We start from the raw sequence: 53,864 nt of genomic DNA, 5'->3' as shown, positions 1-53,864 counted from the left end.
TTCCCATCTCGCGGAGGAGGGCCCGGCCCTCTTCGTCGTTACGGGCACTGGTCACGATGGTGATGTCCATGCCCCTGATGGCATCGATCTTGTCGTAGGAGATTTCCGGGAAGATGATCTGCTCCCGGACCCCAAGGGTGTAATTCCCCCGTCCATCGAAACTCTTGGGGCTCACACCGCGGAAATCGCGGATGCGGGGCAAGGCCAGATGGATCAGGCGCTCGAGGAAGGCGTACATCCGTTCACCACGAAGGGTGACGGCCACGCCGATCGGCATGCCCTGGCGGATCTTGAAGCTGGCGATGGCCTTCTTGGCGCGGGTCACCACCACCTTCTGACCGGTGATCGTGGCCAGCTCGGCGATGGAAGCCTCAAGGGCCTTGGGGTTCTGGGCGGCCTCACCGAGACCTCGGTTCACGGTGACTTTCATCACCTTGGGAACCTCATGGATGTTGGAGAGGCTGAGATCCTTGAGCAGCTTGGGCTGGATCGTCTCCCGGTAGCGCTGTTTGAGTGACATGACGGAGTGGGGGAATTCGCTTCTGGGCGTTGTCAGAAGGCGGACAGGAACGGGGAGTGCAGGGTCGGGCGGGGGAGGTGACTCCATGGCACAGACCATGGAACCGAGGGAGAGCTCAATCGAGCAGTTCGCCGGTCTTGGTGAGGCGTCGCTTCTTGGTGCCGTCGGCTTGGATGGCGATGGCCACCCGGCTGGGGACGTTCTGGCTGGTGGAGAACACCATCACGTTGGAAGCATGCACGGAGGCTTCTTCCGTGACGATCCGGCCGGTTTCACCTTCCTGGGTGGGCTTCATGTGACGGGTGCGCAGGTTGATTCCCTGCACCACCACACGGTTCTCGTAAGGAAGGGTGCGCAGGACTTCACCGGTTTTTCCCTTGTCCTTGCCAGCGATCACCTTGACGGTGTCACCTTTGCGGATGCGCATCTTGATGCGCTTGGTGGGCCGTGGCTGGGGTGTTGCGGCGGCCATTTCAGATCACCTCCGGGGCGAGTGACACGATCTTGGTGAAGTTGCGCTCGCGCAGTTCACGGGCGACCGGACCGAACACACGCGTGCCCTTCGGGTTGTTGTCGTTGCCGAGGATCACGGCCGCGTTGTCGTCGAAGCGAATCGAGTTGCCCGTATCGCGGCGCAGTGTGGCGCGGGTGCGGACCACAACAGCCTTGACCACATCCGACTTCTTCACCCCCATGTTGGGCATGGCGTCTTTGACAGCGGCGACGATCACGTCACCGACGTGGGCGTAGCGGCGATTGGTGCCCAGCACACGGATGCACTGGATGCGCTTGGCGCCGCTGTTGTCAGCGACATTGAGGAAGGTTTCCTGCTGAATCATGGTGTGACCTCCTCAGCTTGCGCCAGATGGGGTGAGAACTTCCGCCACCGCCCAGCGCTTGGTGCGGCTGAGGGGACGGGTTTCGGTGATGCGGACGCGATCACCGACCCGACAACGGTTGTCTTCGTCGTGGGCCTTGTAGCGGGTGGTGCGGCTGACAGTCTTTTGATAGATGGGATGGGGGAAGCGGTTCTCCACCGCAACCACCACCGTTTTTTCCATCTTGTCGCTGACGACGGTGCCGACCCTTTCCTTGAGTGCCATGGGGTAGAGGGGGATCAGGAGGCGGAGGGAGCGGAGCGTTGCCGCTCCTGCTGCACCGTCAACAGCTGAGCCAGCTTGGTGCGGCTCTGCTTGAACAGGTGCGGTTGCTCCAGCCGGCGGGTGGCCCGCTGGAAGCGGAGGTTGAACAGTTCACGGCGGCAACCGCCGATCTGTTCGACCAATTCGGCATCGGTGAGGGTTCGCACCTCGGTAATGGCAGGACGTGCCATGTTCAGGACTCCAGGGCGAGAGAGGGTTCGGGGGAAGCGTCCTGCTCCTGGTCAGCCAAGGCGAGAAACTTCGTCTTGACCGGCAGCTTGTACTGCGCCAGGCGCATGGCCTCCTTGGCGATGGCCGGGGTGATTTCCGGCCCGCCCATCTCAAAGAGAATCCGGCCGGGTTTGATCACCGCCACCCAGAATTCCGGGTTGCCTTTACCGGAACCCATGCGGGTTTCAGCTGGGCGCATGGTGACCGGCTTGTCGGGGAAGATCCGGATCCAGACCTTTCCTCCCCGTTTGACATGGCGGGTCATCGCCCGACGGCTGGCTTCGATCTGGCGAGAAGTGATCCAGCCACATTCCTGTGCCTGGAGGGCAAACTCACCGAAGGCAATCGTGTTGCCCCGGGTGGCGACGCCGCGCATGCGGCCTCGCTGTTGTTTGCGGAATTTGACGCGTTTTGGACTCAGCATGGTTCAGGCCTCCTGATCACTCCTCGTTCGAGCGGTCTTCGAACTGTTGGGGCCGCCGGCTGCTCCGACGCCTGGGTGCTCCACCAGCGGGCAGTTGCTCCTTCTGCCCAGGAAGCACCTCTCCTTTGAACACCCACACCTTGATGCCCAGCACCCCGTAGGTGGTGGTGGCCACCTTGGTGGCGTAATCGATGTCGGCACGCAGTGTGTGCAGCGGAACGCGGCCTTCGCGGGTCCATTCCGTGCGGGCGATTTCGGCGCCATTAAGACGACCGCTCACCTGGATCTTCAGCCCGAGCACACCGGCCCGCTGGGCGCGTTGCACCGTCATCCGCATCACGCGGCGGAAGGCGACCCGCTTTTCCAGCTGCTGGGCGATGTATTCGGCCAGCAGATAGGCGTCAGCGTCGACCCGCTCCACCTCCACGACATTGATGCGCACTTGGCGCTGGCGGTCGCCGAGGGTGGTCTGGATGCCGGCACGAAGTTCCTCGATGCCGCTGCCTTGGCGGCCGACCAGCACGCCGGGGCGCGCTGTTTTCAGCTCCACTTCGAGCTGATCGGCCTTGCGGGCGATCAACACGTCGGAGATGCCGGCGCTGGCGTATTTCTTGTGGATGAAGCGGCGAATCCGATCGTCTTCCTGAAGAAGAATCGGATAGGTCTTGCTGGGTGCATACCAGCGGGATCGGTGGTCCTGGGTGATCCCCAGGCGCAATCCGGTTGGATGGATCTTGTGTCCCATCGGGCGGTGTCCTCGGGGGTCAGGCGGAAGTGGAAGCCACAGCAATGCTGATGTGGCAGGTTTGTTTCTTGATCGCGTAGGCCCGCCCCTGGGCGCGGGGACGGAATCGCTTCAGGGATGGACCCATGTCAGCGATGGCGGTGCTGATCACCAATGAAGCGGGATCAAGACCAAGGTTGTGTTCCGCATTGGCGACCGCCGAACGGAGCACCTTGGTGATCGGTCCGGTGGAGCGGTAGGGCATGAACTCGAGCAGGATCAGCGCTTCGCGGTAGGAGCGACCGCGGATCTGGTCGAGCACCCGACGCACCTTGGAAACGGATCCGCGGATGTAGCGGCCGTGGGCGCGGGCTTCTGAGCTGGGGGAAGGGTTGGCCATGGTGTGTCGCTCCTTAACGGGCACCTTTTTTGTCTTTGATGTGACCCCGGAAGGTGCGGGTGGGGGCGAATTCCCCCAGCTTGTGGCCCACCATCTGCTCGGTGACATACACCGGCACGTGGCTCTTGCCGTTGTGAACGGCAATGGTGTGGCCGATCATCATCGGCAGGATGGTGGAAGCCCGCGACCAGGTTTTGATCACGGTTTTGTCGCCAGCGCTGTTCTGCGCTTCGACCTTGCGCAGCAGGTGGTCGGCGACGAATGGTCCTTTTTTGAGTGAACGTCCCATGGCGGTTTAAGCAGACAGCAAAACAGTGTTGACCATCAGGAATCCCGTCCGCCACGGCTCCGTTTGGAGATGCGGCGACGTTTCCGCAGGACAAACCGATTGCTGGGTTTGTTCCGCTTCCGGGTTTTGAGGCCCAGGGCCGGTTTGCCCCAGGGGGTGACCGGGCCGGAGCGACCGATCGGTGCGCGGCCCTCACCACCACCGTGGGGGTGGTCGCAAGGGTTCATCACACTGCCGCGCACCTGGGGGCGGCGGCCCAGCCAGCGTTTGCGGCCGGCTTTGCCGAGGCTCGTGTTGCGAACTTCAGCGTTGCCGACCTCTCCGAGGGTGGCGTAGCACTCCCGACGGACCAGACGCACCTCGGTGGACGGCAGTTTGAGAGCGACGTAATCGCCTTCCTTCGCCATCACCTGGGCGCTGGCACCGGCGGTACGAACCATCTGGCCGCCACGTCCTGCATAGAGCTCGACGTTGTGGACGGCAGAACCCAGTGGAATCGACGAGAGCGGCAGGGCGTTGCCGGTTTCGATCGGTGCGCCGGGGCCGGAGACCACGGTTTGACCGACTTCGATGCCTGCGGGGGCAAGGATGTAGCGCTTCTCACCATCGGTGTAGAACAGCAGTGCCAGCCGCGCGTTGCGGTGCGGGTCGTAGTGGATGGCGGCCACGCGGGCCACCACGCCGTGTTTGTCGCGGCGGAAATCCACCATGCGATACAGGCGCTTGTGGCCACCGCCACGGTGGCGGCAGGTGATCACGCCCCGGTTGTTGCGACCTTTGCGGCGGTGCTTGGCCACCACCAGGCTGCGTTCGGGCTTGCGCTCGGTGACTTCGCTGAAGTCACTAGCGACCCGAGTACGGGTGCCGGGGGTGTAGGGACGGTAGTTGCGGATTGCCATAACGATTCAGAGCCCTCAGGCCTCGGGGAACAGCTGGATGGCATTGCCTGCGGCGAGCCGCACCACCGCCTTTTTCACCTGGGCGCGCTTGCCGGCGAAACGTCCGACCCGCCGGGCACGGCGAGGTGGATTCATGGTGCTCACACCGATGACACGAACATCAAAGAGATGCTCGACAGCGGCCTTGATGTCGGGCTTGGCAGCCCTGGGGTCTACCTCAAAGGTGTACTGGTTGAGTTCGAGAGCCCGGGTGGCTTTCTCGGTGATCAGCGGGCGCCGGATCACATCCGCCAGCCGGTTGGCGAAACGTTCAGTCATCTCCGTAGACCTCCTGGATCTTGGCGAGTGCTTCTTCGCTGAGCACCAGCTTCCTGGCGTTGAGCAAGTCGAAGACGTTCAGCTGATCGGCGGCGATCAGTTTCACGTTTTCGAGGTTGCGGACCGACAGGCGGACCACATCGGTGGGGGCATCGAGCACCAGCAGCACCTTGGTGCCGGCGGGGATGTCCCAGCGCTGCAGGGCAGCGACGATTTCGCGGGTTTTGGGCTGCTCAAGCGCGGCGCCGAAACCCTGCACCACCACCATGTCGGTGGCCCTGCTGATCAGGGCGGTGCGCAGCGCCAGACGACGTTCCTTGCGGTTCATCGCCAGGCTGTAGGTGCGGGGCTTAGGCCCGAACACCACGCCGCCGCCGGGGCGGAGCGGGGTGCGGATTGAGCCTTGGCGGGCGCGGCCCGTTCCTTTCTGCTTGTAGGGCTTGCGGCCACCTCCGCGCACCTCGGCGCGGGTGAGGCTGCAAGCCGTGCCTTGGCGGGCGTGGGCAAGCTGGCGCACCACCGCGCGCTGCAGCAGACCGCCTGCCGAGGCTTCCTTGGCGACCCTCAGGTCAAGGCTGGCCTTGCCGGCTTCCTTGCCTTGCCAATCACGAACGACACAGTTGACCATGGCTGACATCCTCAGTTCGCGACCTTGTCACCGACCCGCCGAGCGGGTCGGATGTTGAGCAGGGCGCCGGGCTTTCCGGGCACCGAACCCTTCACCACCAGCAGGTTGCGCTCGACATCCACCTTGAGAATGATGAGACCCTTGGTTGTGATCTGCTTGCCGCCGTAGCGGCCGGCCATCCGTTTGCCGGGGTAGACCCGACCGGGGGTGGTGCCGGCGCCGGTGGATCCGGGTTCGCGGTGGTTCTTGGAACCGTGCGTCATCGGACCGCGGCTGAAGCCGTGGCGCTTCTGGTAGCCACTGAAGCCGCGGCCGATCGTGTCACCGCTGACATCGACTTTCTGGCCAGGCTCGAAGCCTTCAACCGTGACCGTGGCACCGAGTTCGAGACCTTCGACAGAATCGAGCCGGTATTCGGTGAGGTGCCTCAGGGGCTCACTGCCCGACTTGGCCAGGTGACCTGCGGCCGGACGGTTGACGAGCTTCTCGCGAATGTCGCCAAAACCGATCTGAGCCGCGGTGTAACCGTCGGTGGCAGGGGTTTTGAGTTGGGTGATGCGGCAAGGGCCCGCCTCGATCACGGTGACCGGGATGGACTTGCCGTCGGGGGCGAAGAACTGGGACATGCCCAGTTTCTTGCCAAGGATGCCGATGGACATGGGGGGGAAAACGCCAGCAGGACCACGACCGAAGCCATCCGGAGATGACAGGCCGCCTGGAGGCTGAATCGATGAACGCGCTGGATCCCGTTGAAACGGAGCTTCCGGCCATGACCTGACGGGCAGGCAGTGCCGGGGGCTAGCGGTGGGCGAATTCAGCAGGCTGGGACTTTCCCGTCGGGCACGAAGCCGGATGACGGTGAGTTTCCCGTCGGCGGTGAAGCAGCGGAGCTGCTCGGCGCCGAACTGGCCGGGAGGATCCACCGACAGCGGTGGATCCGCGCAAGGTTCCGGAGGCCCGGCTAGCGGACGGGCGCAGAACACATGCACAAGAATCCACAGTACCGCATGATCTGACCCCCTATTCCCGAAAGCCTGCTGCCAGACTGCCTCCGTTCCTGGCGCTGCCGTCCATGCCGCTCCTGCTCACCGGCCGTCGCTTTCGGGAAGATCTGGAGAAGGCTGGTGCTCTTGCCCTCTATGCCCCTCTGGAAGGGGGCGCTGAGACGCGCCTGATGCGGCGCCTGCGTGCCGCTGGCTATCGCGCGCAGATGACCTCTGCCCGCGGTCTTGGCGACCCCGAAGTGTTCCTGCTTCAGTCCCACGGCATCCGTCCGCCGCACCTTGGCCATCACAGCGTTAGCAATGCCGCTGCCGTCGGCGACGTCCAGCAGGTGATGCCCCAGCTCGGCCCTTTGCTGGAAGGCACCAAGCCAATCCTGCTCTGGCTGCTGGAAGCCCAGGTGCTCTCTGCAGCTGAGCTCTCCGCCCTGTGCGGGCTCACCCAACGGGAACCACGTCTACGCATCGTGGCTGAGATGGGTGGCTCTCGCTCGCTGCGTTGGCGTCCGCTCGACCAGTGCCTTGCCGCCTGAGCAGGCCCTGCGCCGTGGCCATTGGGTCAAGTTGATCTGCGGTGCCAGCAACCAGGATCTGGCCGCGATCGTTGACCTCTGCGGCATCTATACGCTGGCGGGTGTTCAGGCGATCGATGTGGCGGCTGATCCAGCCGTGGTGGCGGCAGCCCGACGCGGCGTGGCCTGGGGGATGGAGCGCTCCACGGGCCACTCCGCCCCCTGGCTGATGCTGAGCCTCAGCGATGGGGCCGATCCGCACTTCCGCAAGGCCCGCTTCGATCCTGAGCACTGCCCGCCCACCTGTCCCCGTCCCTGTGCGCGGGTGTGCCCGGCCCTGGCCATCGGTGAGCGTGGCGGCGTGATCGCCGAGCGTTGCTATGGCTGCGGGCGTTGTCTACCGGCCTGCCCGCTCGGCCTGATCGATGCCAGGGAGCACGCCCTGCCGGCGGAGGCGGTGACCCCCCTGCTGGCGGCGCTGCGGCCCGATGCGGTGGAGATCCACACCCAGCCCGGCCGCGGCGTTGCTTTCGCCCAGCGCCTGGATCAGGTGCTGGCTGCCCATCTGCCGCTGCAGTATCTGTCTGTCAGTTGCGGCTTGGAAGCACCCGCCAGCGGCCGGGGGGAGGTGCTGGCTACCCGCGCGGAAGCTTCCGGCACGGATCGTTCAAGCGCGGAGCCTTCAGGCCTGGAACGGTTGGCCGCGGAGCTCTGGCAACGGTTTGCGCGCCTCCGTGTGGCAGGGCTGCGGCCGCTCTGGCAGCTCGATGGCCGGCCGATGAGCGGCGATGTGGGGGGCGGCACGGCCCATGCCGCGGTTCGGCTGCTGGCGGCGTTGCGGCCCTGGGCACCCCCGGGCCCCCTGCAGCTGGCGGGCGGCACCAACGGCCACACCCTGGAGCTCTTGCGTCGTCATGCGGGCTCTGCGGCTGCGGCACGGCGGCTCAGTGCTGGTGTGGCCTTCGGCGGGATGGCGCGCCGTCAGCTGCAGCCGCTGCTGCTCGAAGCCGAGCGGCGGGGCAGACGGCTGCTCGACGACGCGGACCTCTGGCCCGAGGCGCTGGCAAGGGCCCGGCAGCTGGTGGGCCCGTGGCTGGCCTCTTGATGGCTAGAACGGCAGTTCTGGAGTGATTGGCTATGCAAGCTCCCGACGCTGCCCCTCTCGCCCTCGCCCCTGCCGGCGCCTTCGCACCCCAGCGGGTGACCGACGATCTCGAAGCGCTGCTGGCGGTGCTCCCAGAGCGGGTGCGCGAGGCCTTTGCCGCCACTGGGAGCCGCGACCAGCTGCTTGAGGTGGTGCTCGATCTGGGCCGCTGCCCGGAGGCCCGCTACCCGGGGCGTGCCATCGCCCTCACCGACCAGCCGATCGACCGCTCGGACCTGGCGGCCGTGGTGGAGCGCGTCGGCCACTTCGGTGGTGATAACCGGGCGGGCATCGAGCGCACCCTGCACCGCATCAGCGCCATCCGCAACCGCACCGGCGATGTGGTGGGTCTCACCTGCCGGGTGGGCCGGGCCGTGTACGGCACGGTGGCCATGGTGCGGGATCTGCTGGATTCCGGTCAGTCGCTGCTGTTGATGGGGCGTCCTGGTGTCGGTAAGACCACGGCCCTGCGGGAGATCGCCCGGGTGCTGGCGGACGACCTGGAGCGCCGCGTGGTGGTGATCGACACCAGCAACGAGATCGCCGGTGACGGCGACATCCCCCACCCCGCCATCGGCCGGGCCCGACGCATGCAGGTGGCGCGTCCTGAGTTGCAGCATCAGGTGATGATCGAGGCGGTGGAGAACCACATGCCAGAGGTCATCGTGATCGATGAGATCGGCACATTGCTGGAGGCCCAGGCGGCCCGCACGATCGCCGAACGGGGGGTGCAGCTGGTGGCCACGGCCCATGGCAATGAGCTGGCCAACCTGATCAAGAACCCCACCCTCTGCGACCTGATCGGGGGCATTCAGTCGGTGACGCTCGGCGATGAGGAAGCCCGGCGGCGCGGCTCCCAGAAGACCGTGCTGGAGCGCTGCGCTGACCCCACCTTCCCGCTGGCGGTGGAGATGCACAGCCGCAGCCGCTGGCTGGTGCACCGCGACGTAGCCCGCACGGTGGATTTCCAGCTCAGGGGGCAGCCCGCCCGCCCCCAGGTGCGCGAATGCGATGCCTCCGGCCGGGTGCGGCTCGAGGACGGGGCCGCTCCCCCGGCCCCACCCCGTTTGACGTGCGCGGAGCTGTCAGCGCCCCGCCGCGAGCCGCGGCGGCCGGATCCGGCACCGCCGCTGGCGCCGGTGCCGCTGCCTGATCCTTCCCTGCCAGCGCCGCACCGGCGCCCTCTGGTGGAGCCGGCAGCCGCGACCCTCCGCCTGTTCAGCTGCGGCATCAGCGCTGCATTGATGGAGCAGGCGGTGCGCAGCCGCCACTATGCCGTTGAGCAGGTTGTTGATCTGGAGCAGGCGGATGCGGTGCTCACCGTGCGCAACCAGCTGGGCCAGGACCCGGAGGTGCGGCGGCAGGCCCAGCTCCATGGCGTGCCGATCCTGGTGATCAAGTCCGACAGCCTGCATCAGGTTCAACGGGGTCTGCAGCGGCTGCTGCTGCGGCGCCAGCCGGAAGGGGAGGCGCCGTTGCAGGTGCTCCCGGACGATGCCGCCGGCGCCATGGAGGAGTGCCGTCTGGCGGTGGAGCAGGTGGTCCTGCCCCGCGGCTGCCCCGTGGAGTTACTGCCTCGCAGCGCCCGCGTCCGCCAGATCCAGGCGGAGCAGGTGCGCCGCTATGGACTGCGCTGTGCCGAGTTCGGCACCGGCGGGGAGCTGCGGCTGCGGGTGTTCCCGCGCTGAGCGCTGCCGGCGCCCGCCGTGATCCCTGCCGGCACGGTGGGAGATTGACGAAGGACGGCTCGCTGTGGGTAACTATCTGGATCCCGGGCGTCGGGTGTTCCACTGCGTTGACGGCCTGCGGGCCTGCTCCCCGGACCACCCCACAACTGCGCGTTGGGCCGTCGCCAAGTGGTAAGGCAGCGGGTTTTGGTCCCGCCATTCCTAGGTTCGAATCCTAGCGGCCCAGTTTTGACACTCCTCTGAGCTCCCCCTGTGTCCTCCAGCCCCCTGCTGGTGTTCGATTTTGACGGGGTGCTGGTCGACGGCATGGCCGAGTACTGGTGGAGCGCCTGCCGGGCTGCTCTGCAGCTGCGCCCCGACCTGCACCTGCCTGCGTCGGCGCCGCCCGGTTTCGCCCAGCTGCGGCCCCTGATCCACAAGGGCTGGGAGATGGTGCTGCTGGCCGCTGAGCTGGGTCGCGACGACCACCGGCTCACGGACACCCTGGCCGACTACGACGGGGCCCTGGACTGCGCCCTGAAGCGCTGGGGGTGGCAGCCCTCCCAGCTTCAGGAGGCGCTGGAGCTGGTGCGCCGCGAGGCCATCGCCACCGACCGCAGCGCCTGGCTGGCGCTGCACCGCCCCTACCCCGGCGTGCCGCAGCGGCTGGAGGCCCTGAGCGGCGAGGGGGCCGACTGGGCGGTGCTCACCACCAAGGGGGCGGCCTTCGCCGCTGAGCTGCTCTCTGCCGAGGGGCTCCGGCCCTGGCAGCTCTTCGGCCATGAGCAGGGACCGAAACCGGAGGTGCTGCTGCAGTTGCGGTCGCTGAACAGGCCGATCTGGTTCATCGAAGACCGGCGCCCCACCCTGGAGCAGGTGCGGGCCACGCCGGGGTTGACCCCCGTGCGCTGTTTTCTGGTGTCGTGGGGGTATGTGCGCGCGGCCGATCTGATCGACCTGCCGCCAGGCATCGCCCTGCTCCGCCCGGAACGCTTTGCGGCCCCCTTGGCGACCTGGCCCTGATCCGCTAGCGTACGCCTGTACTAATTCCTGTCTGGCGCGCCGGCCTGATACGTCCACCCGATTTGGTGGCACCTGTGCCTTTGAGGCCGCAGGATGTCCCGCTTCGGACGTCTCGATCAGCGGCCTGTTCTCTCACCCACCGTTGACCATGCCTGCCGACCCCAAGAGCACTGATCTCAGGGCCGCCCATCCCCGCTCCGCCGCCGCCGGATCCTCGGCTGCCGCCCTTGGTTCCGCCGCCGCCGCCCGCGACAAGGCCCTTGATCTCGTGCTCGGTCAGATCGAGCGCAACTTCGGCAAGGGTTCAATCATGCGCCTCGGGGATGCCTCCCGCATGCGGGTTGAAACCGTTTCCACCGGTGCGCTCACCCTCGATCTTGCCCTCGGCGGTGGCTATCCCAAGGGCCGGGTGGTGGAGATCTACGGCCCCGAGAGCTCAGGGAAAACCACGCTCACGCTGCATGCGATCGCCGAAGCCCAGCGCCGTGGTGGCGTGGCAGCCTTCGTTGACGCCGAACATGCCCTGGATCCGGTCTACGCGGCGGCCCTCGGGGTCGATGTGGAGAATCTGCTGGTGTCCCAGCCGGACACCGGCGAAATGGCGCTGGAGATCGTCGATCAGTTGGTGCGTTCTGCGGCCGTCGACATCGTTGTGGTCGACTCGGTGGCAGCGCTCACCCCACGGGCGGAAATCGAAGGGGAGATGGGCGATCTGGCAGTGGGAAGCCAGGCCCGTCTGATGAGCCAGGCCATGCGCAAGATCACCGGCAACATCGGCAAATCGGGCTGCACGGTGATCTTCCTGAACCAGTTGCGCCAGAAGATCGGGGTGACCTACGGCAACCCGGAAACCACCACGGGAGGCAATGCCCTCAAGTTCTATGCCTCGGTTCGCCTCGACATCCGCCGCATTCAGACCCTCAAGCGCGGCACCGAGGAGTACGGCATCCGGGCCAAGGTGAAGGTGGCCAAGAACAAGGTGGCGCCCCCCTTCCGCATCGCTGAGTTCGACATCCTCTTCGGCCGCGGCATCAGCACCCTGGGCTGCGTGCTGGATCTGGCCGAGGAAACGGCCGTGGTGGTCCGCAAGGGTGCCTGGTACAGCTACGAGGGCGACAACATCGGCCAGGGGCGTGACAACACCATCACCTGGCTGGAGCAGAACCCCGCCCAGAAGGAGGCGATCGAAGCGATCGTGCGCCGCAAACTCACCGAAGGGGCCGATGTGATGGCCAATTCCGTGAAGTCGCTGGCGGCCAAGTCGGCTGCGGCTGAACCGGACGGCTCCGACGCTGATGACGCCGAAGTGGAGGAGGCCGGCCTGGCTGCGCGCTGAGCGCAGACCCAGCACCAGGGCAGCTGGGAGAGGAATTGAGACGGAATCAGGCCATCAGTAGCAAGCCTGGCCGCTGTCGGAACCTTCCGGCTCTTTCCCTGTCAGGTGATCGGCTCGTCCCTGTGTGGCTGGCCCGCTCAGGGCATCAGCCACACAGGGACGAGCCGATCAACCCACCAATTCATCGAGGGGTTGGGATGTTGTGCTGATCAGCACAGGCTGTCGTTGGTTCGGTGCAACTAGCACATTGGCGTCGGCTGGAACCTGTTGCAGGAAGGCTGTCACCCGTTGCAGTTCCTGAATGGCATCGGCCCCGTCCAGCCGCACCAGTTCATGGCCGTTGCGCGATTCCACCCAGCTGATGCCGCAGTCAGACACCAGGAAGCGGATGGTGTGGGTGTCACCCAGATCGGCCACGAATGAAGCGCCTTGTCGTTCCTGGCCGTCTCCGCAGACGTAGCAAGTGGCCACCAGCCCTTTGCGCTGCAGGCTGTTGGCAAGAGCCTGAAGGCTCATGACGAGATCCTGAGCCAGCGAGCGGTATTGCTCAGCCAGACGGGTAAACATCACGGAGAACCGTTGAACCGCTCGATCATAAGGTTTTCTTCCAATTGTTGCGACCATTCATGCTGCCGCGTCAGCAGGTGGTGACGACTGCGGCGCTCAGCAGGCAGAGCTGGGGGCTCCGCCAGTGCAGCTGTGGCGGCCAGCAGATGGTGATCAGCAGCAGATGACTATCAGACCAATGTCAGGGGGTGTCGGACAGTTGCCACCAGCCGGCGGCCGGGCCGATGAAGCGCACGGACACCCAGAACAGCACCAAGCCGCCGATGCCCACCCAGGCGCCGCGGGTGCTGAGCTTCACGAAGCGGTCGGCCTGGTCGCGAGTGAGCGGAAACCATTCCACCAGGCGTGGTGAGGTGTCCTTGGCTGCGGATGCCTTTGCCTTCTGGCGTGGTGGCAGGCCTTGTTGTGCCCTCCGTCTTGCTTCACCCATGGCTGGTCTGTCCCCGCTGCGGCTCAGCGTAGAGGTGGCTTCCAACGGTGCCGGCGGCAGGCGGCTCAGCCCGGCAGCAGGCGATTCAGAGCCACCCAGGGTTCCAGGGCGCGCAACACCTGACGCCCCCAGCTGCGGCTGCGGACCCGGCCATCCAGCACGGCCAGTCGCCCCGCCCCGCCTCGCCTGAGGCTGGCCAGGCCGCGCTGTAGACGATCGAGCGCTTCAGGAAGGAGCAGTTCGCGGAACCAGTCGCGCCCCTGCTGCCGCAGCCGCATCACCCGGGCGGCAGTGAGTGGGTCTTCCAGGCTGGCGATCGGCAGCGGACCGACCACCACCTGGCAGGGCACCGGCAATCGCTCCTGATGCTCCAGCCACCAGTTCCAGCCACAGCAGATCACACCATTGCTCTCCGGTGCCGTGTCCTGATGGCACACCCTCGTGCCGAATTCAGCCGCCAGCGCAGCCGCCAGTGGCAGGCGCAGGCCGGCATCGTCAACGAGCACGATCGTGAGGCCGGCCTGGCCCAGCACCAGACGACGGCAGTGATCGAGCAGGTGCTCGCCGTACTGGGGGCTGTTGGGCAGGGGCTGGCGCAGGGGCGCATAGAGCGGCAAGGGGTCGGATAGGGGCGGATCGGCCAGATCCACGCTCACCAGGGGGGTGAACCCCGTCAGCTGCACCGGTGCCCCGCGCTGGCCCACCAGCACCAAGGCCCGGCCATCGAGCAGCCCCGGCATCACCTCCAGTGGTTCCAGCGGCACCCGGTGAAGCTCCCACTGCAGCAGCTGGCGATCCACCGTGGCCCAGCTCGTCCAGCCCGGGCCGCTGGCGGCCATCCACTCGGGCCATGGACTTGGCAGTGGCCCGAGCAGGGGCAGCAGTTGCCGCAGTGGCGCTTCGTCTTCGGGTGGCAGGGGCACCTGGGCCGAGGGTGTGCCTGGATGGCTGAGGATCCGGCGGCCGAGCCGCTGGTGCAGCTCCAGCAGGCTCGTGTCCGCCGCCGGCAGGCTGAGGCGGATCTGGTCCCAGTGCTGGGGAGCGAGCCGCTGATCCAGCGCAGTGCGAAGCCGTGCTTCAAGGATCTCCTCCTCGGGAATCACCAGGTGGCGATCTCCGAGGCTGCCGCCCCGCCAGGCCTTCACCAGCTGATGATGATTCATCAGCCAGAGGGTGGTGTCGTGGGGAGGCGACTCCCCTTCCCAGCAGGGCAGCGTGAGCCCAGCGGCCCGCAGCCGGGGCAGCTCCACCTGCAGCAGGCGCCGCCGCATCGGCTCGCTCACCACCAGCACCAACGGTGCCGCCGCCAGGGCCATCGGCACGAGCAGCGCCACCAGCCAGCCCGGATCGCTGCCCGGGGCGAGCTGCAGGCAGCAATGATCGCCGCGCCGCAGGCTGCGCCCCACCACCCGGCTGAGCGTGAGGTGATGCGGCCAGCCCACGCCACCCTCCTGCCGCAGGAGTTGCTTGAGCTGCTGGTGGGCGCGGGCTTCCAACATGCGCGAATCGTAGGAAGCTGCTCCGAGCGGACCGTGGCAGCGATGACAGCCCAGACGATGCACCCCGATCAAACGACGGGGGTGGTGGGGCTGGTGGGGCTGGGCCTGATCGGCGGCTCCCTCGGCCTCGATCTGAGCGCCCGCGGCTGGGATGTGCGGGGGCTGGTGCGGCGGGAGAGCACGGCGGCGCGGGCCCGCCAGCGCGGGCTGGCCGGCCGGGTCAGCACCGATCCCGCCGTGCTGGCCGGTTGCCAGCTGGTGGTGCTGGCACTGCCGCTCGATCAGCTGCTGGCGCCGGACCCGGCGTTGCTGGCTGCCCTGCCGCCGGAAGCGGTGATCACCGATGTGGGCTCGGTCAAGGCGCCCGTGCTGCGGACCTGGCAGGGGATCGTGCCCCGTTTTGTGGCCAGCCACCCGATGGCCGGCACCGCCGAGGCCGGGGTGGAAGCGGGGGTGCGCCATCTGTTCCGTGGACGCCCCTGGGTGGTGACGCCCACGCCGGACACCGACCCGGCGGCTCTGGAGGCCGTGCGCGGCCTCTCGGATGCCGTGGAGGCCCGTTTTCTCCTGTGCGACCCCAAGGCCCACGACCGCGCAGTGGCGCTGATTTCCCACCTGCCGGTGCTGGTGGGTGCCGCTCTTCTGCAAGCGGCGGATCGGGGCGTGGCGGCGGCGCCGGCCTCTGGCGACGGGTCAGCCGGCGACGGGGGCGTGGACGCAGATGCCAGGGCTCTGGTGCGTGCGCTGGCCTCCAGTGGCTTTGCCGACACCACACGGGTGGGGGGCGGCAACCCGGAACTGGGTGCCCTGATGGCCCGTTGCAACCGGGAGCAGGTGCTGGCGGCCCTGACCTCCTACCGGCGATCATTCGATCAGCTGGAGGGCTTGCTGCAGGAGGAGCGCTGGGCCGATCTGCACGAGGCGCTGGCGGCCGGCCAGCGCCTGCGGCCGGAGTTTCTCTAAGCCGCCATCCCCCGCCGTGCCAGCAGTTGCCGGCTCACCATCTGCGCCGACAGGCTCACGCCCGCGGTGCCTTCGCCGGGATAGATGGCATCGCCGCAGAGCCAGAAGCCAGGCAAGGGGGTGCGGCTGGCCAGCCCGAAGGGGCCGAAGCGGGAGGGATGCTGGCCCAGCCCGCCCACGAACCCGAAGGGCCGCCCGGTCCAGCGGGCGAAGCTGCGTGGTGTGGACAGTTCCGCGTGGCGGTAGTGCGCCGGCGTGAGCCCGAGCAACCGGCTCAGCCCCGCCTGAAGCCCCGCCATCGCCGTCTGTTTGCGGGAGCGGTGAGCCAATGCGTCGCCCTCGAACCAGGGCCGGGCCGGGGTGAACACGCTGGCGATCACGGTGGCCTCCCCCGCCGGCGCCCGGCCATCTCCCTCACGGCTCACCGACACGAACAGGGAGCCAGGGTCGGCCCAGTCGAGCTGCAGGTGGGCCGGGCAGTCGGCCGGCAGTGCGCTGCGCTCCACCGCCGCGTACAACACCAGCGCGCCACTGGGATCCTCCAAGTGCCGCAGCCGGGCTCCATATCCAGCCGGCAACGCATCTGCTGGCAACAGGTCCGGCAAGGCCTGGGGGGGAAGGCTGCAGACCAGCTCACGGGCGAGCAACTGCCAGTGGCTGCCGCCTGGGCCTGTGCCTCGCACCGTCCAGCCCTCGCCGTGCTGCTGTAGCTCACTCACCCGGTGCCGCAAGCGCAACCTGCCGCCGGCGCGCGCCAACCCCAGCTCCAGCGCGTCGCTCAGCGCCTGCATCGAGGGCGCCAGATGGAACAGGCCAAGGGGTGCCTGAGCCATTGACAACACGCTGGCGCCATAGAGCGCGGCGGTGCGGTGGGCCGGCTCCTGGGAGTAGAGGCGCAGCTGCAGATCGAGAAACCGCCGCAGCCGCGCGTCGCTGGCGCAGCCCGTGAGCCGCAGCAGATCGGCGACCGTGCTCCCCACCAGCACCCCGCTGGCCAGATTGGCGGGGCGCAGCGCCCCCAGCAGCTGGCCCAGGTCCCAGGGGCTGCGGGGCGGCAGCACCGGCCCCCGCCCCGCGAAGCCCCAGTTGGCCTGGTGAATCGCTTCGCACAGCCCCCAGAAGCGCTCTGAACCCGGGAAGTGCCGCTGCCGTTCCTGCCGCCAGCGCTCGGGATCACGCCAGAGCCGCACCGCCGGCTGGCCATCGGCCAGATCCACAACGCAGCCGGGGTCAAGGGGGGTGGCAACCGGCGCCTCCACCCCCAGCTGCTCGAAGATCCGCGCGTGAATGCCGCCCGGCTCCAGGCCGGCCACCTGGGTGGCCCCCACATCGAACACATAGCCCTGGCGGCGGAAGGTGCCGGCGCAGCCACCGCTCTGGTGATGGGCTTCGAGCAGCTGCACATCCAGGCCCTGCCGCGCCAGCAGGGCCGCTGCCGTGAGGCCGGCGATGCCAGCGCCGAGCACGGCCACGTCGCAGCTGCCTGTGGCCGTGCCGGCCTCTGCGCCCACCTTCGCGGCCCCGCCAGTGAAGAGCCGGCATGCTGGCAGTGGTGACGGGGTGGCCGTGGCACACGATTCGCTGGCGGCCTGGGTGCAGCAGGTGCTTCAGGCGCCGTTGCTAGCTCGCCAGCCAGTGGGGGGCGGCTGCATCCACCACGCCTGGCAGTTGCAGCTCGCCGACGGCCGCCGCTTCTTCGCCAAAACCAATGGCGCTGCGGCGTTGCCGATGCTTCAGGCCGAAGCGGCCGGCCTCAAGGCCCTGGCGGCCGCCACTGATGCCGACCTGGTGGTGCCGCGGCCCCTGCATTGCGGGCTGGTGGAGGGGGAAGCGGTGCTGGTGTTGCCATGGCTGACGCTGGCGCATGGCGGCACCTCGCAGGCCTGGAGCGACTTCGGAGCTGGTCTTGCGCGCCTGCACCGGCGCAGCGCCGCCGGCCAGCCCCAGCGGTTCGGCTGGTCCCACGACAACTTCATCGGGACGAACCCCCAGCGCAACGGTTGGCAGGACCGCTGGGGGCGCTTCTTCGCCGAGCGGCGCTTGGGCGTGCAGCTGAAGCTGGCGGCGGCGAAGGGCAAACAGCTACGCGGCGGGAAGCAGCTGCTGGCAGATCTGCCCGGCTGGCTCGACGCCCACGACCCTGATCCCTGCCTCGTGCATGGCGATCTGTGGAGCGGCAATGCCGCGCTGCTGCAGGATCCACCGCTGCCGGCCCTGTTTGATCCGGCCGTCTACCGCGGCGACCGGGAAGTGGACCTGGCTATGGCGCGGATGTTCGGCGGTTTCCCGGCGGACTTCTTTCTGGGCTACGGGCGCGAATGGCAATTGCCAGCAGGTGACGTGCGCCGGCGGCACGTATATGACCTGTACCACCTGCTCAATCACGCCAACCTGTTCGGTGGCGGCTACTGGAGGCAGGCTCAGGAGTTAATCGACCGGCTGCTCTAAGCCTCAGCCCAGGTATTCCTGCCGCAGAGTACGGAGGCGTTCCAGCACGACGGAGCGCTTTTCGCTGGTGGTGAGATTCTTCCAACTCCAGGTGCCCACCACCACCAGGCCCAGCAGCTCCAGCAGGCCGGGAACCACGGGCAGCAGGTTGATCGTGTCGAGCACCCCTTTGATCAGGATTTGGGCCACGATCACGGCCAGCAGGATGCCGAGTGCTTTGCCGGCCTTGCCGGCCTGGTTCCAGTCCACCTGCTCAAGGGTCTGGTTCACCTTGGTAAGGATCTCGCCGTAGCGGGAGTTGAAGCTCGCCCCGGAGTCACTGCTCTCGGCAGCGGGCACATGGCTGCTGGTCTCCACGTCCTGCTCGGTGATTGTTTCGGACATCAAAGGAGCGGGGTTTGGTGATGGCCCATAACGTATCGGTATGGGTGGCTCTTGGCCAGAACAGCTGCTGATCGATCGGCGCGCCCTGACGTTGCTTGAGGCGATCGTGCGAGCGGCCCACCCCCGGGAGGGCTGCGCTCTGCTGATCGGCTCGGGCCCGTCGGGCATGGGTCTTGCAGACCGCGGCTGGTTGGTCTGCACGGTGTGGCCCTGCCTAAATGTGTGGGAACCGGAACAGGAGCGGCATCGGCGTTTCGCCCTGGATCCGCGTGAGCACCTGCAGGCGCAGAAGTGGGCGCGCAGTCGCGGCCTGGCGGTGATTGGCGCGGCGCACAGCCATCCCGCCAGCGCGGCGGTGCCTTCGGCGCTTGATCTGGAGCTGGCGGTGCCCCCCACGGTGTTGCTGATCGCCTCAGGCCTGCACCACGAACTGCGGGGCTGGTGGCTGACGGAAGCCGGCGGTGGCACCGAGGTCCAGCCGCTGCCGCTGCTCCTGGCCTCGGATGGTGAGGCAAGGCCCGGGTGTTTGGGAGACTGAAGCACGTGCCGCCCGAGCGGCTGTTCTGGCCACCGGCCTTTCGCCCATGCTTCCTCCCGACACCACCGGCGTCCAGCTCACACCCGATGAGGTGGCCCGCTTCTCACGCCACCTGATCCTGCCCGAGGTGGGCATGGAAGGACAGAAGCGCCTCAAAGCCTCCTCGGTGCTCTGCGTGGGCACAGGTGGCCTTGGTTCCCCCTTGCTGCTCTATCTGGCCGCCGCAGGCGTCGGCCGTCTCGGCATCGTTGATTTCGATGTGGTGGACAGCAGCAACCTGCAGCGCCAGGTGATTCACGGCACCAGCTGGGTGGGCAAGCCGAAGATCGAATCGGCACGGCACCGCATCCATGAAATCAACCCCCACTGCCAGGTTGATCTCTACGAAACGGCGCTCACCAGCGAGAACGCGCTCGAGATCATCGCCCCCTACGACGTGATCTGCGATGGAACCGATAACTTCCCAACCCGTTATCTGGTGAACGACGCCTGCGTGCTGCTCGACAAGCCCAACGTCTACGGCTCGATCTTCCGCTTCGAGGGCCAGGCCACGGTGTTCAACTACCAGGGCGGGCCGAACTACCGCGATCTGTTCCCCGAGCCGCCACCGCCTGGCATGGTGCCGTCCTGCGCCGAAGGCGGAGTGGTGGGTGTGCTTCCGGGCATCATCGGCATGATCCAGGCCACTGAAGCGGTGAAGATCATCGTGGGCATCGGCACCACACTCAGCGGTCGTCTGATGTTGTTCGATGCTCTGAAGATGACTTTCCGGGAACTGAAGCTGCGCCCCAGCCCTGAGCGTCCGGTGATCGACAAACTGATCGATTATCAGGAGTTTTGTGGAGTCGGCGGCTCAGCGCCCGGCCAGGAGGAAGCCGGCAGTGTGCCATCTGTGAGCGTGCAGGAGCTCAAGGCCTTGCTCGACAGCCAGCCCACCGATCTGCTGCTGCTCGATGTGCGCAACCCGCCGGAGGCGGAGATCGCCGTGATGCCTGGTGGGGTGCTGGTTCCCCTCGATCAGATCGAAAGCGGGGAGGCCATTGAGCAGGTGCGCGAGCTGGCTGCGGGCAAACGTTTGTATGTGCACTGCAAGCTCGGCGGCCGTTCGGCCAAAGCCCTGATCGCGCTCAAGCGGCACGGCATTGAGGGCGTCAACGTGACAGGAGGCATCAAGGCCTGGAGCGAGGAGGTCGATCCTTCCGTTCCGCTCTACTGATCTCCACATGCCCCCGGAGGGAAGGGCGGCATTGACGGAGCGTGAGCGTTCCAGCCGGCGGCAGGAGGAGAGGCGCCTGCTGCAACTTGAGGAGCAGTTCGTTCCTTTCCTGCTGCTGACCCTGCTGCCGGTGTTCCTGATGCCGGTGGCCTCGATCAGCGCGGTGGGCCTCGCCCAACTGCTGATGCCAGTGATGGTGTCGCTGCTGGTGTTCCAATCGATCCGGCTGTTGCCGGCGATCCGGCATTCTTCTTCGCAGCTGCTGCGGGTTCAGCTCTACCGCCTGCTCGGCCTGTTAGCGGCCTTCGGCACTTGGGTGCCGCTGCTGGCCGGGGGCTGGCCGAACCGGGAGGTGCGGGTGGTGGCGCTGCTCGTGCTCACGGTCTTCTTCCTCTCCACAACGGTGCGATTCGTGCTGGTGCTGGCCCGGGTGCCGCGGGTGAATCTGAAGGTGCTGGCCGGCGCGGCGGCGGGCTACGTGCATCTGGGCCTCACCGGTGGAATCCTGGCCACGGCCATTCAGGTGATTCACCCGGGCAGTTTCAACCTGGGAGTTGAAGCGCACAACGACTTCCTGCTCGACCGGCTCACCTATTTCAGCTTCGTCACCTTGGGCGGGCTTGGCTATGGCGATGTATTGCCCGGTAATCCCTTGGGCGAACGGTTGGCGATTCTGCTCAGTCTCTGCAGCACGTTGTATGTGTCCTTGTTGGTGGGCCTGTTGCTCGGCCGCTTCATCGCCAACCGGGAGGTGGATCTGATCGAAGAGGAGATTGAGGAGGGGCGCCTGCCCCTGCCGCTCGATGCCAACAGGAGCAGAAACGAATGATCGAAAATGCTTGTGCTTGTGCAGAAGCCGTTGCGTAGAAACGTCTGTGGGGGAATGAATCGATGGAGAAGCTTGCGCAGGAATGGATTGCTTAAATGGGAGATGGGCAGGATCGCTTTAATCAGTCATTGGTCAATAGTCGACGCCGCGCTTGAGATCCACACCGCGCTCGGCGTAGTGCTTGTGGCAGACCATCTCTGAATGAACGCTGGCCAGATCGAAATAGGCCGGTGGATTCTTGCAACGTCCGGTGATGATCACTTCGGTTTCAGCCGGCTTGCGCAGCAGGGTCTGAACGATCGGCTCCACCGGCAGCAACTCCAGATCCACGGTGGGATTCAGTTCATCGAGGATCACAGTTTTGTAGAGGCCGCTGGCGATCGCTGCCCGGGCGATCTCCCAGGCCCGCTCCGCTTCCACGTAATCGATCGGTTGCTGCTGGCCGCGCCAAACGATCGCATCGCGGCCTGAGCGCAGGTGATCCACCAGATGGGGATAGCTTTCGCGCAACGCGGCGATGGCGGCATCTTCGGTGTAACCGGTGCCGCCTTTGAGCCATTGGAGGATCAGCACCCGGTGGCTTTTGTCCTGGCTGATGCCACGGCCGATCGCCTGCAGCGCCTTGCCCAGGGCGCTGGTGGATTTGCCCTTGCCCTCGCCGGTGTAGATCTCGATTCCGGTGAGCCGGCCGCCCTGATCCTCGTGGTGATGGGCCCGCATCTCTGAATGCAGATCGGCCAGTTGCACCAGTTGGGCCGGTGCCCCCCGGCCGGTGACGATCACTTCCATCCCCGCCGGTTTGTCCGCCAGGGTGCGCACCACCTCGCTCGTCTCCAGCAGACCCAGGTCGAGCACCGGGTTGAGCTCATCGAGCACCACCACGGAATAGAGCGCGCTGGCGATGGCCCCTTTGGCGATGTCCCAGCCGCGCTGCGCTTCCTGCCGGTCGAAGGCCGTGGCTTCGCCAGCGGTGAAGAAATCGCCGCGGCCGGTGCGCACCTGATCGATCAGGTGGGGGAAGCCCTGCTGCAGCGCTTCGATGGCCGCGTCCTCGTCGTAGGCGCGCCCCGGGCCTTTCAAAAAGCGCAGCAGCAGCACCCGTGTGCGTTTCTGCTCGCAGATTCCCAGGCCGATGGTCCTTAACACCACCCCGAGGGCTGCCTGGCTTTTCCCTTTTCCTTCGCCGTCGTAGACGTGCAACTGGCCGTGGCTGCGCTCACTGCTACCTGCGGCCGTGCGGATCCCGATGCCCCGGCCGTTGCTTGTGGTCGCTGCCATGGCCCCGGCTTCTACGATCAGATGCTAACGATCGGCAGTGACTGGAATGTCTTCACCAGCACTGCCGTTTCAGGTGGGCCAGGGCGCCACTGCTCCTGCCCTGCACCGCCAGCTGGAGGCCCTGCCGGCCGATCTGGGCATCCTGCTGGAGCGGTTGCGCGCTCGGCTGCAGGGTTTTGGCGCTGTGGTGGTGGCCTATTCCGGTGGGGTGGACAGCGCCTTGGTGGCAGCGGTGGCGGCCGAACAGCTGGGCGATGCGGCCCTGGCCGTGACGGGTGTTTCCCCTGCCCTGGCCCCCCATCTGCTCCAGGAGGCACGCCAGCAGGCGGCCTGGATGGGCATCCGTCACCAGGAGGTGGCCACCGCTGAATTGCAGGATCCTGCCTACTTCCGCAACCCTGCCAACCGCTGCTACGCCTGCAAGAAGGAGCTGCACGGGGTGCTGGCGGATCGGATCGCCGCCGGCAGCGGCCTGCAGGTGGTCGATGGCGTCAACCTCGACGACCTCGGCGATCATCGCCCGGGGATCGAGGCCGCCCGGGAGCATGGGGTGATCTCACCGCTCGCGGAACTCGGCATCGACAAGGCGGCTGTGCGGCAGATCTCGCGTGCGCTCGGTTTCCCCTGGTGGGACAAACCTGCCCAGCCGTGCCTCTCCTCCAGGTTCCCCTACGGCGAGCCGATCACGGCACAGCGCCTTGAACGCCTGGCGCGCGCCGAAGACTGGTTGCGCCGCCAGGGGGTGCGCGAGTTGCGGGTGCGGGTGCAGGGGGAGACGGCCCGGATCGAGGTGCCCGCCGATCAGCTCGACTCCTTTTTGATCCGGCTGCCGCGGCAGGAATTGGTGGACACGTTCCTGGGCCTGGGATTCACCGCCGTGAGCCTGGACCTGGAAGGTCTGGTGAGCGGCAAGTTGAACCGCCAGTTGCCAGGTGCACCAATGGAACGGAGCTGAGGGGTGTCAACCCATGGGACGTTCAGTCCATGGGACGTTGAGTGGTCAGAGAGAGGCCAAGCAATGGCAAGACAACGGCCTGAAAACTGCCGAGAGCAATGGCCAGACATTGAAAAAGGTGGGCAAGGCACTTGAACGCCCGCCCACCTTGGCCCGATAGACGTGCACCCGCCTGGATCAGACGGCGGGTACGGGTTCGCGGATTCCGTCGGCGATCGAAGCGGGGGTTTCGCGCCGGAAGCTCTTCAACTTCCGCCGGGTGGCACCGAGTTCCTTGCCAAGGACATCACAGGCCCGCTCCGGCATGGTGTGATCCCCGCAGGTGAACACATCGACGGCGGCGTAACCGGATTCCGGCCACGTGTGGATCGAGATGTGGGATTCGGCCAGAAGAGCAAGCCCCGTAACGCCCTGCGGTTCGAACCGATGGGTGATGAGGTTCAGGAGAGTGGCGCCAGCACGTTTCGCTGCTGTCGTGATGGCGGTCCTGAGGAAGGCTTCGTCGTCGAGCTTCTGCGGGTTGCAGTCGTAGAGCTCGAGAATGCAGTGTTTGCCCACCATGGTTTCAGGTGAGCTGGCCACGGGTTCAGCCGGGGCAGGGGACGTGGGGTGCTTAGGGCTCTTGAGGCTTTGGGCTCCGTTCCATCCCGGGTTGGGGTGGAGGCAGGGCAGGGTCTGGGTCATCGAATCTGTACAAACAGCAATGCATCCTAGTGCCCAGTTCAAGGGGAAGACCGGATCGCCCCTGCTTCGATCCCCAACCGCTGGGAGCCTGCGGCCCATCGATCGCTGAAACCTTCCAGGTGGGTGGCGCTCACCAGGCACTGATGCGCCTCGCCCACGGCTTCAAGCAGCACCTGCTGGCGGGTGGGGTCGAGCTCGGCAAGCACGTCGTCGAGCAGCAGCAGGGGCGGCTCGCCGCAGAGTTGCTGCACCAGCTCCAGCTCGGCCAGCTTCAGCGCCAGAACAAGGGTTCGCTGCTGGCCGGCCGAGCCGAAGCGGCGTGCCGGCTGATCGCCGAGCAACAGGCCCACCTCGTCGCGGTGCGGCCCCACCTGGCACTGGCCCAGCCGACGTTCCTCCAGGCGCTGACGCTGGAGCTGCTCGATCAGGGCGTCCCGCCATGGGGCCTCCTCCTCCTCCCCCTCCAGCACGCTGCCGGGTTGGTAGCGCAGCTCCAGCTGTTCCCGGCCTCCGCTCAGCCGGGCCTGCCAGGCGGCCGCGAGTGGTTGCAGGCGCGTCAGCGCGCGCCGCCGCCGCCGGTGCAGACGGGTTCCCACCACCGCCATCTGCAGGTCGAAGGCATCAAGCAGGGCCTCCTGCTCCGTCCCGGGCAGGCCCCCGCGCCAGAGGCGACTGCGCTGCCGCAGCAAGCGGGCGTAGCGGCTCAGCAATTCGGTATAGACGGGCTCGAGCTGCAGCACCACCCGGTCGAGCCATTGGCGCCGCAGGGACGGTTCGCCGCGAACCAGGTGCAGGTCAAGGGCGCTGAAGCCGACGCAGCGCAGCGGACCGATCAGATCGTGCTGGCGGCTCAGGGTCTTGCCGTTGCGCCGTGCCGTGCGTCCGCCCCGCTGGCGCAGTTCCAGTTCCAGGGCGTCACTGGCGCTGGCCGCGCCATGGCTGGTTGCCGTTGCCAGCTCACGGCAGAAGCCGCGCACGCTGGCGTGGCTTTCGCCGTGCTGGATCAGGTCGAGGTCGCTGCCGGTGCGATGCGAGCGCAGGCTGCCGAGCAGCTCCACCGCTTCCAGCAGGTTCGACTTGCCTTCGCCATTGGCTCCGATCACCAACAGCCGTGGGGCTTCGATCTCCAGCTCCAGCTGGGCGTAATTGCGGAAATGCAGCAGCTCCAGGCGATGCAGCCGAATGGGTCTGGGGCGGCTTGCGGCTAAGATAGGCCGAGTGGTGAAGGCATTGTCTTCCCATCAAGGTCGCCAGGCATTGCCTGTCCACCCACGTGATCCGGCCCACTGCGCCGTACACGGGCATGTAGCTCAGCTGGATAGAGCATCAGATTCCGGTTCTGAGGGTCGGGGGTTCGAATCCCTCCATGCTCGCTTCATTCATTTCTCCCCTCTTCATTGTCTGCTGTCACTCAGCCGTTGGCTGTGGTGATCACCCCTCGCTGGCGGGGGCGGAGGCTTCCTCCTTGAGGCCCAGGCCCATGGCACGGATGCCACCGGGATCCACCAGGAAGCCATAGCGGCGCAGGGCTGGCAGGGCTTCCGGTGGTGCCGCCACCGAGATGCTGCAACCACTTAGCTCACGGCGCAGGCGGGAGAGAGCGGCATGCACCAACACGGTGAGCACCGCTTGCTGCTGTTCGTCGCCGGGGGCGGCGGCCAGGTCCCAGAGGTTGGCGTTCAGCGCCTGATCACTGGTGGCACGCACGAAGCCCACCAGCTCTCCGGCGGCGTTGCGCACACTCAGCTGCCAGGAACTGCGCAGGAGCACCTGGGCCAGCTTGGCCTCACTGCGCTGCGGCTCGCCGCAGGCCATGAGCAGGCGGTTCAGCTCACCGGGATGGGGGGAAGGTTCACTCTCCAGGACATACCCATCAGGGAGACGCGGCACGGCCGGTTGGTTGCGAAACGGGATCAAGCAGCGTTCAACCTGTATTGCGCATGCCAGCGGCAATGCCGTTGATCGTGAGCAGGGCGCCGCGCAGCAGTTCGCTGCGGCTGTAGGTGCGCCCATCGGTGGCAGCATCACTGGCCACTTCACTCATCGGCGGCTGGCGGTGCTGGTCGCGCAGCCGGCGCAGCAAGGCCACCTGCAGGAAGCCCAGCGGAATGATCGTGCGGTTGCGCAGATCGACCGAGAGTTGCAGGGCAGGGTCGCCATCGAGCAGGCGAGTGTGGCCGGAGATCTTCAGCACCAGATCACGGGTGAGCGTGAACTCTGCGGCGATCACGTCAAAAATGCCTTCAAAGGCTTCGCGATGGCTGGGCCGGCCCAGGGCTTGCACATAGTGATGGGCCAGGTCGAGATCCACTTTTGAGAGGGTCATCTCCACCTTGGAAATCAGCATCCGGAAGAAGGGCCAGCGTTGATAGAGCAGCTTCAGCAGCTCCAGTTGGTCGGGGTCGTGCTCCAGCTCCTCCTGCAGCGCCGCCCCCACGCCGAACCAGCTGGGCAGCAGGAAGCGGCTCTGGGTCCAGCCGAACACCCACGGGATGGCCCGCAGGCTGGACAGATCCTTGGCGCCGCTCTTGCGCCGGGCCGGCCGGCTGGAGATCTGCAGCTTGCTGATCTCTTCGATCGGGGTGACCTGCTGGAAGAACTCCACCAGGTCGGGGTTTTCGTGCACCAGCTTGCGGTAGTGCTGACGGGAGCGGGCGCCGAGACGGCCCATCAGCTCATTCCAGGCGGGGGTGTCATCGAGGCTGCTGCTCACCAGGCTGTTCTGCAGCACAGCGGTGGTCATTGTCTCGAGGTTGTAGAGCGCCAGTTCGGGCAGGGAATACTTCGACGCCAGCACCTCGCCCTGTTCGGTGATCTTGATGCGGCCGTTCATGGTGCCGCTCGGCTGGGCCAGGATCGCCTGGTAGGCGGGGCCGCCGCCGCGCCCCACCGAGCCGCCGCGGCCGTGGAAGATGCGCAGCGCCACGCCGTGTTGCAACGCCAGCCGCTGCAGGCCGATCTGGGCCTTGTGGATCTCCCAGTTGCTGGAGAGAAAGCCGGAATCCTTGTTGCTGTCGGAGTAGCCCAGCATCACTTCCTGCAGGGCCCTGTCGGCTTCCCCATTGCTGGCGAGCAGCTGCAGGTAGAAGGGTTCGCTGAACAGCCGCTCCATCACCGCCGGGGCGTGCTGAAGATCTTCGACCGTCTCGAAGAGGGGCACCACCAGCAGCGAGGTGCGCACCGCCTTGGGATCGACCAGCCCGGCCTCCTTGGCCAGCAGCAGCACCTCCAGCAGATCGGAGGCCGTGTGCGACATCGAGATCACGTAGCTGCGGCAGATGCGCGTGCCGAATTCACGCTGCAGCCGCTCAAGCATGCGGAACACAGCAAAGGTTTCGGCGGTGGCCGGGCTCCAGACGGCGGCGGCGGGCAACAACGGGCGCCGTGTCTGCAGTTCCTGCAGCAACCAGGCGACGCGCTCATCTTCTGCCATTTCCCCGTAGGGCACCGGCAGCTGCAGGTAACGGCTCAGTTCGTCGAGGGCATCGCTGTGGCGGGTGCTCTCCTGGCGGATGTCGAGGGTGGCGAGGCTGAAGCCGAAGATGTGCACCTGGCTGAGCAACTTGCGCAGGGGCTCACAGCTCAGACCGGTGGTTTCAAGGCTGTCGCGCAGCAGCTCCAGATCGGCGCGCAATTCATCCACGGAGGCGTAATGGAGGTCTTGCGGAGCGCTGGCCATCGGCCCGGTGCCGATCGTGAGGGCCGGCGGAAAGGAGCTGGCATCGCAGGGGGCCTCCCAGCCCGCCTCCGCCAACTGCTGGTTGCGGCGGTGGGTGAGGCGCAGCCGCTCCAGCGTGTAGCTCAGCTTCAGCCGGTAGGGCTCCAGCCGGTAGCGGGCCGCCCGTTCGTCGTAGATCTCGGGGAAGCGCAGCCGGTCCATCTCCAGCGATTCCAGCAGCGGGGCGCTCACCTGACTCCACTGCATCGAGATGCTGAGCTGGTCGCGCAGCTCCTGGACGGTGCTGATGTAGCGCTCAATCATCAGCTGCCGTTGATAGCAGGCGGTGCGCCAGGTGATGTCCGGGGTGACCGAAGGGTTGCCGTCGCGATCGGCCCCCACCCAGGAGCCGAAGGTGCAGAAGGCGTCGCGGGGGGGCTCCACATCCGGGTAGCTGCAGCCCAGGGCGCTGTGGATGCGCTGGCGCAGCAGCGGCATGGCGTCGAACAGCACCTGCTGGAAGTAATGCAGGGCGTAGTCGACTTCGTCGAGCACCGACGGCTTGAACTGGTGCAGCTCATCGGTGCGCCACCACAGCCGGATCTCCTCCTCCAGCTGCAGCCTGAGGCTGCGCTCGTCGTGCAGATCGCTGGGGCTGTTCACCTGCAGCCGGTGGATCAAGCTCGCCACCCGCCGCTGCTTGTGCCGCACGGTGTGGCGCACGATCTCGGTGGGGTGGGCGGTGAACACCAGGCGGATGTCCAGCTCGCGCAGCAGATTTTCCAGCTGGGCGGGTGGCACGTTCAGCCCCCGCAGGCGGGTGAACAGCTCGCGGAAGGTGGCCGGATCGGTCTGGCTGGCGAGCGGCGGCGCAAACGGATCGGGGTTGGGGGTGGGTGTGCCCTCCTGGAGGCTGGCCAGATAGCTGTCTTCCTCGATGTGCTGCTCAAGGATGTTGACCAGTTGGAAATAAAGGGAGAAGGCACGGGCCGCGGCGATTGCCTCCGCCAGGTCCATGTCCCGGATCAGCTGCACGATCGCGGCGCTGGTGGCGCTGGCGGTGAGGGCGTTGGCGGGATCACTGAGATCCTTCATGCGCAGCAGCCGCTCGGCCTGCTCCGGTGGGCATTCGCTGCGCAGCACGGTTTTCCAGAGGTCTTCCACCAGCTCCAGCCGTTCACCGAGCAGCCGGGTCACCCGGGGGGCAGGCTGCGCCAGGCCGGCCTCCATGGCGCCGTCTTCGCGCATGGGTGCAGGGGCGGACAGGGACTGCCGCATGAGGACGGAGCCAGCAGAGGACGCACCCATGATCATCCCAAAGGGTGCAGGGCTTCTGTGTTGAGCGGTGCCGGATCCCACGTGCGTTCCTGCTCCTCCATCCAGACCACCTCGCGGCTGAGGATCGCCTCGATCGATTCGCCCTGCCGGTGCAGCGCCAGCCAGCGGATCGCCTGGTTGCCGTCCCGCAGCACCGCCTCCAGCGGCAACAACCATGGGGCAAGGCCGCTGCGTTCGGCCAGGGGCCCCATCGCATCGATCTCCCGCCGCAGCCAGGCCCGTGCCGTGATCGTTTCGCCGCTGCGCCAGTCGCGCAGGTCGCTGTCGAGGCTCCGGCGGGCGGCGGCCTGATCGTTGGCATCGGCCAGCTCCGCCAGGGAGTCGGGGCTCAGGCGGCTGGCGAGCAGGGGGTCATGGGCGCTGGGGTCGTCGAGCAGTTGCCTCAGGCGCAGCTCGGCGAAGGCGGTGACCGCCAGCAGCAGCCGGGGATCGCTGATCAGATCGCAGATCCGGATCTCCACCCGGTTGAGCCGGTGGGGACGGTCGTCGCCGTTGGGCCGCACGGAGGTCCAGAGGTGGCGGATGTTGCGCATCGCTCCCGCCGCCAGTTGCTCCTCCATCCAGCGGATGTAATGCCCGTGATCGAGAAACAGCGGCACCTGCGCGGGGGTGAGCGGAAACTGCAGCCAGCGCTGCGAATGGACACCGGTGGCCAGCCCGTCAAGGAAGGGGCTGCTGGCACTCAGGGCCAGCAGCAGTGCCGCCTCGCAGCGCAGCAGCCGGCAGGCGGCGAACAGGGGCTCCATCGCCGTGAGCCCCAGGTTGATGTGCACGCTCGCGGTCACCACGCGGGTGCCGTATGTCGAGGCGATGAAGTCGTGGTAAGGGTTGGCGGGGTCGGAGCGCTCGAAGCGCCGGCTGTCTCCCAGGCTCAAGGTGCTGCCCGGCAGCAGGGTGAGGCCACGGCCCTGCAGCCAGTGCCGCAGCCGCCGGCGAGGCTCCAGCAGCAGTCCGAGCTGGCGGCCGTAATCGGCGTCTGGCTCGGTGATGTATTCGAGGTTGCGGTGATCCGGTTCGGTCACGAAGCCGCTGAGGGCCTCGGCCGCCTCGGCCGCCACCCCCACTACCCGGCCATCAGCGCGGCCAGTGAACAGCTCCACCTCAAACCCCTTGGTCAGCAGGGAGGTGCTCATGGACGTTCCTCGCCGAGGCAGGCCAGCGCCTTGAGCAGGCCGCGCGCTTTGTTCAAGGTTTCCTCGTATTCACTGGCAGGCTGGGAATCTGCCACCAGGCCGGCTCCCGCCTGTACCTGCACCCGCCAGCCCCCGTCTGGGTGGGGCAACACCACCATGGTGCGGATGGTGATCGCGGTGTTGAGTGCACCGCTCAGGTCCATGGCGCCGTAGACCCCGGAGTAAGGGCCCCGGGCATCGGGTTCAAGCGCATGAATCAGCTGCATCGCCCTGATCTTGGGCGCGCCGCTCACGGTGCCGGCGGGGAAAGAGGCCTTGAGCAGGTCCCAGATGTCCTTGCCGGCGGCAAGCACCCCCTCCACCTGGCTGACGATGTGCATCACATGGGAATAGCGCTCGATCACCATCAGCTCCGTGACCTTGACGCTGCCGGGCGCACAGACCCTGCCCAGGTCGTTGCGACCCAGATCCACGAGCATCACATGCTCGGCGCGCTCCTTGGGATCGGCCAGCAGGTCGCGTTCGAGCTGCTGGTCTTCGCGTTCATCGGCGCCGCGGGGGCGCGTGCCGGCGATCGGCCGCAGCGAGGCCTTCACCCCTGTCGCCATCGGCTCGGCCTTCACCATCACCTCGGGGCTGGAGCCGATCAGGTGCCAGCCGCCGAAGTTGAAGAAGGCCATGTATGGGGATGGGTTCACCATCCGCAGGCTTCGGTAGATGTCGAACGGATCACGGTGCATGCGGGTTTCCAGGCGTTGGCTGAGCACCAGCTGGAACACGTCGCCGGCGGCGATGTGCTCGCGGGAGGCTCGCACCGCGGCCTCGAAATCCTCCCGGCTGCGGTTGCTGGTGGTAGGGAGCGTCCCGGTGGGCTCAGGCTGCCAGCGCAGCGGCGTGACGCTGCTGGGCAGAGGGGCATGCATGCGGGCTTCCAGCGCCGCAATGCGCTCCACTGCTGCCGCATAGGCCTGTTCGGGGTCAGCCCCCTGGCTGAGGTCGGCGTAGGCCACAGCCGTGATCTGACGCTTGACCTGATCGAACACCAGCAGGCTGTCGGCCAGCATCCAGCAGCCATCAGGCGGGCCGTGCGGATCGCTGGGATGCACCGGCACGCTGGGCTCGATCCAGCGAATCAGCTCGTAGCCCCAGAAGCCGAACAGCTGCCCCACCGGCGGCAGGCCGGGGATCGGGCTGGTGCGCAGGCCGGCCAGACCGTCGCGCAACAGCTCGAAGGGGTTGCCTTCCAGCGGCTCTCGGCGCCCATCACGCCAGAGGCGCTCGGCGCTGGCGCCCCGCACCGTGAGCGTCCAGAGCGGGTCGGTGGCCACGAAGCTCCACCGACCTACCCGCTCGCCGCCCTCGACCGACTCCAGCAGCACCCCGTGGCTGCTGGTGGTGCCCACCTTCAACCAGGTGGTGAGAGGCGTTTCGAGGTCAGCAGGCCAGCGGTCCCACAGGGGAAGGAAGGTGTGGCCGGAGCTGGCCTGAGAGAGAAAGGCGTCGCGATCGGGGAAGGGCATCGGGCCTACGTCCGGGCAAAAAAAACGGGGCCACCGGCCCCGCCTTTCTAAGTGTTGCTTGTGCGAGGAATTGCCGCAGGGGCAAAGCTCAGCTGTCGAAGGTGTTGCGGCCCGAGAACTTGACCGAGGAAGGATCGGGATTCTGGCCGATGCGGCGGGAGTTGTGGTTCACCATCGGACGGCCTTCATTGACCTTCTCGGGAAACACACCATCCTTGGGATGCAGATACTCAGTGTCGCCGCCGGGGAAGATGCGGTAGACCTTGTAATCCTCGATCCTGGGTTTGAACTTGGTGCGCAATTGAGTGCCGAGGGCGAGGCATTGTTCCTTGCGAGAGAAATACATGATGTTCTCGCCTTCGTTCATTTCGGCGGCACCACCGGTGGGCAGCTCGAAGGGCTGAGATTTCGAGCTCGTCCAGGTGATGGCGTACTTCTCCTCAGTTTCAGCCGAGTTGAGCAGACCGCCGGTGCTGCCGATGTACTTGGGAAGTTGACCGCTCAGCGCCGTTGCTGTCATGGCTGTGGGGGGAGGGGAGTCTGCAGGGCTCTGAGGGGGTCTCAGAAACCATCCGCTGACCATTTCGGCTGGAAACTAGCACTGTCATTTCAGCCCGGTCGCCTCTCGGTGCCTGGTCTTCACACCCGTCAACAAAGTCAGGTGGGTTCGCGGGGCGGGGGGGCGGCCGGCGCCTGGTTGGCCAGTGGAAAGAACACGGTCAGGCCGCTGCCGGAGCGTTCGGTCAACCGGCCCCCCAGGCTGCGGAAGAGGTCCTGGGTGGCCTGACGGCTCAGCTGCAGGCTGCCGGTGAGCGGGTCCCAGCGCAGCACCGGCCCGACGGTGGCGGTGCTGCCCCGCCCCCTGCTCCTTCCCCCATCAGGGTCGCGGCCGCCGCCGGGCTCATCGCTGCTCAGCTGCAGTTTCAGCCGTGATCCCGCCGGTTGCAGCCGCACCCATACGGTGGTGCCAGACGGCAGGCTGCGGCTGAAGCGGTCGATCAGGCCCCCGAGCATGGTTTCCAGCCGGCTGGGATCGCTGAGCACGGGCGGCATCGCCTCAGCCACCTCGAGCTCAAGCGTCAGGTCCCGCCGCTCCAGTTGCCGCTGCCACAGCCCGGCCAGCTGGTGCAGCAGCGCTGCCAGATCGGTGCGGGCGAGCTGTTGCTGCTGGCGTGGTTGGCGCTGCAGTTCGGCGGCATGAAAGATCAGACCGAAGCGATCGATCTGCTCGCTGCATTCGCTGTCGATCTGGTGCAGCCGCTGTTCCACTACGGCGGGCAGGTCGCGGCGCCGCAGCAGGGAGCGGATCAGGGTGCGGATCGTGGCCAGGGGCGTGCGCACCTCATGGGTGAGCGCTTCGAGCAGGGCCAGCTCGCTGGAGAGTTCGGCGTGATGCTTGTCGCTGGCACCCGGCCGCACCAGCGGCTGCAGCGTGACGCTTGGGGCCATGGCGGCCAGCTGCTCCCCCAGCCGTGGCCAGAAGCGCAGTGCCATGTCTTCATCGCTGCGCAACTGGCCCAGCCGCTGCAGGGCGCTGCGCAATTGCAGCCCTGCCTGCGGAGCGGTGTCCTGCAGCCGCTGATCCACCAGTTGCAAGGCGGCCGAAAGGGCGGAGGGATCGAAGCGCAGCACGAAGCGGCGGCGCTGGGGCTCCCCTTCCAGGGCCATGGCCACCTGCAGGTCGGGGGTGATCAGCAGCAGCAGCGGGTCGGTGCCGTCGTCTTCCCGCAAGGTCAGGCGTTCAAAGGCAGCAGCTTCTCCTTCCGCCGGGGGCGGGGCGGTGCCGCGCGGATCCGGCAGCAGGGCCACCGGCGGCTGCAGCAACGACCCCACCGCCGCCGGGGTCCACACCCAGCCCTGCAGCTGTCGCAGCAGGGCTGGCTCGTAGAGCGCCGGTAGGGGCGAGGCCAGCCACACCCCGCGCAGCGGCTGCAGCGTGGGCAGAAAGTCGTTCTGCAGCGTGGCCAGGGCGGCCCACCACTGCCGGCGCACCCCGTCCTCGTCGGCGCGCCCGGTCGGCACCCCTTCAGCCAGCCGCTGCCTGATCTGGGCCAGGCTCGGTGAGGTCACCAGTGGCTCTGCTGATGCCGGCTATGGCGGTTGACCGAGGCGCACAGCCCGAGCGCCAGGAAATTCACCAGCAGGGAGGAACGTCCGTAACTCATCCAAGGCAGCGGGATGCCGGTGACCGGCCCCAACCCGATGGTCATGTTGATGTTCACCACCACCTGGAACAGCACCATGGCGCCCACCCCGATCACCACCAACGACTCGAAATCTGTGCGGGCCTTGCCGGCGATCTGGAGCAGGCGCCACATCAGCACGCCGAAGCCGGTCAATAGGAGCGTCGTGCCCACGAAGCCGAGCTCCTCGCCCAGGGCACTGAAGATGAAATCGGTGTGCTGCTCAGGGATGAAACGCAGTTTGGTGAGCTGACCGTGCATCAAGCCGGTGCCCCAGAGCCCGCCGGAGCCGATGCCGATCTTGCTCTGCAGCAGGTGGTAACCGCCGCCGAGCGGATCCTTGGACGGGTCGAGGAACAGCACCAGCCGGTCGCGCTGGTAGGCCTTCAGCCCGTGCATCCAGAGGTAAGGGGTGATGGCGGTGAACAGCCCCTGCACCGCCAGGGTGATCGCCACGCCGATCCAGCGCCATGGCAGCGAGCGGTAGGCGATCAGGCCCATCAGCGGCACCCAGATCCCGAGCGCCGGTGGGAGGGTGCCCGCCAGGATCGCTGCCACCAGCGGCGACAGCAGCAGCACCACCCAGCCCAGGGGCATGCCGGCCCAGAACATCATCACCAGCAGCACGGCGGCGAATACCAGCGAGGTGCCCAGGTTGGGTTCCAGAAACACCAGGGTCCAGGGGATCAGGAAAACCCCGGTGGGCCGGATCAGATCCACCGGCCGCTCGATCGGGTAGCGCGACAGCACGCCGGCGAGCAGCAGGATCGCGCCGAGCTTGGCGAACTCCGACGGCTGCACATGGAAGCCGCCGATGTTGATCCAGCGCTGCGCCCCGAGGGCGTAGGTGCCCACCAGGCGCACACTGATGAGGCTCACCACAGTGAGCCCGTAGATGGGCAGCAGCACCCCCTTGAGCCGCTCCAAGGGCAGGCGTGCCAGCAGGGCTGCCAACACCAGGCCCACCCCACCCGTGATCCAGTGCTGATACCAGTCGGCAAATTCAGCCTGGCGCTGGGTGCTGGCGATCAGGATGCCGGCCAGGAAGGTCATGGCCAGGGGAATGCCCCACAGCACCAGATCGATCTCCTGCAGCGGCGATCGCCGCTGGGGCCGCCGCGCCGAGAACATGCTCTGCCGCCCTTTGGGCAAGCCCATCACGCTCAGGCCGGGGCCAGGCTCGGGCTGGAAAGGCTGAGCGCCAGGGTGCGGAAAGCCTGGCCCATGGCCGAATCCGGCCGGGCCACTACCACCGGTAGCCCCTGATCCCCGGCCTCCATCACGCTCATCTCCAGGGGAAGTTCCGCCAGCAGCGGCACCTCGGCTTCGGCGGCCAGCAGGGCGCCGCCACCGCTGCCGAAGATCGCGTAGCGGACCTCGGGCCGGTCGGGGGGAATGAACACGCTCATGTTCTCCACCACGCCCAGCACCTTCACCCCCATCTGCAGAAACATCGCCAGGCCGCGGCGGGCATCCTGGAGTGACACCTTCTGGGGGGTGGTGACGATCACCACCCCAGCCATCGGCACGGCCTGGGCCAGGGTGAGCTGGGCGTCACCGGTGCCGGGGGGCAGGTCAACCACCAGCACATCGCGTTCGCCCCAGTTCACCTGGTAGAGAAACTGGCGGATGATGCCGTTGAGCATCGGCCCGCGCCACACCACCGGCTGGTTCTCCTGGATCAGCAGACCCATCGACACCAGGCCGATGCCGCAGGTGTCGATCGGGGTGAGCACCTGCTGGTCGCCGCTGCCGCTCACCTCAGGGGTGCGGTCAGCGACGCCCAGCATCGTGGGGGCATTGGGGCCGTAGATGTCGGCGTCCAGCAGGCCCACCTTGAGGCCACTGGCGGCCAGGGCGCAGGCCAGGTTGACGGCCACCGTGCTCTTGCCGACCCCGCCCTTGCCGCTGCTGACGGCGATCACCCGCTTCACTCCGGGGATCCCCTGGCGCTCGGGCACTTGTCCCGGGGCCGCCGAAGCGCCATGGCCATGGCCGTGGCCGGCGCTGGAGGCGGGTTGGGCCAGCTCGATCTGGACGTCGTCGATGCCATCGAGCGCGAGCAGGGCCGCGCGGGCGGCACTGGCGATCTGCTCCCGCTGGCTGGTGGCGTAGCCGGGGAGGGCGAGCCGGAACAGGGCGCGGTTGTCCTGGGTGCGCACCTGGCTGATCCAGGCCAGTTCCAGCAGGCTGCGGCCGGTGCCCGCGTCGCAGAGGGCCTGAAGGGCTTCGCGTGCCTGATCGGCGGTGGCCATCCGGCTGCCTGGGGCAAAGAGGGCGATCTTAGGCGCCGCTCCCATGACAGACCCTCTCGAAGGCTTGTCTGACGGGGCGACAGGCTGGAATGGTGTTCAGGTATCGGGCGCCGTTAGCGGCGAAGGGATCGGTGGCGGAGCAGGGAGTGGCCAGGCAGGGCGGGCTGGAGCCGGTGGGAATCCAGTCTTCCGGCCGTGATGAGGGCATGAATTCGGCCCCCGGCCGTGAGGGTGTGGATCCGGCGGGGGCCGGCGCAGCGCCCCCTGCGGATTCACGCCAGCGCGCCCGGCAGTTGCTGATGGGCCTGCAGGACAGCATCTGCGCGGGGCTGCAAGCCCTGGATGGGGAGGGAAGCTTCAAGGAAGAGAGCTGGGAACGCCCCGAAGGCGGAGGTGGCCGCTCGCGGGTGATGCGCGAGGGCCGCGTGTTCGAGCAGGGCGGCGTGAACTTCTCCGAGGTGGAGGGCGACAACCTTCCCCCTTCGATCCTCAACCAGCGGCCCGAGGCCAAGGGGCAGCACTGGTTCGCCACCGGCACCTCGATGGTGCTCCACCCCCGCAACCCCTACGTTCCCACCGTCCACCTCAACTACCGCTATTTCGAGGCCGGCCCTGTGTGGTGGTTCGGCGGCGGCGCCGACCTCACCCCCTACTACCCGTTCCTGGAGGACGCCCGCCATTTCCACGGCACGCTCAAGGCCGCTTGCGACAGCGTTGATCCCGCTTACTACAAGGTGTTCAAGCCGTGGTGCGACGAATACTTCCACCTGAAGCACCGCGGCGAGACCCGCGGCATCGGCGGCATCTTCTACGACTACCAGGATCCCGGCGGCATCCTCTACAAGGGGCAGGATCCAGCCGGCCCTGCCGCCGCCGCCAGCACGGCCCAAGGTCCCCTCAACCACGGCTGGGAGCAGTTGTTCCGCCTGGCGGGAGCCTGCGGCAATGCCTTTCTGCCCAGCTACATCCCGATCGTCGAGAAGCGCAATGGCCTCCCCTATGGAGAAAGGGAGCGGCAGTTCCAGCTCTACCGGCGCGGGCGCTACGTGGAGTTCAACCTGGTGTTCGACCGCGGCACGATCTTCGGCCTGCAGACGAACGGTCGCACCGAATCGATCCTGATGTCGCTGCCGCCGCTGGTGCGCTGGGAATACGGCTATGTGCCGGAGCCTGGCAGCCGCGAAGCGCTGCTCACCGAGCTGTTCACCCGCCCGCAGGAGTGGCTCAGCGATCCATCGCTGGAGGAACGCTGCCGACCCCGACAGGCTGTGGACTGAGCGGAGCCGCCCCGGGCCCGCCGGGGCCGGGCGTGAGACCCGCCTCAATGGCCTGCACCACCCGGGCGGCGATGGCCTCCACCGTGGCCTGGCGCCGGTAGGGGTCGCGCAGGGCGGCTTCCAGGGGGCCTTCCAGCTTGCCGATTTCAAGGATGGCGATGCCGCGCCGGGGTGCTCCGAGCCCCTGGCGAAAGCGGGCCGGAAAGCCGCCGAAGGCGTCTGCCAGTGCTTCGTCGAGGCGGCTGAGCGGCTGCTGCAACGATGGAATAAGGCCGGAGCCGAATCCATCGGGGCCATAGGCATCAAAGTGGATTTCAACTGCGTAGCCGCCGCGCCGCACGTGGTCGCGGCCCACGCTCCAGTTGGTGCGGGGATCGTCGCCGTTGACGATCGTGCGGAGCTGGGGGTCGTAGAAACCGATCGCCAGACCCCGCTGCTGGCCGAGCCGTACCACCTCCTGGGCCACCGCCAGGTTCCAGAAGAGCTCGTCGCGGATGTCCGGCTGCATCGGGGCCGCCCCGAACAGGGCCACGGCCTCACCCGGTGTGCCGGCGCCGGCGATGCCCTGGGAGTCGGCGTGGCCCGCCAGCACCAGCACCGGCGTGCCGGGGGCGAGCGCACGTGTGCCCACCCAGTCTTTGCTGAGCCGGGTGCGGGCACCGGTGAGGGGATCGTGGCCGGCCAGCGCCAGTGGCGCCGGCACCGCAGTGCTGATCACAAGCGCCAGCACGCTGAGCTGGGGCAGCAACGATCCAGGCAAGCGCATCGGGGCGTGGTGGCGCATGGCGGATCAGATCGGGGAGCTGAGCAGGGCGCCGTCGCTGGCCAGCTGCAGGCGGGGACCCATTTCCAGTTCCAGGGCGATCAGTTCGTCGCGGTGGGCCCGCAGCTGCAGGCTGCTGCCGGAGGCCTCATCGCCGCTGATCAGACGCAACTCCACCTGCTCTTGCCGGTTAGCCCGCCGCCGGTAGACCACCCCCGCCAGTGGGCCTGCCGCCACCAGCAGCAGCGGCCAGGCGCCCAGCACCGGCAACAGCTGGCGCACCACCAGGCCGAGGCAGGCGGCCCCCACCGCCGCCAACAGGGACAGCAGCAGGGCCAGATTGGGGCTGGCGGCCACGGTGCCCTGGAAGCGCAGCACCCGCCGCTCGGCGTCGCCGCTGTCGGTGCGCCAGCCGCGCTGCAGCAGCCACTGGCTCAGACCCTCGAGCACCTCCACCGGCGGGCGGGGCGAGTGCACCTCCACCACCGTGGTGCGGTCCTTGCTGGCGGCCCGCAGGAAGAACACCAGCCCGATGGCCAGCAGAACGGTGAGCAGCAGGGTGGAGCCCAGGGCAGGGGGCATGGGGAGTGGGCCGAGCGAGGTGGCCATTCTCTCCCAGTCCCCTGGCGGGCGACGATAACGACCGTCGCTTCGTCTTCGATGGGTTCCTCCGCCTCCGCACCCGCCCGCTTCGCCGTCTTCGATGGCGACCTCGACGAGGAATGGCTGGCGCTTTACGCCGCCACGCCCGCCCTGGCGGTGGATACCGAAGCCATGGGGCTCGTGCACGGTCGTGACCGCCTCTGTCTGGTGCAGATCGCCGACGACGACGACAACGTCTGCTGCATCCGCATCGCCCGCGGCCAGAAGGCAGCGCCGCGGCTGCAGCAGCTGATGGAAAGCCCCACGATCGAGAAGGTGTTCCATTTCGCTCGCTTCGATGTGGCGGCCCTGGGGGAAGGGCTCGGCATCGCCGTGGCGCCGCTGTTCTGCACCAAGGTGGCCAGCCGGCTGGCCCGCACCTACAGCTCCCGCCATGGCCTCAAGGAGGTGGTGCAGGAGCTGGTGGGGGTGGAGCTCGACAAGCAGGCCCAGAGCAGCGACTGGGGTCGGGTGGAGGAGCTCGATGAGGCCCAGCTGGCCTATGCGGCCAACGACGCCCGCTATCTGCTGCCCGCCTACCGCCGCCTGAGCGCAATCCTGGAGCGCGAGGAACGCCTCGAGCTGGCGCGCCGGTGTTTTGCCTGCATCCCGGTGTTCGCCGACCTCGACCGCAGCCGTTTCGGCTCCGTGTTCGAGCATTCGTCCCAGGGCCGCTGAGGCTCCTTTTGCCCAGCGCCGCTGAGGTTCAGTCCTCGTCGAGGAAGTTTGATTCCGAAGGCTTGGCCACCAGCAGCTGATCGAGCAGCCGCTCCTGGCTGAGGGCATCGGCGCGCGCCGCCTCGATCAGCCGCTCGGCGATCACCACCCGGCCTGCGGCATCACGCACCGACTCCCGCGCCGCCTGCAGATCCACCCGCCGCCGGGCGGAGGAGATGCTGATGCCCAGCAGGGTGGCCAGTTGGCCGGTGGCCACGGCATAGGCCCGATTGGGCGGAACGGGCATCAGGGGGGTGCGTCGGGAGTTGGCTCCATCCTCGCCTCAGCCCGGACCCCCGGCGATCAGCTGGCGCTCGAGCAGGGCCGCCAGCCGCTCGCTGCCTCCAGGGCTGCCCATGCGGCGCCTGCCGATCCGGCTCAGTTGGCCCAGGGTGGCGGGATCCTGCAACAGCTCCCGCAAGCGACGGCTCATTTCGCCGGGGCTGGCGCACACTTGCACCGCCCCCCCCAGCAGCCGGCTCTGCCGGCGCGCGAAGGCCAGCGTGAACTGCGGGCCCGGACCCGGCAGGGACAGGGCTGGCACGCCGCGTCCCACGAGTTGTTCGGTGGCCGTGCCCGCCGTGGCCAGGCCGATCTCTCCCCACCCCGACCAGCGCGGAAAGCAACCCCGGCCCAGCAGCAGCACCATCGCGCCCCGCCGCCAGGCCTGATCGGCGCCGCTACCGCCTGGCACGGCAACAGGGAGGAAGCCACGCGCCCGCAGCAACGGGGACAGCTGCTCCGGCGCAGGGGTGGCACCGATCGGGCAGAGCACCAGCGTGTCGCGCTCTGGGGCCAGCCCCTGAAGGGCAGAAAGGAGCCGCTCGAAATTGCGGAGCGCTTCCGGTAGACGGCTGCCGCAGAGCAGCACCAGCCGCCGGCTCGAGGCCAGGGCCGCCGGCAGGGCCGCGGTCTCCAACCCATCCATCATCGGGTTGCCGGGAGCCAGGGCCGGCACCCCGTGGCGGCGCAGCCCCCGGGCGGTGAGGCCATCACGGACCGCCACCAGCCGGCAGCGCCGCGAGCCCATCAGTGCCCATTCCCAGGGATCCCATTCGCTGCCTTTGCAGCGGTGATAGCCATCGGCCAGGCCGTTGTGGCCTGGGCCGCTGCGCCAGGTGTAATCGCTCTTGGGCGTGCCGATGAAGGCGAACGGCGCCCCGCTGCTCCAGGCCAATGCGAGCGGCAGCAGGTCCCCCACGGCGAGCAGGGGCTGGTGGGTGCGGCCCCAGCGGCGCACCGTGCGCAGATGGCCCCAGCTCAGCTGGGGCAGGCCTGCGGCAAGGTCCTGAACCAGCCCGCTGAAGCTCTGGTTGCTGAAGCCGCCGCTGGGCAGCCGTTGGCGGGGGCCGATGCGCTGCAGGGCCCCGGCGGCTTCAGCCGCGGCAAAGCACTGCCCCTCCCCCACCAGGGGCAGCACGCAAACGTTCAGGCCCGGGTGCCGCTGCTGCAGGGCCTCGATCACCTTGAGCGCGATCAGATCTTCCCCATGCCCGTTGCTCAGGACCAGCAGACGGGAGGGCATGCCGTGGCTGATACGATCCGGTTCAGGGAGTTTGCTCCCCCGTGCGGCGGCATGGCCAAGTGGTAAGGCAGAGGATTGCAAATCCTTTACCCCCAGTTCGAATCTGGGTGCCGCCTCTTCCTCAAAACCCTTTCCCTGGAAGGGAGCTCCCGGTTTCAAGTTCCTCCTCGAGAGTTGCTCATCGGGCAGGGATAAGTCCCCGAAAGGGCCTTTGGCGGACGGTTTAGGCACGTACCTAGTCACAACTGTGGCGGTTTTTTTCGGGTCACGATCGCCGCATGGCGTCCGACCTCTTGATCTCACCCCTCATGGCCAGCGGCTGCAGCTGCCGTTGCCCTGGCGCTCTCGATGGGCCGGAGCTGGTGGCGGAACTGCGTGCCCTGGGTCGTGGCTACTCTGTGAAGGACGCCGCGCTGCGTGAGGTGTCTGCCGATGTCGTCATCGAGCGCGGTCTGCCGGATGGTCTCCCGGACGGTTGGTAGTGGGTGGCGGGGGTAGGCGCCACCTGCGGCACCCGTCCACATGGGGGATTGCCGAGCCAGTTGTCCAGCTCACTGCATTGTTTTCCACCAACCTTGCGCCAGTTTCAGGCCACTTCGGCTGGCGTTGGGGGACCCTGACGGGTTAGATACACTCCTCTGCGGCGTTATCTGCTGTTCCTATCCATGGAGGTCTCAATCTCTACAACAACGGCTTTGCCTCGGGGATTGTGGCATCGGTGCTGGTGCCCGTGATCATTCATTGCCATCAACGAGGCTCAGATTCGCCGCCAGCAACTCTGTTTTCCTTCAGGTAGCTTAAGGGTGAACAATGGTGGGTAGGTCCCCCTTGCCGCAGTCAACGAATCCAGGGTGCGGCGATGTGGCTGAGCTGCCAGTAGCCGACGTTATGAATACGGGTCGAGAACGATAGACACTTAACACTTGTGGTGACCCTGATCGTACCCAAACTCCACTCCCTCTGGAACAACTGTAAGCTGCCGGAGCGGGTCAGCCACCGCGAGGCGTTTGTGCTTGAGGGCGTCTGGCTCCCGGCCCCCTGCCAGCCACGCGGTCCTCACGCGCTGCTGAACGGTCACCCCCTTCCACCCAGACCTGCCTACCCATGAACGAGCTCTCAGTTTGGGATCAGCTCCTGCGCCATTACGAGGATACGGCGGGACGGGTGGATTACGAAGCCTGGAGCACCCACCACCCCCAGACTCTTTCCCGCTGGCTGGACCAGCAATCTGCCGATACCGACGGCCGCGAGGATCACCTTGCCCACTGGATCAACCTCTACAACGCGTTCACCATCCAGTCGGTGCTCACGGCCTATCCGATCGCATCGATTCGCCCCACCCTGCTAGGCCAACCGAACTGGATCGCATTTCTGCGTTTCTTCCAGCGGCGCGTGCATCGCCTCGGGCGGAAGTGTTACAGCCTGGAGCAGATCGAGAACAAGATGCTGCGCCAGATCACAGGTGATCCCCGCATTCACTTCGCGATCGTCTGCGCCTCCATCGGTTGTCCGCTGCTGCACAACGAGGCCTATACGCCAGATGGGGTGGAGGAACAACTGGAAGCGGATGTGAGCCGCTTTATTAACAACCCCGCCAAGGTTCGCTTTGATCCTGAGGGGGGTATTTTGTATTGTAGCAAGATCTTCCAGTGGTACAAAGCTGATTTCATCGCGGTGGCCCCGTCGTTGAGCGCTTACATCCTTCCCCGCCTTTCAGGTGTGTCGGTACCGCTTCATGAACCACAAATCGCCTTTCTGCCCTACGACTGGAGCCTGAATCAGCGAATGTCCTCATAAAAGCGCTTCAGGCGTGCCGGCGGCATGCCCAGGCCCCAGAGCACGCCGATTGAGACATAGATCACAACGGCCCTGGCGGCACCCCAGCGCTGCACCCGTCTGTCGGAGGTGATCACCACCCGATTGATCAGCAGGATGCGGCCGTGCCGCACCAGCCGCAGGCAGAGATCACCGTCTTCCAGGATTGGCAGTGCTTCGTTGAAGCCACCGGCCTTCCAGAAGGTTTCCCGGCGGCAGATCATCACTTGATCACCAAAGAGCAGACGCAACCCCCTAAAGTAAAGATAGGGCCGAAAGAGTAACGGAGCCAGATAGGTTTTCAGCACATTCAGAGCCGAGATATCCCAGCGGGTTTTGCTGCTATTGCCCATCATGGCAATGAAACCAACGCAGGCAATTGAGCCATCTGCCAATGCACGTTCAGCAACGCTGATCAGATCAGTGGGAATCTGGGTATCAGCATGCAGAAAGCAGAGGTGATCCCCCGTGGCCGCTCTGGCCCCATCGTTCATCTGCAATGCGCGGCTCGCCGCCTTGCTATGGAGCATCGCAACCCCAGCCTCCATGGCAATCTGCACGGTGTGATCTGTGCTGCCGCCATCAACCACCAGCACCTCCCAGGCCGGTGGATCCAGAGCTTTGACGTGCTGCAGTGCGCGCGCCAAGGTCGTGGCTTCATTCAGGGTGGGAATGATGATCGAAAGACGCGCCATCAGAGCCATTACAAGACAACTTCAGCGCCGCATCAGGCCCTCGTGAAGGCCCACGCTGAACAATAGAGAAGCTAGACTGATCAGTACAAACTTTGCCGTAATGCCCAGAGAAAGGGGGACGACGAAGAACGCGATGATCACAATCAGGGGTTGGTGGAACAGGTAGATGGAGAAGGCCACTCGGTTGCCATAGCTCAAGATGGGATGACTGATGTTGCGGTAGGGCCGTGCCAACGCAAGCAGGGCCAGCACCCAGCACCAGCTGTTGAAGCCTCGAAACGCCTGATAGAGCATATAAGGGGCTGAGTAGGCGCGCTCTGGAACCATTTGAGTGATGGTGAGAGCCAGGAGCAGCGCCATTGCCAGCCCAGCTGTGGCGCAGAGGAGCCTTCTGTGCTCATCCAGTGCCGTCCAAAGCCGAGTGTTGTGGCAGAAGAGATAGCCATAGACGAAATACAGTAGATATAGCAATAGATTCGCCCAATCGTTGTAGAGGTTCTGGAAACCGATCCAGCGGGGGCGCAGCATGGCCTCAACCACCATCAACGGCACAGCCAGACCAATCAGCGAGCCCAGGCCATGGGTCTTCGAAAGGAGCGGGGAGCCATGGGGAGACAGGCTTTTGCCGCTGAACCTCAGCATGACAGGCAGGCTGATCAACGAAATCACAAGCAAATAAGCCAGAAACCATAGATGGGCCCATTCAAAGTTTCCCTCTGGTCGGATTCCATCAAAGAACCTGGGATAGAATCTCAAGAAGGAGCCGTTCACTCTGCCGGCTTGTAGCTCATGGATGTACACCTGGGGCGGAACAAGTACCAGAATTCCGATCAGCAGAGGCAGCAGCAGCCGCTGCAAGCGTTGGCGAACATACTCACCTTGCGAGCGGGTCTGCAGGGAATACCAACTGGCGGCGCCGGCAAGAAAGAAGAACAAGGGCATGTGCCACTGATGAACGAACTGAATGAAGAGGCTCAAGCCGGCACTGCTTACCGCATTGAGCACATAGAAACTGCCCAGTTCCCCCTCATAGAAAACAGCGGCCGTGTGAAAGGCAATCAGAACCGCAACGGCCAGCAAGCGCAGCCAATCCAGATCATGGGAACGGGCCAGTTGGGTCATGGGCGCCTTCCGGTTTCTCTCTCACGCTTCGTGTTCATGGGAAGGCGTTCGCAGGTCCGATTGTTCTGGACAACCAGACAAGTGGATTCTCCGTGGCTCATCCGGGCTCCCGCGCCTCGTGTCTCGTATCTATTGGAACAAGCCGTGATAAACCCTACCAAGTCCGCAAGCAGCCTCGACTAACTCAACTTGCCTTGTCTTGCGCAGATGACTGGACATCCATTCTGCCGGTATCCGCGCATCGAGTATTAGCCAACCGCCCCGCCATCTCCGACCAAGATCCAAGCGAACTGCTCGTCTCCGGTGGATGCGGTGTCTGGTGAGCATGGACGTATGCATCACTGGAGCAAAAGAAGAAAGCGTTTAGGTGGGCTTACCTGGTTGATGATAGCTGTCCCCCATCGATCAGATCAGGGCCTGAGGCGTTGATCAATGCAGAGCACGAAGGAAGTGCCGCTGGCGTGCTCCAGCCTCATGGCCAGGGTGCGGCAGGGCTGGCCGGTGGCCAAGCTGATGTAGGTGTCGGTGATGTACTGATGGAGATCGGTGTCCATCAAGCTGAAGAAGTACTCCTTATTGGCGTGGTCAGTGCCCCGCGTGGCGGGTGTGAACAGGCGGTTCCCGGACGGGGGTAGCCCCCGGCCCAGGTGTGTGTTGCTGATCTGAAGGCCGTCACCGTCGAGCACGTAGGCCGCTTCGATTGTGGTGTTGCTACTCACCCAGCTGGCAAGGCCGCTGTCGAACGTGTTGGCAGCGCTGTGGCGTAGGCGTTCACATCCTGCGAGGGCCAGATTGATCAGATCGTGGGTCTCCTTGTGCCGGGCCTGGATGGCGGCCGCGGCTTTGGCCCGCTGGCGGCGGGCGGCTTCCGTCAGCGCAGGCTGCAGGGCCGCCAAGTGCAGGTCAGCCGCTGGCTTGGCGCGCGCAAAGTGATAACCCTGAAAGAACTCCGCGCCGAGGGCGGCGCAGGTGTCCAGTTCTGCCTGGGTTTCCACCCCTTCGGCCAGCACCAGAGTGCCGATGGTCTTTCCGAGTAGGACCAATGACTTCATCGTTTCCTGTTTGAAGAAGTCGCTGTCGACTCCGGCGATGAGACTGCGATCGATCTTGATGATGTGGGGCCGCAATTCAGCGATGCGGGGCAGGTTGCTGTGGCCGGATCCCAAGTCGTCAATAGCGATCAGGAAACCGAGTTCACGATGGCGCTCCACGAAGCGTTTCAGGGTCACCGTTTCTTGAACCTTGGTTTCGTTGAGCTCAATCACGATGTCACTGGGTTCCAGACCCGTGGCCAGGGTGGCCTCAAGCAGGGCTCCAGAGCCCTCCACCCCCTCGTCGATCAATGAGGTTTCGAAGTTGAGAAACAGGAAGGGGCGCAGGGACCCAGGCAGGTTGAGATCCCTGTAACGCTCCATGGCAAGGGCGCGGCAGCGGCGATCGAGTGCCAGCAGCCTGCCTTCCTTGCGGGCCTGGGCGAACAGCTGTCCGACACCCATGTGCATCGGCCGCGCCAGGGCTTCGAGGCCCACGACAGCGGTTTGCTTGAGGGAGACGATAGGTTGAAAGTGAATGTCAAGCTGATTCGATCGAAGGTCCGTATGTCCTTCGATCGATGTTTGCACAGGCTCAGCGTGATCCATTGCGTGCGCATGATGGCCGACTGCGGTGCTAGCCATCAGCAATAAACCCTAGCGGTTTTCCTGCAATAGCGCTGTCCGCCCTGCCGTAGGAGGATTCGCCGATGGCCATTCCTTCCGTGGCTTGTGTGGTTGATCTCTGATCTGACTTCGCTACGATTTGCCCCAAGCGGCGACTTCAGCGACGGCCCCGTCCCCCTTGAGTGGCACGAGCCTTCCACGATTCCGATGGGCTTGAGGACATGACCAATGCAGCTGATGTTGTGAACCCACTCCAGCTGCATGGGCAAGAATCAGCTCCCTTCATGGGTTTGCCTGGTAGCCGACTATTGGGCGCTCCACCGGGGTGGTCGCGATTCGGGGATGATTTGACCATCCGTGAGCGGGCCTAGGCATCACGCCCCGCCACCAAGCCCACTGCGCCCAATCCCGGCTCTCCCCCAGCCGGAACAACTTGTTGACTTTGAACACTTACGAAATCCATCCACCACCCTCATCAGTGGCGGTGTTGCAACAGATGGCAAGCCCATGGCCAGTGCAGCTGATCGCTGCCCCGGTCCTTGTACGTTGATCGGGACAAGATGAGAACATTCTCATGCTGAGGGTGGGGCAGAGCATGAAGCAACCATCCCCAACGGCTCCCGAGAACCGTCGCAGGATCCTGCTCCTGCATCTGGCAATGGTCGGGCTGTTCCTGCTCGACCTTGCCCTGCCCAAAAACATCCCGCTGCTGCCCTACTACTTCCTGGTGGTGGTGCTCTCAGCGAGCCTGGCGACGCCACGCCAGATGGTCCCTTTGATCGTTCAGGCCTACGGGCTGGCGATCATCTCCGGCCTCTACTGGAACTTCCTCCTCTCGATCGATTACGCCACCCGCCTGCTGGCACTCAGCGGCGTGGCGGTTGTGGCCGTGCAGCTCTCGGCCCAGCGCTGTAGGGAAACGGCCCTGCGGCGCCAGAGCGAGCGGACCCTCAATCTCACGCTTGATAACGCCGCCGCCGGCATGGCTCTGGCGGATGCAAGCGGCCGGTTGCTGCGCGTTAATCCCGCCCTCTGCGACATGCTCGGCCGTGACACCCAGACCCTGCTCACGCTCTCCTGGCCTGAGATCACTCATCCTGACGACATTGCCCGGGAGCAGCCGCTGGTGGAGGCGATGCTGGCGAACCGGCGCGATAGCTACCGGATCAAGAAGCGGTACCTGCGCGGCGACGGCAGCAGCATCTGGGTGGACCTGAGCCGCTCGTGTGTGCGAGGCCCCGACGGGTACCTGGAGTTCTTTATCGGCCAGGCCGTCGACATCTCCGCCGAGATGGCGGCCCAGGATGCCCTGGCCAGATCCGAGGAAACACTGCGCAGCACCGTGGATCAATGCAGCATGGGCCTGGCGATTTGCGCGCCGGGCACGGGGGCCATCCTGCAGGCCAATGCGGAACTCTGCTCTGAGCTCGACCTGGCCCCGGTGGCACTGGTGGGCAGCGGCCTGAGTCTGATTGTGGATGCGCTGGAGAAGGTGTCGGAGCAGGGTGAAGAGTCCGGCCCACTGATCGACCATGACGCGCTGGAGGCCCTGCTGCGCGGCGAGAACGATCACTACAAAGCGCGTGTGAAGTTGCTGCGGGGCGGCCGCCCCAGAGGTTGGGGTGATCTGAAGTTCAGCAACCTCCGCGATGCCAGCGGAGCCGTGAGGCATGTGCTGCTGGAGCTCGATGACATCACCAACGTCGTCTCCCAGACGGAGTATCTGCAGGCCGCTGCCGCCGCGGGGGTGGTGGGCATCTGGGACTGGGATCCTGTGCACGACGTCCTCACCTGGGATCCGGTGATGTACCAGCTCTACGGCGTCCGGCCTAACCAGTTCTCAGGAGCCCTTGAGGCCTGGTCATGCTGTGTCCATCCCGACGATCGTGCAGCGGCAGAAGCGGAGCTGCAGGCTGCAATACGCGGCGAATTGCAGTACGCCGCATGCTTCCGCATCCTGTGGCCCGACGGATCCATCCGCCATCTGCGATCTGCGTCCCGAACCCTCTTTGATGCCAACGGCCGTGGCGTGCGGATCCTTGGGGTGAATTACGACGTGACGGAGCTGGTGCAGACCCAGGAGCAGCTGCAGGCCGAACAGCACCGGCTGAGCACCATCCTTGATGCCCTGCTGGATCCGCACTTAATGCTTGGCCCGGTCCGCGATGAGGCGGGTTCCATCGTGGATCTGTGCATCCTGCGGGCCAACCCAGCCGCCGCCGCCTACAACCACATGGCGCTGGAAGATTTTGTGGGGGCCAGGGTGCGGCAGTTCTGGTCCGATCATGTAAGCGATGGACTCTACGGTCGCTACCTGGAGGTGCTCAGCACCGGCAAGCCGCTGGTGCTGGACAACTTTCCCCTCCACCATGCCCAGCAGGGCGGGCTCCGCCACTTTGATATCCGCGCCGTCAAGGTGTCCGAGGAACTGAGCGTCATCTGGCGCGATGTGAGTGAGCGGATCGCTATGGAAGCGGCCCTTGAGCGCCGGGCCGCCATCGACAGCCTGACCAACCTGCTGAACCGCGATGAGGTGTTCACGCAGATGAATCAGCTCCTGGCCGACGACCCGCGCCGGGGTGTGACGCTGGCCGTGCTCTTCTGCGACCTGGATCATTTCAAGGATGTGAACGACAGATACGGCCACCTGGCCGGCGATGCGGTGCTCCAGGCCATGGCCCAACGGATCCGCTCCTGCTTGAGGGAATCGGATCTGGCCGCGCGCATCGGTGGTGATGAGCTGTTGGTGGTGCTGCCTGGTTTGCAGGGTCTCCCGGATGCGCTGACCATCGCAGAGAAGCTGCGCCTACTGGCCAGCGAAGCGGTGCCGATCCCTCAGGGACTGGTGCAGATCAGCATCAGCATCAGCGTCGGCGTGGCCCTGGCCAGTGCAGGTGAAACGCCGGACGAGCTGATCGCCCGGGCCGACACGGCGATGTACACCGCCAAGCAACAGGGGCGCGATCAGGTTGTGGCGATCACCTGAAGCGGTTTCACGACGGCGGTTTCTGCCCTCGTCAGAGCGTCAGGCATGACCTTTGCTTGCCCCAAGGCCCATTGCCTCGCAAAGCCCTCTGGCTGGCCTTCGTGGGCCGTTCCTGTCCCCCTCGCTCCCCATTGGGACGCTGCTGGCCTCAGCGCTCTGCTGAAGGGATCAGGTCTGGTCGCGGGCCCACGTCCATCAGGATCCTGGCGCTGTTCGGAATGCTGATCGGCTTAGCGCAAGCCTGACTACGACCAGCCGGTGTGGTCAAGTGTGGATATTCACGCCCGACCGCAGTCAAAGCAGGTTGTTGACCACGTTCTGCTGGCTTCGGTGAGCCCACAGCACCAGGGCTCTCCCCGCAGCGTTAAGAACGCAGACCGGCGTCCTCCGCGACTTCCGTTGACGACCGGTCGGTGATCGCTTGATCAAGGCATGCGCCGTCAAAAGGCTTCTCGTGTTTGCGCTTGCCAGTCCCGGCGGCTACCTGCATACACGCAAAGCGACTCCTGTCCCGGTCGCCGAGAAACCGCTGCGCTCAGGCTGAGGATCGCCGGGTTTCGCAACCGGTTCTTGCCGGGATCGCGCGGGGTTTTAGTCCATTGTGAACCCATATCCCCAAATCTAGGCACAGGGCTAGGCACTGCACCGTTGGAAAGCCAGGCCAGGACAAGGGGTTCTATGGATTGCAAATCCTTTACCCCCAGTTCGAATCTGGGTGCCGCCTCTTCATTCCATGAACCCCTGCAGCCCCTCGCGTCGCTCGTCGAGGGGGCTGGAGATTGTGGTTTGCTGGCCCGCCGGTCATTCCTTCAGAAGCTGGCCTGCGCCTGCCAGCGTTCTCCGCTGAAGGATGTTCCTTCGCAGCTCAGCCGCAGCTGCTCCACCTTGCAGTGGCCCCTCACCGGCCAGGCTTTCGGCAAGCTGGTTGCCAGCCCACGGCCATCGAAGCCGCTTTCGCTGATGCTGGCGATCTCGGTGCCGATTGGTCCCAGCAGGCGGCAACGGCCTTGGCGGCATTGCAGCGGCTGGCTGCCCGGCGTCAACACCCCCGCAAAGGTGAGCTGGTGGCTCACTGCAGCCGATTCCGGCAGGAAGAAGCGGATGCTGAGCGACCCACGGGCGCGTTGCTCCAGCTGGATCGAGGTGCAGCTCACCGCCGGCGACTCCGCCAGGTTGGCGCGGCAGCTGCTGGGAGATTGGCGCAGCCGGCCGAAATCGTCGCCAGGGTCGGCGGCTCGGGCGTCCGGGGCGAAGACCCCAGGCGGCAGCGCGGTGCTGAGCACCGCCAGGCCGAGGGGGGTCGCCCATCGGCGCGCAGCGTTCAAAAGAGTTCGCACGGCGCAGGGGAGGGATCGAGCCCATAGTCTGCGCTGATCCGGGGGAGCGGCCGCGGCCGACGGGCCGGCGCGGCGATCAGTAGCCGGAATCGGCCACGCAGGTTCCCTGGCAGGCGATTCCGTTGCTGGCGGTGCGCCCGCAGTGCTGGCACAGCACCGCTTCGGCAGGGGTGGGATCAGCCACCACCACGGGCGGATCGGAGCTGGGCTCGGGCAACCGGCCGCCTGGCTGCATGACGGTGAACAGGATGGAAGCACGATCATGGCCACCAGGCCATGGAGAACGTGGAGCCATGCAGGAGTGGAGTTCACCCCTGGAGCCCGCTGCGCCGGTGGTGGCGGTTCCGGCCATCGGCGTGGGCACCTGGGCCTGGGGTAACCAGTTTCTTTGGGGCTATCAGCCCGAGCGGCATGACGCCGAACTGAAGGCCACGTTCCAGCGGGCGGTGGCGCGGGGCTTCCGGTTTTTTGACACCGCCGATTCTTATGGAACCGGCCGGTTCAACGGCCGCAGCGAAACCCTGCTCGGCCGCTTTGCTGCGGCCCTGCCGCCGGGCGAGCGAGAGGCGTTATGCGTGGCCACCAAGCTGGCCCCCTTCCCCTGGCGGCTGGGCCGGGGCGGCTTCGGGCGCGCCTTCGATGCGTCGTTCCAGCGCCTGCAGGGCAAGCTCGACCGGGTCCAGCTGCACTGGAGCACCGCCCGCTACGCGCCCTGGCAGGAAGGCCCCCTGCTCGACGGACTGGCGGATCGGGTGCTGGCCGGCGCTGCCACCAGCCTGGGGGTGTCGAACATGGGCCCACAGCGGCTACGTCGCGTGTACGGGCAGCTGGCAGAGCGGGGTGTGCGGTTGGCGAGCCTGCAGGTGCAGATCTCGCTGCTGGCCCCCGAAGCGCTGGCGCCAGGGGGTGTGGCCCACTGTTGCCGAGAGCTTGGCGTCGAACTGATCGCCTACAGCCCGCTTGCCCTGGGGCTGCTCAGCGATCGCCATCAGGTGGGCGAGAGCTGGCCGGCGGGGCCGAGGGGCGTGCTGTACCGCCGCTTGTGGCCGCGGATCACCCCATTGCTGAAGGCGATGCGCGCGATTGCCCACGTGCATCGCGCAACGGTGGCGGAAGTGGCGCTGAACTGGTGCCGCGCCCACGGCGCGATGCCGATTCCTGGGCTGCGCACGCCGGCACAGGTGGATGGTGCAGCGGCGGCGTTGGCCTGGCAGCTCACCGCTGCCGAGCGCCGCGAGCTTGATGCACTGGCACTGGCGTTGCCAGTGCGCATGCCTGCCAATCCCTTTCAGAGCGCCTGAACCTCAGACCACCAGAACGTCAGCCAACTGAACGGGTGGGCACCCGCAGCGTCAGGGGCCCCGTGCGGCTATGCCGGCGAGGGATCCGGTGTGAGCACCACCGGCATGGCGGCGGGCCGGGTGACGCGCACCAGCACCGGCGCGCAGCGCTCCGTTGATTCTTCGTCTTCGGTGGCGGCGTCCTCCTCGGCCACAGCGGTGCCGTCATCGCTGCCGCAGGCGGCCATCGCCTCCTGCAGCAGGGAATCGAAGGTGGAACCCGGCAGCCGGTGGCGGGCCATCTCCAGGAAGGTGCGTGCCAACGATTCGCCCACAGCGGCGCGCAGGGCGGGGTTGTTGCGGCGCTGTTCAAGCTCTTCGGTGAGGGCCTGGATGAAGCGCTCGGTCACGTCCCGCTTCGTGCCGGCCCGGATCACGGTTTCCTGCTCCAGCGGGCTGAGCGAAGCCTGCAGTTCCAGTTCCTTGAGGCGATTGTTGAGGCTCTCGAGAATGTCGCGGGCTTCTTTGAGCACGTGCCCCAGCTGGCCATCAGAGAGGCGCGGCAGATCCGCCACGTAAACCTTGCCGTAGTCCCGCAGGGTGAGAAAAGTGGGACGGATCGGGGGGCGGGAAAAGCTCTCACCGTGACGGCGAGGCGGCACGGGAACGGGGGCCAGAGGGGGCGCGGAGCTGCGGCGACGGGTGATGCGACCGGGGTTGGGAATCATGGGCAAGGGGAGTTATCGACAAAGACGTGGCTCCAGCGGGCTCCAGAAGGCCGTCGGAGCATGGGGAGCGAATCGTGTCACCTGCTCGACGACCGATCGCGGGTTAGCCAGGTCCAATTTGTCACTTCCAGCAGGTGGTGTCAGTACGGCAACCCCCCAACCGGGCAGCTGCCAGCAGGACCGTCTGCCACCACTCCCAGCGGCCAGGCGGGTTGGCCGATCGAAGCGCAGACCGCCAGAGCGCCAGCCAGGGCCTCCGGCGGCAACACCAGCACGAATCCCACCCCCAGGTTGAAGGTGTTCCAGAGGTCTGCTTCGGGAATGCTGCCCTGCTCCTGCAGCCAGCGGAACAGCTCCGGCCGCTCCCAGCTGGCGGGATCGATCACCGCATGCAGGTGTGCCGGCAGGGCGCGCGGCAGGTTCTCCGGCAGCCCGCCACCGGTGATGTGGGCCATCGCCTTCAGCGGCACCCCGGCGCCCAACAGGGCCTTCACCGCGGCGGGATACAGCTGGGTGGGCGTCAGCAGGGCCGCGATCACTGGAGCGCCGCTGCCGGGCAGCTGCGTTTCGCCGCTTGCCCCTGCCGCTTCAAGCACCCGTCGCACCAGGCTGAAGCCGTTGCTGTGAACCCCGCTGCTGGCCAGGGCGACGAGGCGATCACCGGCGCTGACCTGCCGTCCGTCGATGAGCGCATCCTCGTCCACCACAGCCACGCAGAACCCCGCCAGGTCGTAGCGACCGCTGGGATAGAAGCCGGGCATTTCGGCGGTTTCCCCGCCCAGCAGGGCGCAGCCGCTCTGGCGGCAGCCGTCGGCGATGCCTTCCACCACGGCGGCCATGGCCTCAGGGCTCAGCTTGCCGGTGGCGATGTAATCGAGAAAGAACAGGGGCTCAGCGCCGCTGGTGACCACGTCGTTCACGCACATGGCCACCAGATCGATGCCCACGTCGTGGTGGCGGCCATGGGCCTGCGCCAGTTCCAGTTTGGTGCCCACGCCATCGGTGCCAGAGACGAGCAACGGCTTCTTCAGCCCGGCCGGCAGCCGGCACAGCCCGCCAAAGCCGCCAAGATTCCCCACCACCTCAGGGCGGCGGGTTGATTCCACGCTGCTGCGGATGCGCTCCACGAAGGCGCGACCGGCAGCCACATCCACACCTGCACTGCGGTAGTCCATGGCTTTGG

Annotated in this window: 58 protein-coding genes and 3 tRNA genes (1 of these 61 running past the window's edge); 21 read left to right on the top strand and 40 right to left on the bottom strand. The window is 66.4% G+C overall.

Annotation, left to right across the window (positions count from 1 at the left end):
• The 13 genes from rplE to rplC all read right to left on the bottom strand — a co-directional run.
• Positions 1 to 520, bottom strand: the 5' portion of a protein-coding gene (rplE, locus tag KBY97_RS09420) for a 50S ribosomal protein L5 (RefSeq protein ID WP_255146577.1). It extends 20 nt beyond the left edge of the window; the window shows 520 of its 540 coding nt (coding positions 1-520); it begins with the start codon at positions 518 to 520; its stop codon lies off the left edge, out of view.
• A gap of 115 nt (positions 521 to 635) precedes the next feature.
• Positions 636 to 992, bottom strand: coding sequence for a 50S ribosomal protein L24 (gene rplX, locus KBY97_RS09415; protein WP_255146576.1), 357 nt, complete (start codon positions 990 to 992; stop codon positions 636 to 638).
• Position 993: 1 nt separating this feature from the next.
• Entirely contained in the window at positions 994 to 1,359 is a 366-nt protein-coding gene (rplN, locus tag KBY97_RS09410; RefSeq protein ID WP_094514267.1) for a 50S ribosomal protein L14, read from the bottom strand.
• A gap of 12 nt (positions 1,360 to 1,371) precedes the next feature.
• Positions 1,372 to 1,623, bottom strand: a complete 252-nt coding sequence (gene rpsQ / locus KBY97_RS09405; protein ID WP_094514265.1) for a 30S ribosomal protein S17 — start codon at positions 1,621 to 1,623, stop codon at positions 1,372 to 1,374.
• Between the two features lie 14 nt (positions 1,624 to 1,637).
• A complete protein-coding gene (gene rpmC / locus KBY97_RS09400) occupies positions 1,638 to 1,853 on the bottom strand; it encodes a 50S ribosomal protein L29 (protein ID WP_255146575.1) in 216 nt (71 codons plus the stop codon).
• Between the two features lie 2 nt (positions 1,854 to 1,855).
• The gene (gene rplP / locus KBY97_RS09395; protein ID WP_255146574.1) at positions 1,856 to 2,317 is read right to left on the bottom strand and encodes a 50S ribosomal protein L16; all 462 of its coding nucleotides are present in this window, start codon (positions 2,315 to 2,317) and stop codon (positions 1,856 to 1,858) included.
• 16 nt (positions 2,318 to 2,333) lie between these two features.
• Positions 2,334 to 3,062, bottom strand: coding sequence for a 30S ribosomal protein S3 (rpsC, locus tag KBY97_RS09390; RefSeq protein ID WP_094514258.1), 729 nt, complete (start codon positions 3,060 to 3,062; stop codon positions 2,334 to 2,336).
• Positions 3,063 to 3,081: 19 nt separating this feature from the next.
• Positions 3,082 to 3,441, bottom strand: coding sequence for a 50S ribosomal protein L22 (gene rplV, locus KBY97_RS09385; RefSeq protein WP_094514255.1), 360 nt, complete (start codon positions 3,439 to 3,441; stop codon positions 3,082 to 3,084).
• 13 nt (positions 3,442 to 3,454) lie between these two features.
• Positions 3,455 to 3,730 (bottom strand): 30S ribosomal protein S19, encoded by a 276-nt coding sequence (gene rpsS / locus KBY97_RS09380; RefSeq protein ID WP_006173352.1) that lies wholly within the window; start codon positions 3,728 to 3,730, stop codon positions 3,455 to 3,457.
• Positions 3,731 to 3,765: 35 nt separating this feature from the next.
• Positions 3,766 to 4,629, bottom strand: a complete 864-nt coding sequence (rplB, locus tag KBY97_RS09375; RefSeq protein WP_255146573.1) for a 50S ribosomal protein L2 — start codon at positions 4,627 to 4,629, stop codon at positions 3,766 to 3,768.
• A gap of 15 nt (positions 4,630 to 4,644) precedes the next feature.
• Positions 4,645 to 4,947 carry a 50S ribosomal protein L23 gene (locus KBY97_RS09370; RefSeq protein ID WP_094514247.1) on the bottom strand — a complete coding sequence of 101 codons (303 nt, stop codon included), beginning with the start codon at positions 4,945 to 4,947 and terminating at the stop codon, positions 4,645 to 4,647.
• Positions 4,940 to 5,575: a 50S ribosomal protein L4 gene (rplD, locus tag KBY97_RS09365; protein ID WP_255146572.1), complete on the bottom strand. Its 636-nt coding sequence runs from the start codon at positions 5,573 to 5,575 to the stop codon at positions 4,940 to 4,942. The genes KBY97_RS09370 and rplD overlap by 8 nt, the downstream gene beginning before the upstream one ends.
• A gap of 11 nt (positions 5,576 to 5,586) precedes the next feature.
• Complete coding sequence (rplC, locus tag KBY97_RS09360; protein ID WP_255146571.1) at positions 5,587 to 6,234, bottom strand: 50S ribosomal protein L3; 648 nt, start codon at positions 6,232 to 6,234, stop codon at positions 5,587 to 5,589.
• A gap of 413 nt (positions 6,235 to 6,647) precedes the next feature.
• Here rplC and KBY97_RS09355 point away from each other — a divergent pair, with 413 nt between their 5' ends.
• From KBY97_RS09355 to recA, 6 genes are all read left to right on the top strand, one after another.
• On the top strand, positions 6,648 to 7,109 hold the full coding sequence (locus tag KBY97_RS09355; RefSeq protein WP_255146570.1) for an NAD(P)H-quinone oxidoreductase subunit N: 462 nt from the start codon (positions 6,648 to 6,650) through the stop codon (positions 7,107 to 7,109).
• On the top strand, positions 7,099 to 8,193 hold the full coding sequence (locus tag KBY97_RS09350; RefSeq protein ID WP_255146569.1) for an LdpA C-terminal domain-containing domain: 1,095 nt from the start codon (positions 7,099 to 7,101) through the stop codon (positions 8,191 to 8,193). The genes KBY97_RS09355 and KBY97_RS09350 overlap by 11 nt, the downstream gene beginning before the upstream one ends.
• A 32-nt stretch (positions 8,194 to 8,225) precedes the next feature.
• Complete coding sequence (locus KBY97_RS09345; RefSeq protein ID WP_255146568.1) at positions 8,226 to 9,920, top strand: AAA family ATPase; 1,695 nt, start codon at positions 8,226 to 8,228, stop codon at positions 9,918 to 9,920.
• 154 nt (positions 9,921 to 10,074) lie between these two features.
• Positions 10,075 to 10,146, top strand: a tRNA-Gln gene (locus KBY97_RS09340).
• Positions 10,147 to 10,172: 26 nt separating this feature from the next.
• A complete protein-coding gene (locus KBY97_RS09335) occupies positions 10,173 to 10,922 on the top strand; it encodes an HAD family hydrolase (RefSeq protein WP_255146567.1) in 750 nt (249 codons plus the stop codon).
• A gap of 148 nt (positions 10,923 to 11,070) precedes the next feature.
• On the top strand, positions 11,071 to 12,258 hold the full coding sequence (gene recA, locus KBY97_RS09330; RefSeq protein WP_255146637.1) for a recombinase RecA: 1,188 nt from the start codon (positions 11,071 to 11,073) through the stop codon (positions 12,256 to 12,258).
• Positions 12,259 to 12,426: 168 nt separating this feature from the next.
• Here the strand turns inward: recA and KBY97_RS09325 are convergent, their stop codons facing one another.
• The 3 genes from KBY97_RS09325 to KBY97_RS09315 all read right to left on the bottom strand — a co-directional run bounded on the left by KBY97_RS09325 (position 12,427) and on the right by KBY97_RS09315 (position 14,754).
• On the bottom strand, positions 12,427 to 12,825 hold the full coding sequence (locus tag KBY97_RS09325; protein ID WP_255146636.1) for a DUF1815 family protein: 399 nt from the start codon (positions 12,823 to 12,825) through the stop codon (positions 12,427 to 12,429).
• Between the two features lie 181 nt (positions 12,826 to 13,006).
• On the bottom strand, positions 13,007 to 13,255 hold the full coding sequence (locus KBY97_RS09320) for a DUF2839 domain-containing protein (RefSeq protein ID WP_255146635.1): 249 nt from the start codon (positions 13,253 to 13,255) through the stop codon (positions 13,007 to 13,009).
• Between the two features lie 65 nt (positions 13,256 to 13,320).
• The gene (locus KBY97_RS09315) at positions 13,321 to 14,754 is read right to left on the bottom strand and encodes a helicase (protein ID WP_255146566.1); all 1,434 of its coding nucleotides are present in this window, start codon (positions 14,752 to 14,754) and stop codon (positions 13,321 to 13,323) included.
• 42 nt (positions 14,755 to 14,796) lie between these two features.
• Here KBY97_RS09315 and KBY97_RS09310 point away from each other — a divergent pair, with 42 nt between their 5' ends.
• A complete protein-coding gene (locus tag KBY97_RS09310; protein WP_255146565.1) occupies positions 14,797 to 15,717 on the top strand; it encodes a prephenate/arogenate dehydrogenase in 921 nt (306 codons plus the stop codon).
• Here the strand turns inward: KBY97_RS09310 and crtD are convergent.
• Positions 15,714 to 17,228: a C-3',4' desaturase CrtD gene (gene crtD, locus KBY97_RS09305; protein ID WP_255146564.1), complete on the bottom strand. Its 1,515-nt coding sequence runs from the start codon at positions 17,226 to 17,228 to the stop codon at positions 15,714 to 15,716. The genes KBY97_RS09310 and crtD overlap by 4 nt on opposite strands.
• On the opposite strand from crtD, the gene KBY97_RS09300 reads away from it, so the two are divergent.
• Positions 17,209 to 18,165, top strand: coding sequence for a fructosamine kinase family protein (locus KBY97_RS09300; RefSeq protein WP_255146563.1), 957 nt, complete (start codon positions 17,209 to 17,211; stop codon positions 18,163 to 18,165). The genes crtD and KBY97_RS09300 overlap by 20 nt on opposite strands.
• A 3-nt stretch (positions 18,166 to 18,168) precedes the next feature.
• Here the strand turns inward: KBY97_RS09300 and KBY97_RS09295 are convergent, their stop codons facing one another.
• Complete coding sequence (locus KBY97_RS09295) at positions 18,169 to 18,549, bottom strand: CAAD domain-containing protein (RefSeq protein WP_255146562.1); 381 nt, start codon at positions 18,547 to 18,549, stop codon at positions 18,169 to 18,171.
• 40 nt (positions 18,550 to 18,589) lie between these two features.
• Here KBY97_RS09295 and KBY97_RS09290 point away from each other — a divergent pair, with 40 nt between their 5' ends.
• The 3 genes from KBY97_RS09290 to KBY97_RS09280 are packed head-to-tail and all read left to right on the top strand — an operon-like array spanning position 18,590 to position 21,132.
• Complete coding sequence (locus tag KBY97_RS09290) at positions 18,590 to 19,087, top strand: M67 family metallopeptidase (RefSeq protein ID WP_255146561.1); 498 nt, start codon at positions 18,590 to 18,592, stop codon at positions 19,085 to 19,087.
• Positions 19,088 to 19,133: 46 nt separating this feature from the next.
• Complete coding sequence (gene moeB / locus KBY97_RS09285) at positions 19,134 to 20,303, top strand: molybdopterin-synthase adenylyltransferase MoeB (RefSeq protein WP_255146560.1); 1,170 nt, start codon at positions 19,134 to 19,136, stop codon at positions 20,301 to 20,303.
• Between the two features lie 7 nt (positions 20,304 to 20,310).
• Complete coding sequence (locus KBY97_RS09280; RefSeq protein ID WP_255146559.1) at positions 20,311 to 21,132, top strand: ion channel; 822 nt, start codon at positions 20,311 to 20,313, stop codon at positions 21,130 to 21,132.
• 132 nt (positions 21,133 to 21,264) lie between these two features.
• Here the strand turns inward: KBY97_RS09280 and KBY97_RS09275 are convergent, their stop codons facing one another.
• Positions 21,265 to 22,410, bottom strand: coding sequence for a cob(I)yrinic acid a,c-diamide adenosyltransferase (locus KBY97_RS09275; RefSeq protein ID WP_255146558.1), 1,146 nt, complete (start codon positions 22,408 to 22,410; stop codon positions 21,265 to 21,267).
• Positions 22,411 to 22,456: 46 nt separating this feature from the next.
• Here KBY97_RS09275 and larE point away from each other — a divergent pair, with 46 nt between their 5' ends.
• On the top strand, positions 22,457 to 23,365 hold the full coding sequence (gene larE / locus KBY97_RS09270; protein ID WP_255146557.1) for an ATP-dependent sacrificial sulfur transferase LarE: 909 nt from the start codon (positions 22,457 to 22,459) through the stop codon (positions 23,363 to 23,365).
• Between the two features lie 177 nt (positions 23,366 to 23,542).
• On the opposite strand, the gene speD is transcribed toward larE, so the two are convergent.
• Positions 23,543 to 24,049: an adenosylmethionine decarboxylase gene (gene speD / locus KBY97_RS09265; RefSeq protein ID WP_255146556.1), complete on the bottom strand. Its 507-nt coding sequence runs from the start codon at positions 24,047 to 24,049 to the stop codon at positions 23,543 to 23,545.
• A gap of 38 nt (positions 24,050 to 24,087) precedes the next feature.
• Positions 24,088 to 25,212, bottom strand: coding sequence for a DNA replication/repair protein RecF (recF, locus tag KBY97_RS09260; protein WP_399217598.1), 1,125 nt, complete (start codon positions 25,210 to 25,212; stop codon positions 24,088 to 24,090).
• 136 nt (positions 25,213 to 25,348) lie between these two features.
• Between recF and KBY97_RS09255 the strand changes: the two genes are divergently transcribed.
• A tRNA-Arg gene (locus KBY97_RS09255) sits at positions 25,349 to 25,422 on the top strand.
• Positions 25,423 to 25,480: 58 nt separating this feature from the next.
• On the opposite strand, the gene KBY97_RS09250 is transcribed toward KBY97_RS09255, so the two are convergent.
• The 8 genes from KBY97_RS09250 to KBY97_RS09215 form a co-directional block, all read right to left on the bottom strand.
• Positions 25,481 to 25,966, bottom strand: a complete 486-nt coding sequence (locus tag KBY97_RS09250; RefSeq protein WP_255146555.1) for an N-acetyltransferase — start codon at positions 25,964 to 25,966, stop codon at positions 25,481 to 25,483.
• A gap of 7 nt (positions 25,967 to 25,973) precedes the next feature.
• A complete protein-coding gene (gene ppc, locus KBY97_RS09245; RefSeq protein ID WP_399217577.1) occupies positions 25,974 to 29,021 on the bottom strand; it encodes a phosphoenolpyruvate carboxylase in 3,048 nt (1,015 codons plus the stop codon).
• Positions 29,018 to 30,178 (bottom strand): glutamate--cysteine ligase, encoded by a 1,161-nt coding sequence (gene gshA, locus KBY97_RS09240; protein ID WP_255146553.1) that lies wholly within the window; start codon positions 30,176 to 30,178, stop codon positions 29,018 to 29,020. Before gshA ends, ppc begins: the two co-directional genes overlap by 4 nt.
• Positions 30,175 to 31,698, bottom strand: a complete 1,524-nt coding sequence (locus KBY97_RS09235) for an anthranilate synthase component I family protein (RefSeq protein ID WP_255146552.1) — start codon at positions 31,696 to 31,698, stop codon at positions 30,175 to 30,177. The genes gshA and KBY97_RS09235 overlap by 4 nt, the downstream gene beginning before the upstream one ends.
• Before the next feature lie 88 nt (positions 31,699 to 31,786).
• Complete coding sequence (locus KBY97_RS09230; RefSeq protein WP_255146551.1) at positions 31,787 to 32,218, bottom strand: photosystem I reaction center subunit II PsaD; 432 nt, start codon at positions 32,216 to 32,218, stop codon at positions 31,787 to 31,789.
• Between the two features lie 137 nt (positions 32,219 to 32,355).
• Positions 32,356 to 33,768, bottom strand: a complete 1,413-nt coding sequence (locus KBY97_RS09225; protein ID WP_315857155.1) for a sensor histidine kinase — start codon at positions 33,766 to 33,768, stop codon at positions 32,356 to 32,358.
• Positions 33,765 to 35,039, bottom strand: coding sequence for a rod shape-determining protein RodA (rodA, locus tag KBY97_RS09220; protein WP_399217574.1), 1,275 nt, complete (start codon positions 35,037 to 35,039; stop codon positions 33,765 to 33,767). Before rodA ends, KBY97_RS09225 begins: the two co-directional genes overlap by 4 nt.
• Before the next feature lie 5 nt (positions 35,040 to 35,044).
• On the bottom strand, positions 35,045 to 36,136 hold the full coding sequence (locus tag KBY97_RS09215) for an Mrp/NBP35 family ATP-binding protein (RefSeq protein WP_255146631.1): 1,092 nt from the start codon (positions 36,134 to 36,136) through the stop codon (positions 35,045 to 35,047).
• Positions 36,137 to 36,342: 206 nt separating this feature from the next.
• Here KBY97_RS09215 and hemF point away from each other — a divergent pair, with 206 nt between their 5' ends.
• Positions 36,343 to 37,413: an oxygen-dependent coproporphyrinogen oxidase gene (gene hemF, locus KBY97_RS09210; protein ID WP_255146630.1), complete on the top strand. Its 1,071-nt coding sequence runs from the start codon at positions 36,343 to 36,345 to the stop codon at positions 37,411 to 37,413.
• On the opposite strand, the gene KBY97_RS09205 is transcribed toward hemF, so the two are convergent.
• Together KBY97_RS09205 and KBY97_RS09200 are read right to left on the bottom strand one after the other, a co-directional pair.
• The gene (locus KBY97_RS09205) at positions 37,361 to 38,197 is read right to left on the bottom strand and encodes a dehydrogenase (protein ID WP_255146550.1); all 837 of its coding nucleotides are present in this window, start codon (positions 38,195 to 38,197) and stop codon (positions 37,361 to 37,363) included. The two genes, hemF and KBY97_RS09205, sit on opposite strands and share 53 nt — an antisense overlap.
• Before the next feature lie 6 nt (positions 38,198 to 38,203).
• Positions 38,204 to 38,758 (bottom strand): cofactor assembly of complex C subunit B, encoded by a 555-nt coding sequence (locus KBY97_RS09200; protein WP_255146548.1) that lies wholly within the window; start codon positions 38,756 to 38,758, stop codon positions 38,204 to 38,206.
• Between the two features lie 78 nt (positions 38,759 to 38,836).
• On the opposite strand from KBY97_RS09200, the gene KBY97_RS09195 reads away from it, so the two are divergent.
• The gene (locus KBY97_RS09195; protein WP_255146547.1) at positions 38,837 to 39,496 is read left to right on the top strand and encodes a ribonuclease D; all 660 of its coding nucleotides are present in this window, start codon (positions 38,837 to 38,839) and stop codon (positions 39,494 to 39,496) included.
• A gap of 28 nt (positions 39,497 to 39,524) precedes the next feature.
• Here the strand turns inward: KBY97_RS09195 and KBY97_RS09190 are convergent, their stop codons facing one another.
• The gene (locus KBY97_RS09190) at positions 39,525 to 39,782 is read right to left on the bottom strand and encodes a hypothetical protein (RefSeq protein WP_255146546.1); all 258 of its coding nucleotides are present in this window, start codon (positions 39,780 to 39,782) and stop codon (positions 39,525 to 39,527) included.
• 36 nt (positions 39,783 to 39,818) lie between these two features.
• Positions 39,819 to 41,060, bottom strand: a complete 1,242-nt coding sequence (locus KBY97_RS09185; RefSeq protein ID WP_255146545.1) for a lipid-A-disaccharide synthase-related protein — start codon at positions 41,058 to 41,060, stop codon at positions 39,819 to 39,821.
• Positions 41,061 to 41,105: 45 nt separating this feature from the next.
• Between KBY97_RS09185 and KBY97_RS09180 the strand changes: the two genes are divergently transcribed.
• The 4 genes from KBY97_RS09180 to KBY97_RS09170 all read left to right on the top strand — a co-directional run bounded on the left by KBY97_RS09180 (position 41,106) and on the right by KBY97_RS09170 (position 42,857).
• A tRNA-Cys gene (locus KBY97_RS09180) sits at positions 41,106 to 41,176 on the top strand.
• A 162-nt stretch (positions 41,177 to 41,338) separates the two neighbouring features.
• Positions 41,339 to 41,542 carry a hypothetical protein gene (locus KBY97_RS09175; RefSeq protein ID WP_255146543.1) on the top strand — a complete coding sequence of 68 codons (204 nt, stop codon included), beginning with the start codon at positions 41,339 to 41,341 and terminating at the stop codon, positions 41,540 to 41,542.
• A 146-nt stretch (positions 41,543 to 41,688) separates the two neighbouring features.
• Entirely contained in the window at positions 41,689 to 41,856 is a 168-nt protein-coding gene (locus tag KBY97_RS14830; RefSeq protein ID WP_399217595.1) for a DUF1576 domain-containing protein, read from the top strand.
• Positions 41,857 to 42,164: 308 nt separating this feature from the next.
• Positions 42,165 to 42,857, top strand: coding sequence for a DUF547 domain-containing protein (locus tag KBY97_RS09170; protein WP_255146542.1), 693 nt, complete (start codon positions 42,165 to 42,167; stop codon positions 42,855 to 42,857).
• Here the strand turns inward: KBY97_RS09170 and KBY97_RS09165 are convergent.
• The 3 genes from KBY97_RS09165 to KBY97_RS09155 all read right to left on the bottom strand — a co-directional run bounded on the left by KBY97_RS09165 (position 42,839) and on the right by KBY97_RS09155 (position 46,332).
• Positions 42,839 to 43,570, bottom strand: coding sequence for a TIGR04283 family arsenosugar biosynthesis glycosyltransferase (locus tag KBY97_RS09165; RefSeq protein ID WP_255146541.1), 732 nt, complete (start codon positions 43,568 to 43,570; stop codon positions 42,839 to 42,841). The genes KBY97_RS09170 and KBY97_RS09165 overlap by 19 nt on opposite strands.
• Positions 43,571 to 43,591: 21 nt before the next feature.
• The gene (locus KBY97_RS09160; RefSeq protein ID WP_255146540.1) at positions 43,592 to 44,692 is read right to left on the bottom strand and encodes an acyltransferase family protein; all 1,101 of its coding nucleotides are present in this window, start codon (positions 44,690 to 44,692) and stop codon (positions 43,592 to 43,594) included.
• 410 nt (positions 44,693 to 45,102) lie between these two features.
• The gene (locus KBY97_RS09155; protein WP_255146538.1) at positions 45,103 to 46,332 is read right to left on the bottom strand and encodes an EAL domain-containing protein; all 1,230 of its coding nucleotides are present in this window, start codon (positions 46,330 to 46,332) and stop codon (positions 45,103 to 45,105) included.
• A gap of 676 nt (positions 46,333 to 47,008) precedes the next feature.
• On the opposite strand from KBY97_RS09155, the gene KBY97_RS09150 reads away from it, so the two are divergent.
• On the top strand, positions 47,009 to 49,336 hold the full coding sequence (locus KBY97_RS09150; protein ID WP_255146537.1) for a diguanylate cyclase domain-containing protein: 2,328 nt from the start codon (positions 47,009 to 47,011) through the stop codon (positions 49,334 to 49,336).
• A gap of 809 nt (positions 49,337 to 50,145) precedes the next feature.
• On the opposite strand, the gene KBY97_RS09145 is transcribed toward KBY97_RS09150, so the two are convergent.
• Together KBY97_RS09145 and KBY97_RS09140 are read right to left on the bottom strand one after the other, a co-directional pair.
• On the bottom strand, positions 50,146 to 50,619 hold the full coding sequence (locus KBY97_RS09145; RefSeq protein WP_255146536.1) for a hypothetical protein: 474 nt from the start codon (positions 50,617 to 50,619) through the stop codon (positions 50,146 to 50,148).
• 130 nt (positions 50,620 to 50,749) lie between these two features.
• Positions 50,750 to 50,908 carry a hypothetical protein gene (locus KBY97_RS09140; protein WP_255146535.1) on the bottom strand — a complete coding sequence of 53 codons (159 nt, stop codon included), beginning with the start codon at positions 50,906 to 50,908 and terminating at the stop codon, positions 50,750 to 50,752.
• Positions 50,909 to 50,966: 58 nt separating this feature from the next.
• Here KBY97_RS09140 and KBY97_RS09135 point away from each other — a divergent pair, with 58 nt between their 5' ends.
• A complete protein-coding gene (locus KBY97_RS09135; protein WP_255146534.1) occupies positions 50,967 to 51,974 on the top strand; it encodes an aldo/keto reductase in 1,008 nt (335 codons plus the stop codon).
• A 68-nt stretch (positions 51,975 to 52,042) separates the two neighbouring features.
• On the opposite strand, the gene KBY97_RS09130 is transcribed toward KBY97_RS09135, so the two are convergent.
• Entirely contained in the window at positions 52,043 to 52,681 is a 639-nt protein-coding gene (locus tag KBY97_RS09130; protein ID WP_255146533.1) for a hypothetical protein, read from the bottom strand.
• Between the two features lie 140 nt (positions 52,682 to 52,821).
• Positions 52,822 to 53,856 carry a phosphoribosylformylglycinamidine cyclo-ligase gene (gene purM, locus KBY97_RS09125; protein WP_255146531.1) on the bottom strand — a complete coding sequence of 345 codons (1,035 nt, stop codon included), beginning with the start codon at positions 53,854 to 53,856 and terminating at the stop codon, positions 52,822 to 52,824.
• Between the last annotated feature and the right edge of the window lie 8 nt (positions 53,857 to 53,864).

The organism is Synechococcus sp. ATX 2A4, from assembly GCF_024346375.1.
Lineage (GTDB): Bacteria > Cyanobacteriota > Cyanobacteriia > PCC-6307 > Cyanobiaceae > MW101C3.
This window is presented reverse-complemented; position numbering and strand designations above follow the sequence as displayed.

Bases quoted from the DNA above. Each gene is read 5' to 3' on its own strand.
- rpmC (WP_255146575.1), bottom strand. From the start codon at position 1,853: ATGGCACGTCCTGCCATTACCGAGGTGCGAACCCTCACCGATGCCGAA.
- KBY97_RS09355 (WP_255146570.1), top strand. From the start codon at position 6,648: ATGCCGCTCCTGCTCACCGGCCGTCGCTTTCGGGAAGATCTGGAGAAG.
- KBY97_RS09325 (WP_255146636.1), bottom strand. From the start codon at position 12,825: ATGTTTACCCGTCTGGCTGAGCAATACCGCTCGCTGGCTCAGGATCTC.
- moeB (WP_255146560.1), top strand. From the start codon at position 19,134: ATGCTTCCTCCCGACACCACCGGCGTCCAGCTCACACCCGATGAGGTG.
- rodA (WP_399217574.1), bottom strand. From the start codon at position 35,039: ATGGGCTTGCCCAAAGGGCGGCAGAGCATGTTCTCGGCGCGGCGGCCC.
- rplX (WP_255146576.1), bottom strand. From the start codon at position 992: ATGGCCGCCGCAACACCCCAGCCACGGCCCACCAAGCGCATCAAGATG.
- KBY97_RS09175 (WP_255146543.1), top strand. From the start codon at position 41,339: ATGGCGTCCGACCTCTTGATCTCACCCCTCATGGCCAGCGGCTGCAGC.
- KBY97_RS09130 (WP_255146533.1), bottom strand. From the start codon at position 52,681: ATGATTCCCAACCCCGGTCGCATCACCCGTCGCCGCAGCTCCGCGCCC.
- rpsC (WP_094514258.1), bottom strand. From the start codon at position 3,062: ATGGGACACAAGATCCATCCAACCGGATTGCGCCTGGGGATCACCCAG.
- rpsQ (WP_094514265.1), bottom strand. From the start codon at position 1,623: ATGGCACTCAAGGAAAGGGTCGGCACCGTCGTCAGCGACAAGATGGAA.
- KBY97_RS09135 (WP_255146534.1), top strand. From the start codon at position 50,967: ATGCAGGAGTGGAGTTCACCCCTGGAGCCCGCTGCGCCGGTGGTGGCG.
- gshA (WP_255146553.1), bottom strand. From the start codon at position 30,178: ATGAGCACCTCCCTGCTGACCAAGGGGTTTGAGGTGGAGCTGTTCACT.
- KBY97_RS09200 (WP_255146548.1), bottom strand. From the start codon at position 38,758: ATGCCCCCTGCCCTGGGCTCCACCCTGCTGCTCACCGTTCTGCTGGCC.
- rplP (WP_255146574.1), bottom strand. From the start codon at position 2,317: ATGCTGAGTCCAAAACGCGTCAAATTCCGCAAACAACAGCGAGGCCGC.
- KBY97_RS09205 (WP_255146550.1), bottom strand. From the start codon at position 38,197: ATGCGCCACCACGCCCCGATGCGCTTGCCTGGATCGTTGCTGCCCCAG.
- KBY97_RS09215 (WP_255146631.1), bottom strand. From the start codon at position 36,136: ATGGCCACCGCCGATCAGGCACGCGAAGCCCTTCAGGCCCTCTGCGAC.
- KBY97_RS09235 (WP_255146552.1), bottom strand. From the start codon at position 31,698: ATGCCCTTCCCCGATCGCGACGCCTTTCTCTCTCAGGCCAGCTCCGGC.
- KBY97_RS09280 (WP_255146559.1), top strand. From the start codon at position 20,311: ATGCCCCCGGAGGGAAGGGCGGCATTGACGGAGCGTGAGCGTTCCAGC.
- rplD (WP_255146572.1), bottom strand. From the start codon at position 5,575: ATGGTCAACTGTGTCGTTCGTGATTGGCAAGGCAAGGAAGCCGGCAAG.
- KBY97_RS09190 (WP_255146546.1), bottom strand. From the start codon at position 39,782: ATGCCCGTTCCGCCCAATCGGGCCTATGCCGTGGCCACCGGCCAACTG.
- KBY97_RS09320 (WP_255146635.1), bottom strand. From the start codon at position 13,255: ATGGGTGAAGCAAGACGGAGGGCACAACAAGGCCTGCCACCACGCCAG.
- KBY97_RS09275 (WP_255146558.1), bottom strand. From the start codon at position 22,410: ATGGCAGCGACCACAAGCAACGGCCGGGGCATCGGGATCCGCACGGCC.
- rplN (WP_094514267.1), bottom strand. From the start codon at position 1,359: ATGATTCAGCAGGAAACCTTCCTCAATGTCGCTGACAACAGCGGCGCC.
- KBY97_RS09170 (WP_255146542.1), top strand. From the start codon at position 42,165: ATGAACGAGCTCTCAGTTTGGGATCAGCTCCTGCGCCATTACGAGGAT.
- KBY97_RS09230 (WP_255146551.1), bottom strand. From the start codon at position 32,218: ATGACAGCAACGGCGCTGAGCGGTCAACTTCCCAAGTACATCGGCAGC.
- rplV (WP_094514255.1), bottom strand. From the start codon at position 3,441: ATGGCCAACCCTTCCCCCAGCTCAGAAGCCCGCGCCCACGGCCGCTAC.
- KBY97_RS09150 (WP_255146537.1), top strand. From the start codon at position 47,009: ATGGTCGGGCTGTTCCTGCTCGACCTTGCCCTGCCCAAAAACATCCCG.
- KBY97_RS09315 (WP_255146566.1), bottom strand. From the start codon at position 14,754: ATGTTGGAAGCCCGCGCCCACCAGCAGCTCAAGCAACTCCTGCGGCAG.
- rpsS (WP_006173352.1), bottom strand. From the start codon at position 3,730: ATGGGACGTTCACTCAAAAAAGGACCATTCGTCGCCGACCACCTGCTG.
- KBY97_RS09290 (WP_255146561.1), top strand. From the start codon at position 18,590: ATGGGTGGCTCTTGGCCAGAACAGCTGCTGATCGATCGGCGCGCCCTG.
- KBY97_RS09165 (WP_255146541.1), bottom strand. From the start codon at position 43,570: ATGGCGCGTCTTTCGATCATCATTCCCACCCTGAATGAAGCCACGACC.
- ppc (WP_399217577.1), bottom strand. From the start codon at position 29,021: ATGATCATGGGTGCGTCCTCTGCTGGCTCCGTCCTCATGCGGCAGTCC.
- KBY97_RS09155 (WP_255146538.1), bottom strand. From the start codon at position 46,332: ATGGATCACGCTGAGCCTGTGCAAACATCGATCGAAGGACATACGGAC.
- KBY97_RS09140 (WP_255146535.1), bottom strand. From the start codon at position 50,908: ATGCAGCCAGGCGGCCGGTTGCCCGAGCCCAGCTCCGATCCGCCCGTG.
- KBY97_RS09185 (WP_255146545.1), bottom strand. From the start codon at position 41,060: ATGCCCTCCCGTCTGCTGGTCCTGAGCAACGGGCATGGGGAAGATCTG.
- KBY97_RS09345 (WP_255146568.1), top strand. From the start codon at position 8,226: ATGCAAGCTCCCGACGCTGCCCCTCTCGCCCTCGCCCCTGCCGGCGCC.
- KBY97_RS09160 (WP_255146540.1), bottom strand. From the start codon at position 44,692: ATGACCCAACTGGCCCGTTCCCATGATCTGGATTGGCTGCGCTTGCTG.
- larE (WP_255146557.1), top strand. From the start codon at position 22,457: ATGTCTTCACCAGCACTGCCGTTTCAGGTGGGCCAGGGCGCCACTGCT.
- KBY97_RS09195 (WP_255146547.1), top strand. From the start codon at position 38,837: ATGGGTTCCTCCGCCTCCGCACCCGCCCGCTTCGCCGTCTTCGATGGC.
- KBY97_RS09310 (WP_255146565.1), top strand. From the start codon at position 14,797: ATGACAGCCCAGACGATGCACCCCGATCAAACGACGGGGGTGGTGGGG.
- purM (WP_255146531.1), bottom strand. From the start codon at position 53,856: ATGGACTACCGCAGTGCAGGTGTGGATGTGGCTGCCGGTCGCGCCTTC.
- KBY97_RS09370 (WP_094514247.1), bottom strand. From the start codon at position 4,947: ATGACTGAACGTTTCGCCAACCGGCTGGCGGATGTGATCCGGCGCCCG.
- recA (WP_255146637.1), top strand. From the start codon at position 11,071: ATGCCTGCCGACCCCAAGAGCACTGATCTCAGGGCCGCCCATCCCCGC.
- rplB (WP_255146573.1), bottom strand. From the start codon at position 4,629: ATGGCAATCCGCAACTACCGTCCCTACACCCCCGGCACCCGTACTCGG.
- rplC (WP_255146571.1), bottom strand. From the start codon at position 6,234: ATGTCCATCGGCATCCTTGGCAAGAAACTGGGCATGTCCCAGTTCTTC.
- KBY97_RS09295 (WP_255146562.1), bottom strand. From the start codon at position 18,549: ATGTCCGAAACAATCACCGAGCAGGACGTGGAGACCAGCAGCCATGTG.
- hemF (WP_255146630.1), top strand. From the start codon at position 36,343: ATGAATTCGGCCCCCGGCCGTGAGGGTGTGGATCCGGCGGGGGCCGGC.
- speD (WP_255146556.1), bottom strand. From the start codon at position 24,049: ATGACCCAGACCCTGCCCTGCCTCCACCCCAACCCGGGATGGAACGGA.